Annotated in this window: 50 protein-coding genes (1 of these 50 running past the window's edge); 23 read left to right on the top strand and 27 right to left on the bottom strand. The window is 39.8% G+C overall.

The features are described from left to right. Positions 1–679 carry the beginning of a DNA helicase Rep gene (gene rep / locus RM552_RS16455; RefSeq protein ID WP_311369975.1) on the bottom strand. 1,334 nt of this gene lie to the left of the window's left edge, so only the first 679 of its 2,013 coding nucleotides appear in the window; its start codon is at positions 677–679; its stop codon lies beyond the left edge, outside the window. A 173-nt stretch (positions 680–852) separates the two neighbouring features. Between rep and ubiK the strand changes: the two genes are divergently transcribed. Continuing rightward, entirely contained in the window at positions 853–1,116 is a 264-nt protein-coding gene (ubiK, locus tag RM552_RS16450; protein WP_311369974.1) for a ubiquinone biosynthesis accessory factor UbiK, read from the top strand. A gap of 14 nt (positions 1,117–1,130) precedes the next feature. Here ubiK and ubiA read toward each other — a convergent pair whose 3' ends face one another. Next, positions 1,131–2,000 carry a 4-hydroxybenzoate octaprenyltransferase gene (gene ubiA / locus RM552_RS16445; protein WP_311369973.1) on the bottom strand — a complete coding sequence of 290 codons (870 nt, stop codon included), beginning with the start codon at positions 1,998–2,000 and terminating at the stop codon, positions 1,131–1,133. Between the two features lie 24 nt (positions 2,001–2,024). After that, positions 2,025–2,579 carry a chorismate--pyruvate lyase family protein gene (locus RM552_RS16440; RefSeq protein WP_311369972.1) on the bottom strand — a complete coding sequence of 185 codons (555 nt, stop codon included), beginning with the start codon at positions 2,577–2,579 and terminating at the stop codon, positions 2,025–2,027. Between the two features lie 147 nt (positions 2,580–2,726). Here RM552_RS16440 and RM552_RS16435 point away from each other — a divergent pair, with 147 nt between their 5' ends. Continuing rightward, positions 2,727–3,227: a flagellar basal body-associated protein FliL gene (locus RM552_RS16435; protein ID WP_311369971.1), complete on the top strand. Its 501-nt coding sequence runs from the start codon at positions 2,727–2,729 to the stop codon at positions 3,225–3,227. On the opposite strand, the gene RM552_RS16430 is transcribed toward RM552_RS16435, so the two are convergent. From RM552_RS16430 to RM552_RS16410, 5 genes are all read right to left on the bottom strand, one after another. Continuing rightward, positions 3,224–4,099, bottom strand: coding sequence for a rhomboid family intramembrane serine protease (locus RM552_RS16430; protein WP_311369970.1), 876 nt, complete (start codon positions 4,097–4,099; stop codon positions 3,224–3,226). The genes RM552_RS16435 and RM552_RS16430 overlap by 4 nt on opposite strands. Beyond that, complete coding sequence (gene glpE / locus RM552_RS16425) at positions 4,099–4,419, bottom strand: thiosulfate sulfurtransferase GlpE (RefSeq protein WP_311369969.1); 321 nt, start codon at positions 4,417–4,419, stop codon at positions 4,099–4,101. The genes RM552_RS16430 and glpE overlap by 1 nt, the downstream gene beginning before the upstream one ends. A gap of 65 nt (positions 4,420–4,484) precedes the next feature. Next, complete coding sequence (gene tdh, locus RM552_RS16420; protein ID WP_311370035.1) at positions 4,485–5,513, bottom strand: L-threonine 3-dehydrogenase; 1,029 nt, start codon at positions 5,511–5,513, stop codon at positions 4,485–4,487. Between the two features lie 26 nt (positions 5,514–5,539). Further along, positions 5,540–6,733 (bottom strand): glycine C-acetyltransferase, encoded by a 1,194-nt coding sequence (locus RM552_RS16415; RefSeq protein WP_311369968.1) that lies wholly within the window; start codon positions 6,731–6,733, stop codon positions 5,540–5,542. Positions 6,734–6,813: 80 nt separating this feature from the next. Continuing rightward, positions 6,814–7,896 (bottom strand): glycosyltransferase family 9 protein, encoded by a 1,083-nt coding sequence (locus RM552_RS16410; RefSeq protein ID WP_311369967.1) that lies wholly within the window; start codon positions 7,894–7,896, stop codon positions 6,814–6,816. An 82-nt stretch (positions 7,897–7,978) separates the two neighbouring features. On the opposite strand from RM552_RS16410, the gene RM552_RS16405 reads away from it, so the two are divergent. Beyond that, the gene (locus RM552_RS16405; protein WP_311369966.1) at positions 7,979–8,710 is read left to right on the top strand and encodes a 3-deoxy-D-manno-octulosonic acid kinase; all 732 of its coding nucleotides are present in this window, start codon (positions 7,979–7,981) and stop codon (positions 8,708–8,710) included. Here the strand turns inward: RM552_RS16405 and RM552_RS16400 are convergent. Together RM552_RS16400 and RM552_RS16395 are read right to left on the bottom strand one after the other, a co-directional pair. Next, entirely contained in the window at positions 8,707–9,483 is a 777-nt protein-coding gene (locus RM552_RS16400; RefSeq protein WP_311369965.1) for a glycosyltransferase family 25 protein, read from the bottom strand. The two genes, RM552_RS16405 and RM552_RS16400, sit on opposite strands and share 4 nt — an antisense overlap. A gap of 10 nt (positions 9,484–9,493) precedes the next feature. Beyond that, positions 9,494–10,927, bottom strand: coding sequence for a capsule assembly Wzi family protein (locus tag RM552_RS16395; RefSeq protein ID WP_311369964.1), 1,434 nt, complete (start codon positions 10,925–10,927; stop codon positions 9,494–9,496). Between the two features lie 255 nt (positions 10,928–11,182). On the opposite strand from RM552_RS16395, the gene coaD reads away from it, so the two are divergent. Then, the gene (gene coaD, locus RM552_RS16390; RefSeq protein ID WP_311369963.1) at positions 11,183–11,671 is read left to right on the top strand and encodes a pantetheine-phosphate adenylyltransferase; all 489 of its coding nucleotides are present in this window, start codon (positions 11,183–11,185) and stop codon (positions 11,669–11,671) included. Positions 11,672–11,714: 43 nt separating this feature from the next. Here the strand turns inward: coaD and mutM are convergent, their stop codons facing one another. The 7 genes from mutM to radC all read right to left on the bottom strand — a co-directional run bounded on the left by mutM (position 11,715) and on the right by radC (position 16,388). Further along, positions 11,715–12,530 (bottom strand): bifunctional DNA-formamidopyrimidine glycosylase/DNA-(apurinic or apyrimidinic site) lyase, encoded by an 816-nt coding sequence (gene mutM / locus RM552_RS16385; protein ID WP_311369962.1) that lies wholly within the window; start codon positions 12,528–12,530, stop codon positions 11,715–11,717. Further along, a complete protein-coding gene (locus tag RM552_RS16380) occupies positions 12,530–13,021 on the bottom strand; it encodes a hypothetical protein (RefSeq protein WP_311369961.1) in 492 nt (163 codons plus the stop codon). The genes mutM and RM552_RS16380 overlap by 1 nt, the downstream gene beginning before the upstream one ends. 172 nt (positions 13,022–13,193) lie before the next feature. After that, the gene (gene rpmG / locus RM552_RS16375; RefSeq protein WP_311369960.1) at positions 13,194–13,349 is read right to left on the bottom strand and encodes a 50S ribosomal protein L33; all 156 of its coding nucleotides are present in this window, start codon (positions 13,347–13,349) and stop codon (positions 13,194–13,196) included. Between the two features lie 11 nt (positions 13,350–13,360). Beyond that, positions 13,361–13,597, bottom strand: a complete 237-nt coding sequence (gene rpmB / locus RM552_RS16370) for a 50S ribosomal protein L28 (RefSeq protein WP_311369959.1) — start codon at positions 13,595–13,597, stop codon at positions 13,361–13,363. A gap of 206 nt (positions 13,598–13,803) precedes the next feature. After that, entirely contained in the window at positions 13,804–14,550 is a 747-nt protein-coding gene (locus RM552_RS16365; RefSeq protein WP_311369958.1) for a glycosyltransferase family 25 protein, read from the bottom strand. Positions 14,551–14,627: 77 nt separating this feature from the next. Further along, complete coding sequence (locus RM552_RS16360) at positions 14,628–15,713, bottom strand: glycosyltransferase (RefSeq protein WP_311369957.1); 1,086 nt, start codon at positions 15,711–15,713, stop codon at positions 14,628–14,630. Next, entirely contained in the window at positions 15,714–16,388 is a 675-nt protein-coding gene (gene radC, locus RM552_RS16355) for a RadC family protein (RefSeq protein ID WP_311369956.1), read from the bottom strand. 70 nt (positions 16,389–16,458) lie between these two features. Here radC and coaBC point away from each other — a divergent pair, with 70 nt between their 5' ends. Then, positions 16,459–17,667 carry a bifunctional phosphopantothenoylcysteine decarboxylase/phosphopantothenate--cysteine ligase CoaBC gene (gene coaBC / locus RM552_RS16350; RefSeq protein WP_311369955.1) on the top strand — a complete coding sequence of 403 codons (1,209 nt, stop codon included), beginning with the start codon at positions 16,459–16,461 and terminating at the stop codon, positions 17,665–17,667. A gap of 32 nt (positions 17,668–17,699) precedes the next feature. Continuing rightward, entirely contained in the window at positions 17,700–18,290 is a 591-nt protein-coding gene (slmA, locus tag RM552_RS16345; RefSeq protein WP_311369954.1) for a nucleoid occlusion factor SlmA, read from the top strand. A gap of 310 nt (positions 18,291–18,600) precedes the next feature. Here slmA and RM552_RS16340 read toward each other — a convergent pair whose 3' ends face one another. Beyond that, positions 18,601–20,268: a M28 family metallopeptidase gene (locus RM552_RS16340; protein WP_311369953.1), complete on the bottom strand. Its 1,668-nt coding sequence runs from the start codon at positions 20,266–20,268 to the stop codon at positions 18,601–18,603. A gap of 422 nt (positions 20,269–20,690) precedes the next feature. On the opposite strand from RM552_RS16340, the gene RM552_RS16335 reads away from it, so the two are divergent. The 5 genes from RM552_RS16335 to RM552_RS16315 all read left to right on the top strand — a co-directional run bounded on the left by RM552_RS16335 (position 20,691) and on the right by RM552_RS16315 (position 26,189). Continuing rightward, positions 20,691–21,287, top strand: a complete 597-nt coding sequence (locus tag RM552_RS16335) for a TetR/AcrR family transcriptional regulator (RefSeq protein ID WP_311369952.1) — start codon at positions 20,691–20,693, stop codon at positions 21,285–21,287. Further along, a complete protein-coding gene (locus RM552_RS16330; protein WP_311369951.1) occupies positions 21,284–22,360 on the top strand; it encodes an MBL fold metallo-hydrolase in 1,077 nt (358 codons plus the stop codon). The genes RM552_RS16335 and RM552_RS16330 overlap by 4 nt, the downstream gene beginning before the upstream one ends. 25 nt (positions 22,361–22,385) lie before the next feature. Further along, on the top strand, positions 22,386–22,748 hold the full coding sequence (locus RM552_RS16325) for a DUF1820 family protein (protein WP_311369950.1): 363 nt from the start codon (positions 22,386–22,388) through the stop codon (positions 22,746–22,748). Between the two features lie 27 nt (positions 22,749–22,775). Continuing rightward, complete coding sequence (locus tag RM552_RS16320; RefSeq protein ID WP_311369949.1) at positions 22,776–24,626, top strand: DUF885 domain-containing protein; 1,851 nt, start codon at positions 22,776–22,778, stop codon at positions 24,624–24,626. 156 nt (positions 24,627–24,782) lie between these two features. Further along, a complete protein-coding gene (locus RM552_RS16315) occupies positions 24,783–26,189 on the top strand; it encodes a YdgA family protein (protein ID WP_311369948.1) in 1,407 nt (468 codons plus the stop codon). 278 nt (positions 26,190–26,467) lie between these two features. Here the strand turns inward: RM552_RS16315 and RM552_RS16310 are convergent, their stop codons facing one another. Both RM552_RS16310 and RM552_RS16305 read right to left on the bottom strand, forming a co-directional pair. Then, positions 26,468–27,100 (bottom strand): peroxiredoxin family protein, encoded by a 633-nt coding sequence (locus RM552_RS16310; RefSeq protein ID WP_311369947.1) that lies wholly within the window; start codon positions 27,098–27,100, stop codon positions 26,468–26,470. Further along, positions 27,097–28,431, bottom strand: coding sequence for a hypothetical protein (locus RM552_RS16305; protein ID WP_311369946.1), 1,335 nt, complete (start codon positions 28,429–28,431; stop codon positions 27,097–27,099). Before RM552_RS16305 ends, RM552_RS16310 begins: the two co-directional genes overlap by 4 nt. Before the next feature lie 431 nt (positions 28,432–28,862). Here RM552_RS16305 and RM552_RS16300 point away from each other — a divergent pair, with 431 nt between their 5' ends. Next, positions 28,863–29,999: a hypothetical protein gene (locus RM552_RS16300; RefSeq protein WP_311369945.1), complete on the top strand. Its 1,137-nt coding sequence runs from the start codon at positions 28,863–28,865 to the stop codon at positions 29,997–29,999. 88 nt (positions 30,000–30,087) lie between these two features. On the opposite strand, the gene RM552_RS16295 is transcribed toward RM552_RS16300, so the two are convergent. The 4 genes from RM552_RS16295 to RM552_RS16280 form a co-directional block, all read right to left on the bottom strand. Then, complete coding sequence (locus RM552_RS16295; protein WP_311369944.1) at positions 30,088–32,247, bottom strand: tetratricopeptide repeat protein; 2,160 nt, start codon at positions 32,245–32,247, stop codon at positions 30,088–30,090. Positions 32,248–32,629: 382 nt separating this feature from the next. Then, complete coding sequence (locus RM552_RS16290; RefSeq protein ID WP_311369943.1) at positions 32,630–33,238, bottom strand: response regulator transcription factor; 609 nt, start codon at positions 33,236–33,238, stop codon at positions 32,630–32,632. A 31-nt stretch (positions 33,239–33,269) separates the two neighbouring features. Beyond that, entirely contained in the window at positions 33,270–34,451 is a 1,182-nt protein-coding gene (locus RM552_RS16285; protein WP_311369942.1) for a sensor histidine kinase, read from the bottom strand. A gap of 2 nt (positions 34,452–34,453) precedes the next feature. Continuing rightward, positions 34,454–35,050, bottom strand: a complete 597-nt coding sequence (locus tag RM552_RS16280) for a DUF7010 family protein (protein WP_311369941.1) — start codon at positions 35,048–35,050, stop codon at positions 34,454–34,456. Positions 35,051–35,291: 241 nt separating this feature from the next. Between RM552_RS16280 and RM552_RS16275 the strand changes: the two genes are divergently transcribed. Genes RM552_RS16275 through RM552_RS16265 form a run of 3 tightly spaced genes read left to right on the top strand, consistent with a single transcriptional unit; the run spans position 35,292 to position 40,687 of the window. Continuing rightward, positions 35,292–36,035, top strand: coding sequence for a recombinase A (locus RM552_RS16275; RefSeq protein ID WP_311369940.1), 744 nt, complete (start codon positions 35,292–35,294; stop codon positions 36,033–36,035). After that, positions 36,025–37,461, top strand: a complete 1,437-nt coding sequence (locus RM552_RS16270) for a Y-family DNA polymerase (RefSeq protein ID WP_311369939.1) — start codon at positions 36,025–36,027, stop codon at positions 37,459–37,461. Before RM552_RS16275 ends, RM552_RS16270 begins: the two co-directional genes overlap by 11 nt. After that, positions 37,445–40,687 (top strand): error-prone DNA polymerase, encoded by a 3,243-nt coding sequence (locus tag RM552_RS16265; RefSeq protein ID WP_311369938.1) that lies wholly within the window; start codon positions 37,445–37,447, stop codon positions 40,685–40,687. The genes RM552_RS16270 and RM552_RS16265 overlap by 17 nt, the downstream gene beginning before the upstream one ends. A 2-nt stretch (positions 40,688–40,689) precedes the next feature. Here the strand turns inward: RM552_RS16265 and RM552_RS16260 are convergent, their stop codons facing one another. Then, the gene (locus RM552_RS16260; RefSeq protein WP_311369937.1) at positions 40,690–42,903 is read right to left on the bottom strand and encodes a winged helix-turn-helix domain-containing protein; all 2,214 of its coding nucleotides are present in this window, start codon (positions 42,901–42,903) and stop codon (positions 40,690–40,692) included. 814 nt (positions 42,904–43,717) lie between these two features. On the opposite strand from RM552_RS16260, the gene RM552_RS16255 reads away from it, so the two are divergent. The 5 genes from RM552_RS16255 to RM552_RS16235 all read left to right on the top strand — a co-directional run bounded on the left by RM552_RS16255 (position 43,718) and on the right by RM552_RS16235 (position 49,863). After that, positions 43,718–44,536, top strand: a complete 819-nt coding sequence (locus RM552_RS16255; protein ID WP_311369936.1) for a transporter substrate-binding domain-containing protein — start codon at positions 43,718–43,720, stop codon at positions 44,534–44,536. Positions 44,537–44,617: 81 nt separating this feature from the next. Further along, complete coding sequence (locus RM552_RS16250) at positions 44,618–45,229, top strand: rhomboid family intramembrane serine protease (RefSeq protein WP_311369935.1); 612 nt, start codon at positions 44,618–44,620, stop codon at positions 45,227–45,229. A gap of 124 nt (positions 45,230–45,353) precedes the next feature. Continuing rightward, positions 45,354–45,995, top strand: a complete 642-nt coding sequence (locus tag RM552_RS16245) for an ABC transporter ATP-binding protein (protein ID WP_311369934.1) — start codon at positions 45,354–45,356, stop codon at positions 45,993–45,995. Then, positions 45,992–48,592, top strand: coding sequence for an FtsX-like permease family protein (locus RM552_RS16240; protein WP_311369933.1), 2,601 nt, complete (start codon positions 45,992–45,994; stop codon positions 48,590–48,592). Before RM552_RS16245 ends, RM552_RS16240 begins: the two co-directional genes overlap by 4 nt. Continuing rightward, positions 48,580–49,863, top strand: coding sequence for a lipocalin-like domain-containing protein (locus tag RM552_RS16235; protein WP_311369932.1), 1,284 nt, complete (start codon positions 48,580–48,582; stop codon positions 49,861–49,863). Before RM552_RS16240 ends, RM552_RS16235 begins: the two co-directional genes overlap by 13 nt. Here RM552_RS16235 and RM552_RS16230 read toward each other — a convergent pair. Beyond that, positions 49,849–51,009 (bottom strand): winged helix-turn-helix domain-containing protein, encoded by a 1,161-nt coding sequence (locus RM552_RS16230; RefSeq protein WP_311369931.1) that lies wholly within the window; start codon positions 51,007–51,009, stop codon positions 49,849–49,851. The genes RM552_RS16235 and RM552_RS16230 overlap by 15 nt on opposite strands. 260 nt (positions 51,010–51,269) lie before the next feature. Between RM552_RS16230 and RM552_RS16225 the strand changes: the two genes are divergently transcribed. The 3 genes from RM552_RS16225 (at position 51,270) to RM552_RS16215 (ending at position 56,453) form a co-directional block, all read left to right on the top strand. Beyond that, on the top strand, positions 51,270–55,232 hold the full coding sequence (locus RM552_RS16225) for an EAL domain-containing protein (protein WP_311369930.1): 3,963 nt from the start codon (positions 51,270–51,272) through the stop codon (positions 55,230–55,232). 131 nt (positions 55,233–55,363) lie between these two features. After that, the gene (locus tag RM552_RS16220) at positions 55,364–56,005 is read left to right on the top strand and encodes a DsbA family oxidoreductase (protein WP_311369929.1); all 642 of its coding nucleotides are present in this window, start codon (positions 55,364–55,366) and stop codon (positions 56,003–56,005) included. 55 nt (positions 56,006–56,060) lie between these two features. Beyond that, on the top strand, positions 56,061–56,453 hold the full coding sequence (locus RM552_RS16215; protein WP_311369928.1) for a cupin domain-containing protein: 393 nt from the start codon (positions 56,061–56,063) through the stop codon (positions 56,451–56,453). Between the two features lie 91 nt (positions 56,454–56,544). Here the strand turns inward: RM552_RS16215 and RM552_RS16210 are convergent, their stop codons facing one another. Then, positions 56,545–57,495 carry a GGDEF domain-containing protein gene (locus RM552_RS16210; RefSeq protein ID WP_311369927.1) on the bottom strand — a complete coding sequence of 317 codons (951 nt, stop codon included), beginning with the start codon at positions 57,493–57,495 and terminating at the stop codon, positions 56,545–56,547. Positions 57,496–57,671: the final 176 nt, after the last annotated feature.

Genomic DNA, 57,671 nt, shown 5'->3' with positions numbered 1-57,671 from the left:
CTAATTGATACTGACTTGTATTAGTATCTTGATATTCGTCTACCAATAAATATCTTATCCACATTTGCCATTTTTCTCGAATGGCTTTGTCATCGGCAAGCAGTACCGTTGGCAGCATGATTAAATCATCAAAGTCTAAAGCATTGTAGGCCATCATATGCCGTGTATACTCTTCGTACCATTTGCCATGCTCTGCTTCAATACCGGTTTTGTAGCGCTGCAATACCTGGTGCGGCATCATTAATTCGTTTTTCCAATTTGAGATACTGCGTATGAGGGCATTTACTTCGTCTTTATCGCCGTTGTAGTCATTCATGCTTAAATCGTTCAATAAGGCAAATGTATCTTTATCATCAAACAAAGAAAAACCAGCTTTATAGCCCAATGTAGTAATGTGTTTTTTAATAATATTTAGGCCCAAAGTGTGAAAGGTAGACACCTTTAAACCACGGGAGGCTTTTTTGCCTAAAGTTGACGATACTCGCTCTTTCATTTCACGCGCCGCTTTGTTAGTGAACGTTACCGCCGCAATTTGCGATGGCTTATAAGCACATTCATTCACTAAATAAGCAATTTTATTTGTAATTACACGTGTTTTACCGCTGCCCGCTCCCGCTAACACTAGGCATGGACCACTAATATATTCAACGGCTTCTTGTTGGGCAGGATTTAACTTCATTACTACTTCACTGTATAGTTTTTTTGGCGGTGTGCAAATTAGTCGACTTATCAAACACTCAGTCAAAAAAGTATGCACCAGACGCGAATTATAACAAAACAATTGCGACAATAGACTGTTTTATTCTTCACATATCGCTACAATATAAAAACAACATGTGTAAGGACCCCAAAATGCTTGATCCTAAAAAACTAGAAGAAATTGCGAAAAACATATCAAATGCCATTCCCCCTGGCGTTAAAAGTATGGCAGACGAGGCAGAAGTAAAAGTTAAACAAGTACTTCAAGCACAATTAAGTAAATTAGATTTTGTCAGTCGTGAAGAATTTGACGTCCAAAGCCAAGTATTGATTAGAACGCGTGAAAAACTTGAAGCGCTAGAAGCTCGTATCGCAGACCTTGAGTCGCCAGATGAGAAAAAGTCCGACGCTGAATAAGCTTGGACATGTCGCTAGGGTAAAAACAATCCAAGTAATATAGTGGCTGTAATTAGCATCCCGACCCAATTGTTGTGTAAGAAAGCTTGGAAGCATTTTTGCTCCTCTCGCTTTATACACAACATTAACTGATACCAAAATAAACCCACACACGCTAGTAATCCAGCATAAGCAAATAGTGAGAAAGCATTGATATAAAAAACACATGCTAACAAAGCAAGTGTTACTAACTGCAACAACACAATCATGAACAAGTCATACTTTCCGAATAATATGGCGGTCGACTTTATTCCTACTTTCACATCGTCGCGCCGATCTACCATTGCATACTGGGTGTCGTAGGCTACTGTCCAGCAAACATTGGCTAAATAAACGAGCCATAACCATGCTGGTAAATCATTTAAAACTGCCATAAAGGCCATAGGTATCGACCACGCAAAAGCAGCACCTAAAACGACCTGAGGCAAGTGTGTATAGCGTTTCATAAATGGGTAAATACTAGCCAGTAGCAAAGCAACAACAGAAAGCAATACCGTATTTACGCCTAAAAATAATACTAGTATAAAAGCGAGTAAAATAAGTAAGGCAAACAGTTGTTTAGCTTCTGCTGTGCTTATTACGCCGGTTGCCAATGGTCTTTGTTTGGTCCTTGCCACTGCGCCATCAACATGTCTGTCGGCATAGTCATTAATCACACAACCTGCACTTCGCATGACAACAACACCCGCAACGAATATAAATAAAATATCAAGCGGCGGCATACCATTTGCGGCTAAAAATAAACCCCACAGCGTCGGCCACAATAATAAATAAATACCTACGGGTTTGTCTGCCCGCATAAGCAAGTAATAGTATTTTAAATGTTTAGGGCTTAATAAAATCATCTATTCTAATATAGCGTTAACGCTTTAGAGGTAACAAGGGCTGTCGGGCAAAAATGCTTCCGCCACTAAGAGCATATGTTCACCTATTTGAAAACGCGAACGCCTGGCCCAACATGGGTTTTGTACACCAAACTTTTCACCCGTCAATGGATGATAAAGTAATTTACCAATCTCAAATTCGCTTCGCACAAAGCTTGTATCGTTGAATATACGTTGGCCAAGAGGCTGAGATCCCAAATTTGCCCACGTTGATTTACAAAGAAGATCAGGTAAAACACTGCGCGCAAATACCCAATCTTTTGATATTTCCTCAACCTCACCTTGTAAAACAACTTCTCGAACTTGCCAATCTTTATTGCAGCTGTTACTCAGCAACTCTAATTCGGAACTATCGAGAGGAGCCGAGTTTTGGCCTAGCAAATTAACCCTAAAGGTAGTAGTAAGTGCTTGCAAACGTTCGGTTAAAGAACCTGTATTAAGTAGCCAATCTGCCAAATTATTTTGCAAATTAGGGTATTCATCAGGTGAATGCCACACCACCGGCATTGTATAAGGAAAGCATTTTTGGTCAATCAACACTGCAGTTTCTTAAAATTTAACCGATAACTAAAAAGTAGTTGAATAGTCTAGCATAAACACATGCAGATCGGCAGAGCAACACGATTGAAGGTCGTTATTGCGGTAGCCCTTTTAGCTTGTACTTTTTTCCATTAGATAGGCACTTTTATGGCATACCATTTTCCAACATCAAGAAACCAGCAGTCATTTATAGCTAAGCTATGTAGCGTGTTTACAAACACACTCCGTCGAGGCAAGCTTTTCGGTGCCATATTGATAAGTGTTGGTTTGTTAATATCGACTAATGCTCATGCACAAGAAGAGAGTTCAGAAAGCCCTTCTTATGTTTATATTGCACTAGACCCTGAGATCATAACCAATTATGCAGGTGATAATAGCCAACGCTTGGGGTATTTGCGAATTGCTGTCGAAATGATGCTAGAAAATCCAAATGATTTAATGGATATTGAACATCATATGCCTCTATTACGCTCTATTGCGATTGAAGTCATTGGTACGCAAACCGAGCAACAAGTAAAATCTTTGACCGGACGCGAAAACATGCGCCGCGAAATACTCAGCAAGTTTAGAGATTCGTTGATCAAAGAAACCAATAAAGAAATTATTAGAGATATTATATTTACAAAATATCTGCGCCAAGGCGGTTAATCGGAGCTTTCTTCATCTTTAGTTTTGGGCGCTCCTACATGAAACATCAGCGCCAAAAAACACCCTGAAAAAAGACCAATAGGATGAGCAAAAGGCGTTTGCATATTAAACAGGCCTAAAAATCCTAGAATCATCCAAATCAGCAAAAATATAACAAAGCCTCTTGGAATAGATACTCCCCAAGAGGGCCGCAACCAACCCAGCCACCAAACAAAACCAAACAAGCAGTACACGACACCCGACAATCCAATAAAATATGGACCTTGTAGTAATAGTTGGGCAAGATTTGCCACCACACTTGCAAAAATGAATAGTATTATCAGGCTACTGGTGCCAAATGTTCGTTCAATTTGGCCACCAAAAATCCACCACCAAATAAGATTAAATGTGAGGTGCATAAAGTTACCATGCATAAAATTGTGCGCAAATAAACGCCACCATTCAAAATGTTCAAATCTTAACGGCATAAAACCGACGTTAATAATTGCGCCGGTAATATCAGTTTGATTGTTAATCGCATCGAATTTTAAATAAGCGAACACAGCGATACAGCATAAGCTTAACAAGACCATAAACCATTGTTTTTTAAATTGAATAGCTTCGCGTATATTGACAAAATCAAATGGCTTACTTGAACTTTCTACCGACACATCAGACTGCCAAGCGGCTTGTTGAAATTTCTCTGCATAGGGTGCGTGTAAAAATTCTTTCACGATGGCCGAGGCTTTTTCTTGATCGCCTTCGTTTTCCAATATGATCACAAAAGCGTCGTCTCGTTTAACAATGCTGGCTGAGATATTTTGAGTAGCAAAATACGACACTAATAAATGAGCAGGTTCAGATTTTGTTATTTTGAGTAGTTCAAGTGCCATTAATTACCTGTAGAAAATTTGTATAACCCGCGCCACGCTTCAAATCCACCGTCCATACTATAAACTTGTTCGAAACCCTGATGGATAAGATATTGAGCCGCTTGTTGACTGCTAATGCCGTGATAACAACAAACAACCACCGGTGTATCAAAGTCATTTTCATTCATGAATTGTGTGACAGTGCCATTGCTTAGGTGAAACGACTTGGGAATGTGGCCTAGTTCAAAAGACTGATCATCTCTGATGTCGACAACTTTTATTTCACCCTTGTCGAGTCTAGCTTTGGTTTCTTGTGGTGATATATGTTGAAACTGCTCCAATTTTCTCTCCGTTTAGATGGTTGGAATTACACCAACATATTATGTTTGCAAATCAAATTTATAAATCATGCTGACCAATCAAGTAGGACTTTACCCGATTGACCCGAACCCATAATATCAAAACCTTCTTTAAAATTATCTACCGGCATTGAATGAGTAATAATTGGATCTAAGTTTAGACCACTTTGCAGCAAACTCACCATTTTATACCAAGTCTCGAACATTTCACGCCCGTATATGCCTTTTATGGTTAAGCCTTTAAAAATCACATCATTCCAATTGATAGCAAGACCAGAAGGTGGAATGCCCAGCATCGCAATTTTACCGCCATGATTCATTTTGTTTAACATGTCACTAAAAGCAGAAGGCACTCCCGACATCTCTAAACCCACATCAAACCCTTCCGTCATGTTAAGTTCTTGCATAACATCAGCCAATGAAGAATCCGCGACATTTACTGCACGAGTCGCACCCATTTTTAATGCTAATTCGAGCCGATATGAATTAATATCAGTGATAACAACATGCCGTGCGCCAACATGTTTGGCAACCGCTGCAGCCATAATACCTATAGGACCAGCACCGGTGATCAACACGTCTTCACCAACAAGGTCAAAAGACAGTGCAGTATGCACAGCGTTGCCAAAAGGGTCAAAAATGGCGGCCATGTCGTCGCTAATATTGTCTGGTATTTTAAACGCATTAAACGCAGGGATCACTAAATACTCAGCAAAAGCCCCTTGTCTATCAACACCAACACCAGTGGTATTGCGGCATAAATGGATACGGCCAGCTCTGCAGTTTCGACAATGACCACAAGTAATATGGCCTTCACCAGACACTCTGTCGCCTTTTTTAAACCCTTTTACTTCGCTGCCTATTGCGACGACTTCGCCAACATATTCATGCCCCACTATCATAGGCACTGGAATAGTATTTTGTGACCACTCGTCCCAATTGTATATGTGCATGTCGGTGCCACAAATCGCAGTTTTACGAATTTTGATGGTAATGTCGTTATGGCCCATTTCAGGAAGTGGGTTTTCGACCATCCAAATGCCTTTTTCAGCGTGTAATTTAGATAAGGACTTCATGCTTGTTTTGATGCTTTTGTTGCTCATTAAATTACCCCAAGTTCTTTACCAACCTCTATAAAGGCATCGATGGCGCGGTCTATTTGTTCAATGCTATGTGCGGCCGACATTTGTGTACGGATCCGCGCCTGATTTTTTGGTACAACCGGAAACGAAAAGCCAATCACGTAAATATTTTTTTCGAGGAGTTTATCTGCCATTTCACTAGCGAGTTTCGCATCACCCAACATTACAGGAATAATTGCATGGTCTTTGCCGCTTAAGGTAAAACCGGCCGCTTCCATACGCGCTCTAAAGTGTTTTGCGTTACGACGTAAATTTGCGCGTAAATCATCACCTTGCTCCATCATTTCAAACACTTTTATGGAAGCTGCTACAATTGGAGGCGCGACAGAATTGGAAAACAAATAAGGCCTCGAACGTTGTCTTAACCATTCGATCACTTCTTTTTTACCCGAGGTAAACCCACCACTAGCCCCGCCAAGCGCTTTGCCTAATGTGCCAGTAATAATATCAACGCGACCCATTACTTCGCAATATTCATGACTACCTTTGCCCTTTTCGCCAACAAAGCCTGTGGCATGACAGTCATCAACCATCACCATGGCACCATATTTATCGGCTAAATCACATACACCTTTTAAATTCGCAATCACACCGTCCATTGAAAAGACGCCATCGGTGGCAATAAGTTTATAGCGTGCGCCATCTTTGTCGGCTAGGATCAACTGTTCTTCTAAAGCTTGCATGTCGTTGCTTTGGTAGCGATAACGCATTGCCTTTGATAATCTAACCCCATCAATAATACTGGCATGATTGAGCGAATCCGAAATAATCGCATCTTCTTTACTCAGGATGGTCTCAAACAAGCCGCCATTTGCATCAAAGCAAGACGGATACAAGATAGTAGCTTGCATGCCTAAAAACTGACTGATTTTTTCTTCTAATTGTTTATGTATATTTTGCGTACCACAAATAAAACGCACACTCGCTACACCAAAACCATGGCTATCTAAACCATCTTTTGCAGCATCAATTAAGGCTTGATTGTTGGCTAAACCTAAATAATTATTGGCGCAGAAGTTAAGTACTTCTTGTCCACTTTCAATATGAATGTTAGAAAATTGCTGTGAAGTGATAACACGCTCTTTTTTGTACAAGCCTTGTGTTTTAGTATCATCAATTTGAGATTGTAGATGTTGCAGAAACGACTGTGCCATCGCATTTATCCTTTATAAATATTACCTGCTCATTTTGAGCTGAATTCTATATGAGATTCCCAAAGACACAAACTTAATTACTAAATAACTTGATTGAGCTTGTCAATGACCGCCTGTGTTGAAATTTTTTGCATCAGCGCATCACCTTTCACTCGTTTGCCCCAAGGTAGAGCTTGCCAAGGCTTTCCAAATTGCTCAATTACCAGTTGGTCATAAACGCTCACGGTTTGTTCAATAGAAAGATAAGGCCCGGTTCGACGCGGATTGCTGTGCGCATATAAACCTACTACCGGTGTGCCTTGCGTAGTCGCCATATGTGCCGGACCTGTATCTGGCGCGATTACCACTTGGGCTTTGTTTAACACCGCTAACATTTGAGTTAATGTTGTTTTACCCACTAAATTAAGGTCAACTTGCTTAGTTAACTTTACAATCGCTTGGCTAATTTCTAAATCGAGAGGACCTGGGCCACCACAAAGCACAACCCTAAGGCCTTTTTGTTGAATATATTCAACCACCTTGGCATAACCCTCGGGCGACCAATTTCGCTCAGCCTTTGAAGCTGCTGGGCTTATCACAACGTATTTTTCTATATTTGCTTGCGCCAACTCCTCTTTTAACCAATTAAGATCGTCTTGAAGTAAAGGCATATGCCAAAAAGGTTTATCGTTAAGTATGCTGTCAATATCAACACCTATCGTTTCTGCAAAGCCCATAAAGCCTTCTAAAACATGTGCGTGTTGCCGAGGTTTTATGCGCGTATCGATAAAAAGTGAGTGGCCTTCTTTTGAACGCGCTTTATCAAAACCGATGCGTTTTTTCGCCTTGATGACACGAGAAAGTAAATTGGCTCGCAGCGCGACTTGCATCACAAATAGGGCGTCAAATTCGGTGTCTGCTAAAGCGTCTTTGACTGCTTTTTTTGCCGCTTTACCGGCACTCTTGTCATATACCACAAAGCGTAAGTTTGGAATGTCGTGACTTAAGTGTTTGACTAGTTGATGTTCTACTTTGCCAATTACCCAAGTAATAGCAATATCTTGTTTTTGCTTCGTTTTTTGCTCCAGTATGGCACTCAACATAGCCACTGCATGGCAAACATCGCCAATAGCAGAAAGGCGTAATATGCATAATTTAAAGCATTCGGCTTTAACAGAGGCCATTGTGTAAGTTCCTATGGGCGAATAGCAGAATTTTTGTTATGTTACCTTAACTTACTTGAATATAAAGCCGTTTCCAATTGTTATGACCATTTCTGTTCACCAAAAAGGTAAGCAATATTTGTTGTTAACGCCATTGGGGCAAAAACATCAAATTGAACTAAACCATTTTTCGCCAGAATACCTAAGTGAGCACCAGTTAATATCAAACGTAGCCGAGGGCCGTGGAAAGGTCTATTTTTTTGAAGCCAATAACTTAACTTGTGTGTTGCGACACTATTTTCGCGGAGGATTAGCCGCAAAACTATCTCGCGATAATTTTGCCTTTTCTTCTGTTGAAAACAGTCGTTGCTATCAAGAATTGACCATGCTCAATCTATTGACTGAAAATTCGCTTAATGTGCCTAAAGCAGTTGGTGCAAGGGTAGTTAGAAGCGCCTTTAGTTATCAAGCCGACATCATCACTCAAGCTATTCCAAACTGTCGTGAATTGCATGAGCTATTGCGGTGTGAGCCAATCGCAAATGACCAATGGCAAAACATTGGCGCGCAAATTCGAAAAATGCACGACCTACAGGTATGTCACGACGATTTAAACGTAAAAAATGTATTAATCAATAACAAACAAGACGTATTTTTAATTGATTTCGACAAATGTGCAATTAATCAAAACAAAGGCTGGAAACAAGCTAATCTTGACCGATTTTTACGTTCAATTAATAAGCAACAAAAGAAGTATAGTGACTATTATTTTACCAACGAAAACTGGCAAGCCTTATTAGCTGGATACAAGGGTGTAAATAACAAAACGACTTAGCCGCCATTCCTCGTTTGAATACTTGAAATTAACGACACATCTCCCCTATCAAAAAAACTTTTTTTAGAAGCAAATTTTTTCAATTTTTCTGGCTCATTATCGTAATAAAATATGCGATCGGCCTGCAGAATCACTGGGGTTTGCATATCAATATAATGCTTTGCCGCTTTTGCGGAAACTGCATAAGAATGCGCACCTGAACACTTACCTACTTTATAAAAATGTTCGTTATGTTCCCGCATGGTGATATTGTCGATGAGATGTTTTGGTACATGCTGCCAATTGGCAATATGTAAGTGATGATATAATTTATAAAGTGCTTTTTTTACTGAAGAGCCAACACCCTCCAAGTAATGATCATAATAATCAAACAATATTAGATCCCAGCCTTCGGCCAAAGAAGCCATTGTTGTATTAAAATCGGGTAAGGCAGACAAAACGGGAATTGCGTCATCTTCAAAAATAAGCACTCGCTCATGGCCTTGTTCCAGCATGTCTTCAAAAATGCGTCTGTGTGACACTGAACAACAATATTCACCCAATGTCATAGAGCGGCTCGTGCGCTTGGTAGTGCGGTGAATTTGATCGTTATATAAAGTAGTGTCTTTTAGCACTTCATCACTAAAATCACGCTTATCAGTGCCTGGCCAAAATTCGTAATTAAGACCCTCAAAATGTGCTTTAATACTTGCTTGACGGGCCTCATACCCTTCCAACGTGATGACGTATATTTTGTCAAAGTATTGGTTAAGATCAGCAAATACAGCGCTCATTTCTTCTACCTTAAAATGCGTATTGGGCCTTCATGTAAACAACTGCGTCAACTTCGTCGTCTTCATTCACAAACTCACGATGTGCCACTGAACCACCTGCCTTTAAAAGCCAGTTTCCCATGGGCTTTTGATAATATCCAGATAACTCTAACACATCTTCACTTACATCTTTAGTTAATACCGGAGAAGGTAAAGTTCCGTCAGGGTTCAATTCTGCACTTCGCAATGTCACTTCGGCCATATCTCCACCTTCAAAACGAATATTTGTGCCAATGGTGATTTGCTTTGCATCGCTGTCGAAGGTACTTGCCATGCTGCGACCATACATCCTATAACCCGTTCGATAAGTACTATTTTCGTAATAGCAGTTAGTTACCGTTGATGTTCCCCCACCGCAAGAAACATTGGTATCGCTTGTTTCAATATATATTTTAGCCCCACGCCAATAAGTAGATAATCCAAACAAATTAGCGTTATCAGTAATATTAATATCACTAGAGGCATCTTCGCCCACACGCTGTGCGTAAAAGGATACTGGGCGATTGAACAATTGTGCGGTGTAGCTGATATCAAAGCCTGCCATGTGGTTGCCTTGCTTGGTTCTTTGAGAACTATCACAGATACCATCTGGACGCGCACAAACACTTTGCAACGTAATGACTTCTATAAGAGTATCAAAACCATTATCTTGGCCCTCTCCTCCCCACATAGCTGTCCACGACACACCAAATTCGAAACCTTTAAAAGGACGCGCATTAAAACGGTTCATTACAAATTTGGTCTCGGGCACAAATCGGTCTTTATCTAATTGCCCTAGCTGTGAAGTTAGATACCATGGGCCTAGCCATGATAGCCATTTACTCTTTGATTCGGTATTGGTAGAACGGGAAAATGCCAAGGCTTTTACTGGGCGCGTATTGTTAGTCATGATTAAACTAGACGATTGTCCTGGGCCCCACCATTGATCTAAAGAGCCAAGGCGCAAGTTCCAATCACCAAATTGGTAAGCAATAAAGCTATTATCTAAGTTTTTCCTTCCACCAGAAGCATAGTTTGCGCTAATTTGACCTGACCATCTGCCAGCATAAAACTCTGTAGAAATGCTGACTTTACCCGTTTCTTCAGTACCGTCATCAAAACCCCTAAAGCGCACATCGTCACTAGCAGCTTGTATACTTAAAAATTTACGGCTTGTTTGCTGTTTATTTAAAGATAAATAATGGTTGAGACGCATTAAAGCTTGGCGAGGTCTAAAAGCCATATCAGTACTTGATAAGCCGTCGAGTTGATCTGCAATGCCCTTCCAAGGGACTGGAAAAGTGTTTACCGCCGCGTCTAAATATCCCCATTCTACTAAGGTTTGCAGATCATAATGCAGCTGTTTGTCTAGTGTACCGACATATGCCGAAGCTTTTGCTTCGTTAGGAAGAAAATGATATGTCATGCTTAACAAGCATAAAAAAATAAAGAACCGATAAAATTGATTTAGCAATGCCTATCCTTTAGCAAAAGATGATTCGAATTTAGCGTGGTGACGCGCCGGTTTTCAGCGCTAATAATATAGCATAGAGAAGCTAAGTCATAGTCAAATGGTCGAGTGTTATCGCTATTATGCTAAAAAGTACACAGAAAGATTTGCTAAGAGACCCTGCTATTATGTATGGTGCACTGATAATTTTTGAATACTTGAGCATTTACTATGGCAGACCACAGAGCGATTTATCCTGGGACTTTCGATCCAATTACAAACGGTCACGCTGATTTGATCCAGCGAGCCTCAAATATGTTTTCTGAAGTTATCGTCGCGATAGCCTCTAACCCAAGTAAACAGCCACTTTTTAGCCTAGAAGAACGTGTCTCGTTAATTACACAGGTATGCCATAATTTAGACAATGTCACCGTTACTGGGTTTACAGGGTTACTTGCTGATTTTGCCAAACAAAGTGGTGCCGACATTCTAATACGAGGTCTTCGCGCAGTAAGCGACTTTGAATACGAATTTCAGCTAGCAAACATGAACAGACGCCTAAACCCAGATTTAGAAAGCGTGTTTTTAACCCCATCTGAAGAAAATTCGTTTATCTCTTCAACATTAGTTAAAGAGGTTGCTTTGCACAAAGGCGATGTTAGCCAATTTTGTCACCCCGTTGTCAACGAGGCTCTGATAGAGCGCCTTTCTTCGCGCTAGCGCTAATTCGCACCACTAGAGACACTCCCCTAGTAAGCGCTCACTACTTTTGACATTGCCTGCAATAAAAGGTGTTTCGCTGTCCAATGACTTTTGAACTAATAACTCCTGAGCATACATCACATTCGTCACCCGCACGCCCATAAACATGTAAATGTTGCGAAAAATAACCCGTACTCCCATCCGGTTGAGCAAAGTCTTTAAGGGTTGTACCCCCTTGTTCAATAGCGTTGGCAAGCACTAATTTAATATGCTCGGTTAACAAAGCATAGCGCTTTAAACTTACGCGTCCCGCGGCACGCCTTGGGTCAATTTTGGCATTGAAAAGACTTTCATTTGCGTAAATATTACCTACCCCAACCACCACCGCATTATCCATGATAAAGCTCTTTACTGCGGCTTTCCGATTGCGGCTCATTTGGTACAAACGTGTAGCATCAAACTCATCAGTAAGTGGCTCTGGACCCAAATTACCCAGCATAGGCAAAGGATGGTTGTCGTTAGCATCTTGCCACAAACAACTACCAAAGCGACGAGGGTCATTCAATACCAGTTTTTTGCCCGAGCCTAACGCAATTTCAATATGGTCATGCTTTAAACGTGGCAAATCTTTATCTACTACTCGCATTTTACCCGACATGCCTAAATGCAGCACAATATCGCCAGCGCGAGTATGTATAAACAAGTACTTAGCCCGTCTGCTAACATTTAGGATAGGCAAACCTTCGGTCAAATGTACTTGTTCTGGTACCAACCACCGAAGTTGTCGTTGATGTACTAATACCTTGGTAATGGTTTGATTAAGTAAGTAAGGTGATATACCAAGTCGTGTCACTTCTACTTCAGGAAGCTCTGGCATTATTGCGTTACCTCAACAATAGGCTCTAATAGTGATTTAATAGGAGGTGACATCAGTACAAATACGCGTTTATCTATCACAACAAATAACTGTTGCTCAATAATTTTAAATGCTATCACGGTAGGCATTGATTGCCCGGCTAGTGACAAAGTCACAATTACTTCAGGATTCGCAAATAACTGGCTGTCAAAGTCGAAGCCTGCTGGTGCAATATAAGCTTTCTGCCAAGCACTCACTATTTCGGCTAGTGTTTCGCTCGAAGCCTGGGTGTTTGCTTGCACACCATTAGGGTTTATTCGCCAAACCATACCCGCTTTTTCAATCATGACCTGATTAATCTGCATGCTCAAAATAAACTCACCTTCTGGCACTATTAAACGAGTGGAAGTTTCATCCTGCGAAAAAAAACGATTCCAATTTAGCGCTAGTATTAAGCCAAGCATGGCAAAGATAAGCACATTGTTCCAAGCGCGTTTTGAAAGTCTTAGCATAATTCGATTAGATATCTGGAAGACAAAAGAGGTCTTAAGTTTACAATTGTTAATCAGCAGATACAACAAAGCCCAGCATTTGCTGAGCTTTGTTAAATGTTGCTACCGACACTTACGATAGGAGCGAAAATTGGAGACAAATATTAGAGCATACTCAATGTACGCTCATGAATTACTTGATCTTCGCTTCCTTGAACATAACGTGCTTACGTACTTTAGGGTCAAACTTCTTTATTTCCATTTTTCCCGGCATGTTACGCTTGTTTTTATCAGTGGTGTAATAAAATCCAGTACCCGCTGATGAAACTAATTTGATTTTTTCACGCATAATTTAGGTCCTTAAACTTTTTCGCCACGAGCACGGATATCAGCTAAAACTGTATCAATACCTTTTTTGTCAATAACGCGCATACCTTTTGTAGATACACGAAGCTTCACAAAACGATTTTCACTCTCTACCCAAAAACGGTGAGTGTGAAGATTTGGTAAAAAACGACGACGAGTCGCGTTTCTTGCGTGCGAACGGTTATTTCCAACCGCTGGACGCTTACCTGTTACTACACATACTTTAGACATCTTTGTCTCCAAAACAACTATTTGTGTCGTTTAATATCAGCCGCCTTTGTTCATCAAGAGGACTGTCAAACGTGATTAATTAAGAGGGCGCATTTTATACAGTAAACCAAGAAAAAATACAAACAATTTTTGCATTTTAGGCCTAAATTAATCGAATTTACTATGATTTAATCGTGGATCCCATGAAACGGCGATTTTGAAACCTTTTATCGCTTGTTCAATACTCTTTTCAGATACTTATTATTTGCGTATAAAAAATACCACTTTTGAACAAATTGCTTAACCACACTTTTACCTACAATTTCAGTGCTGTTGGGACTTTCTATTGTGCTAACTTCGTTAGTATTCACACTCACTAAGTAGGGTTTTAGGCCAAAAACCTGAATATCACTTTCCCACCAATATTGAAAATCTATATCAACCGGCCTGCCCACCTTTTCGCTATGTTTAAGCATTTTAGATGCACCAGATTTGGATATCACATAGGCGCATGTTCGCGAGGGTATTTTATCGTAACGAAATAAAGTTTTGTCGCCATATGCAAAGGACTGAACGGCATTTCGTTTTTCTGGGTATTCTAGTAGTTTTATGCAATCCCAACTTTGCTCAATGTTGCTTAATAGTTCAGGCAGGGATCCTAAGTCTTCTTCAAGAACAAAATCGTCTTCTAAAATAATGGCATAGTCTAATGATTTTTCGAGAACACGTTCCCAACACTTGCGATGGCTCAAATAACAACCGATCTCGCCTACCCTTAAAGTTTTGTAATAATCTCTGTAGTCTGCTTTTGTGTGTGTTTGTATGGCCTGCTCACTTAGCTGTTCGCCATCAACAGCAGGTATACGAATATAATCTAAGTCGTACTTAGTCAATTGTTCAATAGACCGCGCTAGGCGGTCTTTAGATCTATCTAAATTAATAAGTAAAAGCTCATGATTACCAATTAGCGGCATATTCTCGTGATTTCCATATTAACCTAAGCGATTTTTAATCAGGTTTGTCTCTTTCATATTGTCCGTTTATGGTGTGCTCAAGCTAAGGCTAGATATTTATCAACTACCTGTGATACATCTACTTGATTAACTAGTTGCAAACCACTCAAAGCGCGATCATACGCTAAAGCCTCATTAATTGCTCTAGCCAAGGCCTCAAAATTACCCACTTCTACCAAATATTTCTTTTGGTCACCCGTCAATATCTCTGACGGCCCATGCGGACAGTTAGTCGACACCAATTTTGTTCCACAAATAAGGCCCTCAATCAATACCAAGGACAAACCTTCAAAGTCCGAACTTAACACTAATAAATCAGCTCTATTCATCCAAGCATAAGGATTTTCTTGAAAACCGGGCAATACTACTCTGTCACTAATACCGTGTTTGTGCGCTAATTTACGCAATTTCTTAATATTATTACTTAAACAAACTAGCTTGTAATCGGCACTAACACCGGCAAACGCTCGAAAAAGTACGTCGTGCCTTTTTGCCTTAGCCGCGCGACCCACGTGTAAGATGAAAGCTTGATTTCTATCAAAATCAATAGGCTCTTTTGCCTGTTTGCGAATGTCGTCAACATCAAAAGGATTATAGATATGTGCTACTCTTTCTGGCGAAAATAGCGATGTATTCGCTAGTTCATGACTGACACCTTTCGACACTCCAATTAAACGTTTGCCCGTTAAGCTTCTTAGGATTCGTTTCATATACCAATATTTTATTGGCCCCATACGCCATTCGCGCTTTAATTCCTGTTCACACGAATTGTGCATAACGTAATAGCAATTAGGCAAATTTGCAGCGCCACCAATGCGATAGCTCTCATAGAGATTAAGCAAGCTTAGATCAAAATTACCATGGCGCTCTTCTTGCGTTTTGACCGCTTTTTTGAGCTGCTCAGCCAATGTTGCGGTATTAAACCAACCTCTTATTGCCCCTTTATAAGAAATAAGCGGAAATATAAGCTCAATTCCTTCAGACACCTCATACTCAGTCACCTGCTTAAGCGAAAAAATACTTACTTTATGCCCCAACGAGACCATTTTCTTCGCCAACACAAGCATGACTTTTTCAGCGCCACCACCGGCTAAAGAATCAATCACTATGGCAATGTTTTTCATTTAAAGCAGGCCTCTTTGGGCAAAAGAAACAGCACTCGAGCGCCCTATCACAAAATGATCAAGGACCGTTACGTCAATTAGTGCAAAAGCTTGCTGTATCCGCTGTGTAATTTGAATATCGGCCTGCGACGGTTCAGCAACGCCCGAAGGATGATTATGCGCAAGAATAACAGCCGCGGCATTATCATCAATCACTTGTTTGACAAGTTCTCGCGGGTACACCGCAGCACTATTTATTGTGCCCATAAACATTTCTCGATAAGCAATTAGTTGGTGTTGACTATTGAGCAATAGCATAGCAAAAACTTCTCGCTTTTTCTGCGCCAACTGGACCCTTAAATATTCAGAAGCAGCGTCTGCACTAGTAAAGGATGCCTGCTGCGCTAGTTGCTCTGCCATGCTACGTTTAAAAAGCTCGGTACAAGCTTGCAGAACTGCATACTTTGCCAAGCCTAAACCTGCAATTTTAGTTATTTGTTTTGGTGGCGCATGCATAACGGCTTGTATACTGCCAATTTCGTTTAAAGCCTGCTTGGCAAGCTCCACTGCACTTTGCCCTTGAGTGCCGGTATTGATAAGTATTGCAAGTAATTCAGCGTCGGAAAGAGTCGACGCACCATAGTGAATAAGTTTCTCTCTCGGGCGCTCATCTTTTGGCCATTCTTGTATTTTCATGTTTCCATTCCTTGGTTAACAGTGTTTTAATAGATAGAATACGGTTTATTAGGACCTATAAGTTAAACATATGCAACTTGACCAAAAGAACGTTTTATTAGGGATATGTGGCGGTATTGCTGCTTATAAAACCCCAGATTTAGTCAGAAAACTCACCGCTCATGGTGCAAATGTGCGCGTGGTTTTAACTGATTCAGCTAGCCATTTTGTGAGCGCATTGTCGCTACAAGCCGTTTCGGGAAACAAAGTTAGCGCTCAACTCCTAGACGAAGAAGCAGAAGCAGGTATGGGTCATATCGAGCTGGCTCGCTGGGCCGATTATTTTGTTGTTGCACCCGCCACTGCCAATACTATTGCTAAGCTATGTTATGGCTTAGCTGACGATTTACTGAGCACCCTAGCATTAGCCACAACGGCCCCTTTATTTATTGCTCCGGCAATGAACCAACAAATGTGGGCAGCACCGGCCACTACCGAAAATATGCAGACATTGAAAAACAGAGGAGCCATTGTGCTTGGCCCTGCTGCGGGTGAACAGGCTTGTGGTGATGTCGGCTATGGAAGAATGCTTGAACCCGACGACATTGCAGATGCACTTGCTGATTACGCTCAAACTAAGGCTTTAACGCCCATTTTAAATGGTTTAAATATAATGATAACCGCCGGGCCAACAAGAGAGGCAATTGATCCTGTACGGTATATCAGCAACCATAGCTCAGGTAAAATGGGTTTTGCACTTGCCAAAGCTGCACAACTGCTTGGCGCCAAGGTGACCTTAGTTGCTGGGCCAGTTTCGTTGCCGACACCCCAAAATGTTGTGCGCCACAACGTAGAAAGTGCTCAAGAGATGCTCGAGGTAGTCCATAATGATATTGCTGAACAGCATATTTTTATTGCTTGCGCCGCGGTGGCTGACTACAAGCTAGACAATATCAGCGAACAAAAGATGAAAAAACAAGGCGATAATTTACAACTATGCCTAAGCCAAAACCCCGACATTCTAAAAAGTGTCGCTTTTCTTGATAAGCCACCATTTACTGTTGGATTCGCAGCCGAAACGCAAGATGTTGAATCTTATGCAAAATCTAAATTAGAAAAGAAAAAACTGAACATGATAGCCGCAAATGATGTATCAAATTCAGATTTAGGCTTTAATTCTGATCGAAACGCGCTTATAGTTTTAAGCAAGGACTCGGTAATATCGCTAGAACCAAAAAGTAAATACTTACTAGCGCTAGAGCTACTTAAATTAGTAAAAACTGAATTTAATAATAGATAATTTCTATTTGCAACAAAAGAAGAAGTATAAAAATGCCAGCCACTAGAAAAACGAACCGCAAAGCACAAATATTACAGGCGCTTGCCGGAATGTTAGAGACTCACCATGGTCAACGTATTACTACCGCTAAGCTTGCTGAACAAGTCGGTGTATCAGAAGCCGCTTTGTATCGTCACTTCCCTAGTAAAGCTAAAATGTTCGAAGGTTTAATTGAATTTATCGAAGATACCCTTTTTTCACGCATTAATAAGATCACTTCTGAAGAAAAAGACGCAGCTGTTCGTTGCCAACTGATATTACATCTTATGCTTGGCTTTGCGGAAAAAAATCCTGGCATTACACGCATATTAAATGGTGACGCACTTATGGGCGAGCAAGAACGATTACGTGAACGCATTGCACAGTTGTTTGATCGTCTTGAAACACAAATTAAACAAATTTTACGAGAGCGCAAATTACGCGAAGGCAAAGCAGCCGCAGTAGACGAGTCTTTGTTAGCTAATATGCTCATCTGCTTTGTAGACGGCAAAATTAATCAATATGTCCGTAGCCAATTCGAACGTAGGCCAACTCAGCAATTCAACGAACATTGGGCGCACATTCGCACCCATTATCTGCAATAACTGCGGTTAACCCCTAACATAAGGCCCCGATGATATTCTTATCTCGGGGCTTTTTCTTGAGCGTGAGTTAAAGCTTTAATCGATAGGTGTTTCGGAAAACAGAAGGTAAAGGCAGAACATTTAAAACCATCACAGGCCATGGATGGCCTGTGCTGAGCGGGCATGGATGCCGTAAAGCGTGTTTTAAATGTTCTGCCTTTACCTTCTTCCGAATAAGCCTATTGGTTAAAGCTTGTGTGATGTAAACAAAAGCCCCAAGATAAGAATATCATCGGGGCCTTATTTTTCGCTCTACTAGTAACTACTAGGGCTATTTGCGTCCAAATGTTTGTCCAAAGAAACTGTCTTTGTTCCAAGTTGGACGCTCAGGATCGTTACCCAAAGTTAAGCCAATTTCAAAGTTTACTTGAGTAAAAGTTTGTGCCGCTTTCCAAACAAAGGGCTGCGACATATCGTCAGATGGCCTGTGATAGTTGCTTGCCAAAAACTTGTTGAGTACTTCGTTGCCGTCAATTCCAGGGGTTCTAGACTCAATGCCAGTTACCAAGAAAACCGCCGGAATACCCTGTTTTACAAAGGCATAGTGATCAGAGCGTGTGAATAAATTCAATTGTGGCCATGGGTCGTCTGTTAATTTTATATCAGCATTAGCGACAGCTGCGGCTACTTTTTCACCCATCGAACTATGGCTTGCTCCAAACGCAATTACATCTGCAAATTCATAAGTAAGTAGCGGCATATCTAAATTTACATTCGCAATTAAACTCTCTACCGGACGTGTAGGATTGCGCACAAAGTAGTCAGCGCCCAATAAACCTTTTTCTTCACCGGTCACCGCTACAAACAATATTGAACGTTTTGGTGCTACCGATAATTCAGAAAACATGCGCGCTGTTTCTATCAAAACAGATGTGCCACTTGCGTTATCCATTGCGCCGTTGTTTATTTTGTCTTTTTCTACCGACGTTGAAATACCCAAGTGGTCAGAATGTGCAGTATAAACCACATATTCATTTTTCAATTCAGGGTCACTACCTTCTAGCAGGCCAATAACATTAGGGCTAGTGATGTCTTCGTGGTTAGTTTTGTATTCAATTGACACTTTATAATCTAAATCAAAGCCTTTTGGCGTTTCGTTGTTTGCCAATTGAGCGTACACATCGTCTAAGCTTGTATCACTGCCACTGAACAAAGAATGTGCAGCGTCGATGCTTAAAAATGCGGTTGCCTGTATTTCTTTGCGCCCATTGCCCGGCACACCTTCTTCATCTACCCAAGACATTCTTGGAGCACGTATAAAGTTTATAGAACGAGCATATGGACGTCGTTCTTCGCCTGCTGGGGTTTGGATACTGAAATACGCCACTGCCCCGCGGTCTGCAGCTGCAGCATGTTTTTGTGTACGAGACGACAAATGTGAGCCTACTTCACTCGGAAAGCTGGCGGGTTTGCCACTTAGGGCAACCACAATTTTACCTTCAACATCTAAACCTGCATAATCGTCATGATTTAATTCGGGCGCCACTATCCCGTAGCCAACAAAGACTACTGGTGCTGTTAAGCTAACATCAGCATTGCCTAAGTTTGGCCCGGTTAAAAAATCATCTGGAAATTTGAGTTCAATTTCGCTGTCGTTGGCAGTTAACACCATGGTGGGTGATTCGATATCTAACAACCCTTTTCTAAACTTAACACGCTGCTGAAAAGTCCCATTTTCGCCTGCCGGCTTAAGGCCATACTTCTCAAATTCATTTTGAATATAAAGAGAGGCAATTTCATGTCCACGCGAGCCAGTATCTCTTCCCTCTAATAAATCATGAGCAAGGAAACTCATGTGCCCTTTTATATTGTTGATGCTGGGGCTAATGCCTTCGGCTGACACCAGAGCTTGTTGGTGTTTAGTAGATGTAGCAGTACAGCCTAACAGCAGTAGACTTATGCCCACCGCTACACCAACTGTTTTTAATGTTGAAATCATTCTTGTGTCTTCTTGTTTTATTTAGTTGAAACAAACGCATTGCAAGAATTCATACTTACACTCACCATGCATCTGTTTGCGAAGCCATATTTAATCAAGAAAACGGCTTTAAGGCTAGTCTACAATATCCATAATTAGGTGATATCTCGTTTGTAACCTTTGTTTTATGCCTGAATCATTTAAATGGAGTGAACTTGCCAACAAAACCGATTTTGTAACAAATTGTTGTGCACTCTTTCATATAGCCAGATAATGTTTGCTTTTAGCTTATTTCTGCAGGTTTACGTCAGCATCAAGTTAAAAAGGATTATGGAATAAAAGCAAATTGCTTTATCTTTTAAAGAATACATGTTCTTATTCGTTTATTATCAATTTTAACGCCCACTATTTAGTGCGATTACTAATTGTAAGAAGGCAGAAAAATGGCGCGTAAGCCAGAATATTCAATCAATGAAGTGTTCAAAAAAGCCTTAATCATAATATCTGATAAAGGCTACAAAGCCTGTTCAATGCAACATCTTATTGAAAAAACACAATTCAATCGCCGAGCTTTTTATCAACAATTTAAGCACAAGCAAGATTTTATCGAACAACTCTTATCGTACTATATTGAGCACAGTTTATTGCCCTTACAAGCATCACTCAATTATACCCCCAACAAAAACGACAGCGATAAACTTACACACTTAATAACCGATTTTTTTAATCGCTATCAACATTTGATTGATCAAGATGGCTGTTTATTGGTGAAGCTAAGCTTGGAGCTTGGCAAACAAAATGTAGCTGTACAAAATATGGCACGCCGTTACTATGACAATTTGCATCTATCTTTTATTGCTTGTTTGGAACGTGCGCATGCGCGTGGAGAAATTCCACACATATCAAATATTGAATCAATGGCTTTAAAGCTGACCTGCTTTACACAAGCCTTCGCGGTCTCTAACAACCTTCAACAAGGACAATCCGACGTCCATATTGTTATTCAATCCTTATTTGAGCCCAGTTCGGAGTTTGCATGACGTTCAATAAAGTTGTCGCACTCATTGCCTTATGTATTTTGTTAAATAGCTGTGCAAGTAACAAGAATATTCGTTCTCTTAAAGCTCATCACACCGAAAACGGTTTTCAAAATACATATATTCAAGACACCGATAAGGGCCTTTTAGACTTTTTTAAGATGCGATTTTTAGGTGATGAAGAATGGGCCGATCATTTTGCGCTTGGCGATACCGTACCTGTTCAAGAAGTCGATATAAGTGCTCTGGATGATGCTAATAAGAATAAACATTCTCAAATAACATGGCTGGGCCATTCTACGTTTTTGGTGCAACATAATGGCGTATCCCTGTTAACTGACCCTATCTTTAGCGACAGGGCATCTCCAACATCGTTTGCAGGTCCGCAACGCTATGTACCGCATGCTATGGATTATCGTTTATTACCAAAAATTGACTGGGTTGTGATCAGTCATAATCATTACGATCATTTAGACGCAAGCAGTATTAGCTTATTAGTCGAATTGTCTGAAGCACAAGATTCGCCGATTCAATTTGCCGTCCCTCTTGGCTTAGCTGAGTTTATGCTCGACAACGATGTAAAAAGTGAAAATTTACATGAACTCGACTGGGAGCAATCGACACAAAACAGTGCTGTGATAGTGCAAGCTTTACCAAGTCAACATTGGTCTGCAAGGGGCTTGTCTGACAAACGCAATACACTGTGGGCCAGTTGGGTGGTGACCATAAACGGCTACAAAATATGGTTTGCTGGGGATACTGGCTATAACAATGTACAATTTAAACGCATTGGCGAACAGTTGGAATCGGTCGATTTAGCGCTTATTCCAATAGGCGCTTACGCCCCGAGATGGTTTATGCAGTATTATCATGTAAACCCTGCAGAAGCGGTAAAAATTCACCAAGAAGTAAATAGTAAACTATCAATAGGCATGCACTGGGGAACATTTCCATTAACAGCTGAAGCGCCACTTGCACCTGTGGTAGAACTTAAAAAACAACTTGAAAAAGCAGCCCTCGATACCCATACATTCGTTACCCTAAAAGTAGGCGAAACCCGCCCGCTGAAGCCTTAACAAGTGTTAAAAGAGTAATATGACAATGAGCAACAACAGCTTAAAACCAAAAAACCCGCTATACCGTGTTCAATTTGTAAGTGGGGGTGAGCGCTACGAACTATATGTCAAAGAGTTAATATCTAGCAGTGTATTTGGATTTATCGAAATTGCGGATTTTGTATGGGATACTCACACAGAGCTTGTCCTTGATCCTAGCCATGAGCGGCTCAAAGATGAGTTTTCAAAGGTAAATAGAACTTATGTGCCTATGCATAATGTATTGCGCATTGACCAAGTTGAAAAACAAGGTAGCGCAAAAATCACGCAATTGTCTGATCAAAGTTCCGATAAAGTGACTACCTTGCCAGGGAATAGAGTCAGCCCTATTTATACGCCAAAAAAATAGGGCTAGTTAACGATTTAGAGGTAATTCATGCGTCAACTCATTGCAAAAGCTATTAGGCCATTACTACAAGCATCATTATGTACAATTTTTGTGGTCTCGCATACACAGGTCTATGCTAATCATTCCCATACTAGTCATGGTGTTTCTGAAAATAGTTCGCAAGCTATTACTTCAAAACAAGTATCGTCAACAATTGCAGTCTCTGACGCAAATAGGCAACTACAAAATTTATTGGATGAAATTTGGCAGTATGAACTCTCGCAGTTTCCTGGCCTTGCAAGATCCAAGGGCTTAAAAGCGGTTGATTTACCTCGGCAGTTTACCGATATCAGCATGCCCGCCATGACCGCAAGATACCAAAAATTTACAGATTTTATGAGCGCTTTAACCAAAATTGATGAAACCGCATTGTCGTCGGAAGACCGAATTTCATTAATCATGCAAAAATACCGTTTGCAAAACTATATGTCTCACTTTGAGTTTAAAGAATACCGAGTGCCTATTACTTCTGAATATGGTTTCCATAGCAGCATTGGCGGCGCATTGAGTAGAATGTCTCTAAATACTCAAGACGACGTTGCGGTGTATACCCAAAGTTTGCAAGAGGCGGCTGAATTAATTGATGTCAATGTTGCCTATATGCGCGAAGGTATGGAAACTGGCCATAGCCAACCAAAAGCCGTTTTGCTTGGTTTTGAAGATTCGATAGCCGCTTACATCATTGATGATATTAAAGAACACCCATTCTCGAAAGCAATGCTAAATGATAAAAAAGGATTAATTAGCCCCGAACAAAAATCATTGATCAATACCTTAGTCAATGATGTTAATACCGCCTATAAAAACTTTTACAATTTCTTTGTTGATGAATATGTGCCAAACGCCCCTGACGCAATAGCAGCAACCAACTGGCCAATTGGCGTCAATTTTTACAACAACCGCATTAAACACTACACAACGACCGATTTAAGCGCTGAAGAAATTCACCAAATAGGCTTAAGCGAAGTAGCTCGTATTCGCGCAGAAATGCAACAAATTGTCGACAAATTAGAATTTGATGGTGACATTAACGCCTTTATCGACTTTTTACGCACAGACAAACAGTTCTATGCGGAAACACCTGAAGATCTTATTATGTACGCCTCGTATGTGGCTAAGCAAATGGACGCCAAATTACCTAAGCTTTTTTATAAAATGCCTCGCACGCCCTATGGAGTCGCACCAGTTCCCGACGCCATTGCGCCAAAATATACAACCGGCCGCTACGTTTCACCAAATAGCGACGACGAACCCGGTTATTATTGGGTTAATACCTATGCGCTAGATAAACGTCCATTATATGCTATCCCGGCACTAACACTGCATGAAGCTGTGCCTGGGCATCATTTTCAAATATCGCTTGCGGCCGAAATGAACGACTTACCCGAAGTGCGCCGTTCTACCTACATTTCTGCCTTTGGTGAAGGTTGGGGTCTATATTCAGAATACCTTGGCGTTGAGGTTGGTATTTATGACGACCCATACGACGATTTTGGTCGCTTAAGTTACGAAATGTGGCGTGCATGCCGTTTGGTAGTCGATACTGGGATGCATGTATTTGGTTGGAGCAGAGATAAAGCACTAGCCTATATGCTCGAAAATACCGCATTATCCGAACACAACGTTACTACCGAAATTGATCGTTATATTTCGTGGCCGGCACAAGCACTTTCATACAAATTAGGCGAAATAAAAATCAAAGAACTACGTGCTAAAGCGGAAGAAAAAATGGGCGACGCTTTTGATTTGCGGGCTTTTCATGACGCTATTTTAGCGCATGGTTCGGTACCACTATTTGTATTGGAAGAGAACATGCACGCATTTATAAATGGGCATTAAAATAAAACCATCACGCTTGCTGAATCACTTCAGCTTTAGGTAATACTTTAGTTTGATGCGTTTGATCGTTATAATAATTAACAATTTAGATTGCCCAGTTTTAAATGCTACTGGCTGTAGTACTTAAATAACCCCCTTACTAACAAGGATGTAATAATGAAAAAAATCTTAATCGCTGGTGTGGTAGTTGTTGCTGCTGTTGCCTTAGCCGGCCCAAGAGTGGTTGGTTTGCAATTTGAAAGCCAAGTCAACTCAATAGTTGCATCGGTGAACGATATGCCGCTTTACCGAGCAAGTGTAACAACGATGGATAGTGGTTGGTTTTCTAGCACGGCAGAAGTTAATATTGGTATGGATATTCCGGGTTTCGAAGACACTGAACTTGCAGCAACCGATTTCAGCTTCAATATTTTGGTTGAAGGTAATCATGGCCCGATTTTGACAGCCGATGGCTTTGCTATAGGTTGGCTGCATACGCAAATTAAAACCAACGCTAAAAAACTCCCTGACGGTTTCGTAGCAAAAGACGACGCTCCAATTTATAGTTTTAACGGTGTAACAGGTTTATTTGGCGGTACTGCTTATAAAGACGTGGTTGCTCCGTTTACTTATACCGATACTGAAACACAAACAGTTGTCGAGTTTTCTGGTATGAATGGCAACGGAAACATTTCAGGTAACACTCTGAGCTATGCATCTACAGGCGATAGTTTAAACATGGATATTGGCTCGGTGCTAACGTTTAATATGAACAGCTTGTCGTTAGATATGGATGCAAAAGCCGATTTAGCCAGTATCCTAAATCAAGAATTATATGATTCAGTCGCCAATATAACCATCGCTAGCATGAGCTTTAATAACTCAATGGATAACTCTAGCAGCGAAATGGAAAATATGCGCATCGATATAGTATCTGATTACGATGAAGCAAATGATTTAGCCGATATCAAATTTGGAACTAAACTCGCATCGGTTATATCGCCTGAAACGACACTCAAAGACTTAGTTTTAGATATTGAAGTTAACAACATTCAAGGCGCATTTATAACAGCGTACAACAAATTAAGTGGTGAGATGCTTGAGTTAGCCACTGAACCTGATGCCTCTATGGCGCTAATGCAAACCTTCATGCAAGAATATGCATTGGGCCAACTTCAAGCTGAACCTGAGTATAACTTCACCAACATTAGCGGAAAAATTAATGACAGTGACTTTAGCGGTAACATAGCTGCTAAGCTAACTGGCATAACTGAACTGCCCGCCACGATGGAAGACCCTTCGTTTTGGTTAGAGCATGCCCTTGTCGACAGCAAAATGACAATGCAAAAAGGCGCAGCTCTCTATTTTGCAACTCAAATGGTTAATAGCCAATTAGCCGCTAATCCGCAGTTTATGGCTATGAGTCCAGAAGAGCAGAAGCAGATAGTTGACCAGCAAGCAGTCGCTACACTAGATGGCCTAGCCCAACAAGGCATGGTCACTGTTGATGGCGAAACTTATGAGCTTATATTTACCATGGAAGACTCTGTTGCATTATTAAACGGAAACCCTATCCCGCTTTAATATTTTACAGAAACCCATAGACCATTAAAAACAGCGCTTCGGCGCTGTTTTTTTGCTTTTATTACCAACATCGTCACCCTCGTCATTGCTTTCCCTAACCCACGTCATTGCTGCGAAAGCAGCAATCTGCTTATTACTACCTTTTGCATCCCATAATTAAAGGATCTTTAAGGAGATCTCAGCTTCCGCTGAGATGACGAAGGCTTTTAAAAGCTTTAACCGCTCAGCATTACGTCCTCAGGAGCAAGACGAGAGTTTTACCCGATATGCAGAGCATATTAGCGCTTCAAAACGCTTTCTGCGTAATTTAATAGAGATTCAGCATCGACCCTGCTTGAGTAAGCTTCGATAAATACTTTACCAACAATCATACCATCTGCATCTAAAACAAACGCGCCAGGATGTCCAATACCGTATGCTTCTTCACCAGGGTTGTATTCCTCATTTAATATGCCGAGGTTTATAACGCTTGCTGCATTGTTGTCGCTAAGGATTGGATAATTTATAGAATATTTGTTCTTGAAAGCTTTTTGATCTTGTGGAGAATCGTAGGTTAAGCCGACTAGCTTAATACCAGCCTTTTCAAATTCGCTTAAATGTTCATTCAAGCCATGCATCTGCTTCATACAATATGGGCACCAAACTACAGAGCGACTAACAACAAAAATGGTGCCTTTCTCTCCCGCAAAACCTTCTAAAGAACTTATATTTTGACCATTATAGGTCGCATCAATCTTTGGAAAGGATTGCCCAACATCTGTGCCTGGATCAAAGCTATCGGTGTCGGCCGACACATACATATCAGCCGTAATCGCCTCTTTCGCTTTTTCGATTAAGGGTGCTTTATAAATAAAACCAAGAACACCCAAAAGTAGAATAATTACAAAGATACTCATTAATGCTTTTTTCATAATATTTGTTGACTCCATGTAGCCAAAGTAGGCTCAAAATGATTAACCAACGGCACAGATGCCTGCTCAAGCTGAAAAGCTTCTTTTAAGCTTATTGATTCAGGATTATGCTCAAGCGCCATTTTAAGTGCTGTAATCGCTTCTTCTTGTCGTCCAAGTTCTTTTAAGACTACGTATTTTAATTGGTAGGCAGTTGCCAAGCTTGCGTTTAAACTCAGTGCTTTGTTGTATGATGCAAGGGCATTATCTAATTGCCCATCTAAATGAAAAACTTGCCCTTGCACGGCAAAGGCTTGGGGTAAGTCCTGTGTTTGCACCAAGGCTTTCGCCAAATGGTTTTGAGCCAATTGTTTGGCTATTTCAGGCGCTAAAATATCAAAGTTTTTACTCCTGTCTGAAGACAAGAGTACGGTGTCGGCCAGAGCAACATAAGCTTTGCTAAAATCCGGCGCAATCACGATCGACTGTTCAAAAAATTTACGCGCTTCCTTTAAGCTCTCAATGGTCTGCTCGGCATAGGCTGCTCGCCCGCGCATATACATTTGATAAGCTTCAACGCTCTTAGTTTCAGAAGGGTGTTTAAAATCGTCAGCGCTAATAAAATCATCACTAAGCGAGTTGATTATTGCCCTGGCAAGAGTCGACTCCAACGCAAATATTTGATTCAGTTTGCGAGTATAAGACTCAGACCACAAAACCTTGCCGTCACTTACGTTGATAAGTTCTGCACGTAAACGGATATTATTGCCTGTTATTCTAACGGTGCCTGTCAGTGCGGTTTCAACATTTAATCGACGTGCAATACTTACGGGGTCTAAATCTTGATTTGCTAATATATTCACCGAGTGTAAATCAATCACACGTAGCTTGTTAGCGCTACCGATTAAAGAAGTAACTTCTGCGGCTATGCCATTTGCAAGGTAGTCTTGATCTTTTTCAGGACTGCTATCGGTAAAAGGGATTACTGCAAGAGAGCTGGCAATTAGCTGCTGCGAAGAACCCTCGGCTGTTTTGGCGTATTCTATTTTAACCTTATAAAAATAACTTACACCGGCATAACCCGAAAGCGCTGTAATGCTTAAGAATACTAGCCATTTGCTTACGCCAAAACGCCCAGCTTCTTCAGAATTTGGATCGGAAATAGCTTCTAAGCCATTACTGGTGATGTTGAAATGCCATGAAACGTATAACATCACTGGAATGCCTGCAAACAAAATCACCACGGTGAGCGTATTGACTAAAGGTGAAAGGTTTAACATGGGCACAAGCACACTAACCACCTGTAACAGCAGCCAAACAACCCCTAGGTAAGGCAAAAAGGTGTTAAACACTTTTCGCCTTTGAATTTCTTTTATTAAAGCTTGCAAGATGAGCCCGTTAGTTACTGTTATATGGTGTGAGCAATGCATTTGATGATGCAGCTATTTGCCAATAACTACGCATAAAAGCCTAGCATGGTCTTGTTTAAAAGAAAATATCCTAACTGATATATACTTTTAACCAATAGGCGCTATTTTACTTAGACTTTTACTCTGCTAACAAGCAACTCTTATTTACCCGTAGTTTGTGTCAGTAATTTTTACACTTTCGTAATTTATACATTTCATTATTATGTATGTAATTGTTATTATTGACTTTAATTGCACGGTGTATTTCTTGCATGTCGTGGGCATTCGTCTTGATTTTCCCATTAATGTGCCCTTCGGGATAAGACTACTTACCTTATAAACACTAAAAATAAAAAATAATTTTGGAGTACCTTATGTCCCGTAGTTATCAATTAGCAGCCCTGCTGTTTTTGAGTATGTTTGTATTTGTGGAAATTGCTGAGGCAAGGTTAATTCGTGGGGGGGGAAGAGCAGAACTGAGCCGTGTTTATGAACAAACGATTTACTATGTTGATAATCAATACAATAATGCCGCAGGCATTATTGAAGATTTTGGCAATAGTCAGGTCAGGTTTAGAGATAGCTTGAGGGATTTAAGTGCCAAAGCCTTTATTAATGGCGACAACAATCCTATTAGCGCATTCCCCGGTGGAGAAGGTTGTACGCGAGGCTACGTGGCAGGTGAAGTGCAAGACGCACGAGACCGCATAGGTGAACTCGAGGGCATTGGCAACAACAGAACCCCTTCGGAAGAAGCCGAGCTTGCGACGCTATTGGCGTTTATAGCTGAAGTAGAATTAAGTGAGCCTTGTAAGTGGGAATTTGATTATGGCGAAGCGATAGATGTAGAAGGTCTATTCCAATTAGCCTTTTTGAATCAAAATGGTAGCTTGGCTACTGACGTGAATTACGATGTTGTATGGAATATAAATGGCGAAGATCACGCCGGAGAGATTGGATTGACCGATAGTCAACCCTCTGCACTACTTTCGCTTAATAAATTGATTGATTTAAACCCAGGCGTCTACGACATTAGTGTATCGGTAGGTTTATCTTCTGACAAAGGCCGCTTTTATTATGAAACTGAAGAACCTAGCGATGGCAGTGCCGATGCGGTTGTAATTGAACCTAATCCAGTATGCGTAGACAATCCAGACTTTATAGATGAGCAAGACTATATTTCTAATTTTGAAGCAAATAATCCTGGTGCTACACAAGACGATATTGACGATGCTTTAGATGAATACTATAACAATCCGACTATTTCTGATTCTTTAGTTTGCGGCCATAATAGTGTTGTGCAAAATGTGAATGCTGGCACTCTTGACCAAGACATTTTCAATTATAACCAGCAAACTCGTTACTTCTCGTTGACTGAAACATTGATTATTCTTGACGCAAATAATACCCCACCCGCACCTGCTAGTGCACCTTATGCCTTTACAGCATTTTTGATGGGCTTGGTTGGACTTGGAATTAGACGTAGAATGATTATTCAATCCAAACAGTAACAATTAATTTTTTAAGTTAAAAAGTTATTAAAAAAGGGAGCCGAAGCTCCCTTTTTGATGCTACCTTACTTCTAATTAAATACATAAACTAGTTTACATCTTCAAATAAACGCTTAGCTTCTTCTTTTTGTTTAGCTAAATCATCTTCAATAAATCGAATTAGAGTGTTTATTTTTGGTTCATTATTTACCGCGTTCAAGAGAGGGTCGTAACTTGTCCACCATTCACGCCAACCTTTATCAATTGCAGTCTCAAGTGCACTCGCAGCTTTTGTAGATTCTCCTCTTAATGCAAAAATCCGTGCTTCTAAATAATTTGTCTCAGAATATGTAATCGAATTTTCCTTTTGCGCATTCAATAGAGATTCACATTCATCAATTAACATTTTCGATTTATCCATATTACCCTTAACCTGATATGCCCATGCCAACTCAATTGCCGGCGAGCAGTAAGGCATATAGAATTTATCTAGGTCGGATATTAATTCTTCTTTATTGGTGATTAACTCTGCAGCGATGTTTGTATCCCCAAACATCGAATGATACCAACCGGCTTCAAAAGCGACCCAATAATCATCAGGGTTAGCGGCTATTTCAAAATCCATTTTTTCAAAGAGCTCAGAATATTTTTTCTCAAATATCAATATCGTCGAGTCAAAGCCAGGATCATCGGTAGATGCTTTAATAATATCTGTGAGCCCAAGCATGATCATAGCGTCAAACATTTTTCTTTCAAATTCAAGATTACTCGGTGACAGCTTTACCGCTTTTTTCCATTGACGAATAGATTCAACAAAATTAGCTTGGCTATAATATAAGTCTGCAGCGCCTATATAAGAAAAAGCTGACTCAGGGAAATCTATTCGTAATTGGTCGAAAAGAGCCTCAGCTTCTCCATATTGAGCCTGCCAAATTAAAAGCACACCCAAATTATAAGAGCTGGTCAAAAACAATGGATCAAGTTTTTGGGACTGGCGCTGAGCGGCTATAGCTTCTTCATATTGCTGCAAAGTAGTCAGAGCAAGTGACTTCCACATGTAAGCTATGGCTAAGTTTGGGTTAAGCGCTATTGCTTTATCATAAGCTTCTAAGGCACTTTCATACTCATCTCTCAGCATCAAAACGACACCCTTTACCGCAAAAATCTCAGGAATATCCGGCTCTCGAGCTAAAGCTTTCTCTAAGTTCTGTTCAGCTAAGTCTGCTGCAATATCTACCGCTAAGACCCCGAAGCCGTCTACTCCCTCAGATAACGATGCTAAAGCATCCGCCAAAGCAACATAAGCCTTTGCATACTCGGGGTCTACGGCTATCGCTTCTTCAAAATAAGCGCGGGCTTCTTGCATCGCTTCTGCGGTTTGTTTGCGGTAGGCTTCCCGGCCTTTTAAATACAGTACGTAAGCGTCTACATCGCTTGTGGACGAAAGCTTACTTAAGTCTCCTGCTTCTACAAATTTGTCTTGCAATAAATTCACCACGGCGCGGCTAATTTCGCTTTCGAGATCAAAGATATTACTAAATTCACGTACAAAGGTTTCGGTCCAGAGTACTCGTGCCGACGCTGTGTCTTGCAATTCAACACGTATGCTTACTCTGTCGTTAGTTGAGCTGATACTGCCAGTTAACAAGGTTTGCACACCTAAGCGCTGACCAATTTCGCTGGGGATTAAACCTTTTTCAACCAAAACTTGGCTAGAGCGCGACGCCGACACTTTAAATAGGTCTGTGCGTCCTAACTGGTTGGTAATTTCTTCTGCCAAGCCAGTGGCTAAATAGCTTTGATCTTGCGCGCTGCTGTCGTCTTTAAATGGCAATACCGCAATAGAATCAGACTTTTCAATGGCTTGGTTTGCGGCTTGCTCTGCCTCTAACACCGAAGCTTCGAATGTATTGTAGGTTTGTACGCCTATTGCACCACTAATTAACACTACCGCAAAAAGGCCTATCCAACTCCAAGCGCCTAGGGGTTTGATGGGCGCATTTTCGTCATCGCCGGTAGCGGATTGCTCTGGCAGTGGAGGTGTTCGGGTAATTCCATTGAGGCTTAGGTCAAAGTGCCAGCTAAAATACATCACAATAGGCAAGGCACACATAAGCGCAATAAAAGTGGCGGTGCCCACTAGCTTAGACAGCCCTAGCATGCCACTTAGCACACTCACTACTTGCAGTAGCAGCCAAATAACACCCACGTACACCACAAGGGCTTTGATCACCTTGCGTCTTTGCAGCTCGCTAAAAAATCGTTTCATGGTAAATACTTTTTTATTGTTATGTTGTTTGTATGGTTAATACCTAATCAACATCTGATGGCAAAGGGCTCATATTTACAGAGCCTGCATTTTGACTGTACTGACAGTGTCTCAGTCTGATATAGCTTATTTTTTAAGCTTACAGGTAGAGTAAACGACATGCCTTTGGTATTCAACTAGGCATGCTTTAAGTTTTTCAGTATATCAAGAGCCCCCTTATATTAAAGGTGGCTGATTTTGTTGTGCGCGTTTTTTCTTTGAGCTCGACACCATCCAGAATAATCCCAGTACGATAAGCACTATGCCGCCACCCATCATGCCAAGTGAATTCATGGTGCTTGTTGGGCTACGCCCTTCTTATTAGGACCGCTACTAGCATTTTTTATAACCACCCTTTTTGCCTAGCAATGCGGGCTGCATCGTGGCTATTTATCGCATTGAGTTTAGCGATGGCTTCTGATAAGTAATTTCTAATCGTACCTTGAGAAAGAAACAGTTTGTCTGCCACTTGTTGAGTGGACATGCCATCTGCAATTAACTTTAGCGCCTTGCGTTCTTTAGGGGTGAGGGGGTCTTTGTCTCCCAGTGCTAAAACCGCAAGTTCAGGGTCAATGATCGTTTTACCTTTAACTATGTCGCGTAACGACGCTACTAAGTAGTCGCTTGGTGCATCTTTTAAAATAAAACCCTTTACACCATACTCCATAGCTCGGCGCACATAACCCGCTTTAGCAAAAGTAGTCATAATCACAAATTTAACGCTAGGGTATAACTTGGCAACCTGTTCGGCTAAATCAATGCCGCTTAATTCGGGCATTTCTATATCGCTCAGTACAATTGTTGGCGGCGTTTGCAAGGTTTTTAAATAGGTTAAAGCTTGAGCACCATTTTCACATTTGTGGACCAAATCAAAGTCATCCTCGAGCGACAGCAAGGTTGAAATAGCATCTCTAATCAAACTTTGATCTTCCACTACCACGATTTTGTGCATGTACTTACCTTTTGCTTTTTTCCATATGCATTTATTTGAGCGCTAGCTGCAAATCACACCTAAAACCCTTGTTATAGCTGAAGTCTACCTTAGCGTTTATAGTACGACAGCGTTCTTGAATACCGGTTAAACCATTGCCAAACTTAATATCAGAAACGTCGCCGTTATCATGCACAGATACAAGCAATATCTGATCTTTTTTTGCAGTAGTTAAGCTCACCTCACTTGCTTGACTATGGCGCAAAATATTAGTGACCAGTTCCTGCAAAATAAGCACAACTTGTGATTCGGTTTTTAAATCGAGTTTGCGTAATTCAGACTCATTAATATCAATTTTTACAAGCAAAGCCTTGCTTTCTAAAAGTTTTACCATGCTGCGAATTTCATCGAGCAAACTGCGGTTTTTTATATGACTCACCGCTTTACGCACATCACTTAAAATATCTCGCGAAATTCGCGCTACTTCCTTTATTTCTTGCTGCGCTTCTTGGTTTTTTCCGCGCGCTAACAATTTATTGGCTAAATCAGCCTTCACCGAAATACTGGTCAACGAATGCCCAACAATGTCATGTAAGTCTCGCCCTATACGTTCTCGCTCAGCAATAGTACTTATTTGTTCAATTTCTTCTTGGGAGCGTTTATGTTGCATAGTAATTAGCGTTTCGCGACGCTCTAAAAAGCCAAAGGAAAAGAGCATTAATACGGCCGCATAAATAGGAGTTAAAGCAATCAAGTCCCAATGCACTAATTCCTTGTTTAGCCATAGCGAATACTCATCTTGTAGCGCCCAGCGTAAGGTAATCAAAAGTAATATCACTAGCAACCACGTGCGGCTTTGCAATAACAATTTAGACGCTAAATTTTTGTCCGATGAGTGGCCTTGCCCCGTTGCAAAGGGTAGGTGGTAAGCGGTAACAAAAGCAACATAAGTGAACAAAAATAATCCGCCAAACGTTAGCAACGACGAAAAAAAACAAATCAAGCCAACCACAATCAAATACATAAAAACCTGTGGTACTTGACTCCTTATTGCACACACGTAGATGAATAAAAATACAACATAGGCCAATACAAGTGCACCTAGCCCAAAAGGAGGGGCTACGGTATAAAAATAAGGCAAAAAGTAAAACAATGAAAAAATAACGCTCACTGACGACCAGATCTTTTTTCTGCCTGAAACCAAAGACGGCATATAAATGCTGTTGTTGACCAATCTTAAGCTCCTGTTGTGGTATCTAGTTTGCTGTTAACTATGTTGGTGGCTGTCTTTTTAATTAATGTATAACGACGCTCTTGAGCATAAATCGAAATCACATAAATCACCACAATTACTAAGGATATTGCTTCAAAGCGGTGCTCTGGAAACAAGTACCAAACCACTAAAACACCAATGGTTCGTGCCGCCGCATGAAAATAACCAACCCAATGCTGAATGATCCAGGAAAATGGTATCCACATTAGGCCGGCTAATATGCCGACACCTAAGGGTACTGCAGTATGATCGTAAGTAGCAAAAGGAATGACAATGGCAAACATACACAAGCACATGACTATCGTACCCATAAAAAGCCGATCAAAGGGATTGTTGGGGCGATGCTTTCCAAAAAAATCTTCCCCCGTAAATTTTGCTACAATAATTGCAAGATAAAATATACTGCCACAGCCAAACCAAACAGCGTAAGTCTTTACCATTTCGTCGGCGAATAAAGCAATAATGCCAATAAGTGCCCATACAATAGCGCCTGTCAACGGCATGGCTAGAAAACGATTTTGGCAAAAAATAGCACGTTGTTCATCTAGTGAGTGATTCATTTTTTGTGCCTCTGTAGATTAAGTACAATGTATTGTGAATATCGCTGATTACAAATAATGTCAGCACAGACAGTGTGTTACAAAAAATGCATTAGGTGTAGACACAAAAGTCATGAATAGTGCATGACAAATGTCACATAAAAACATCAATTGCAGTCAGTAAATTTATCTTTTGAATAAGCTTGCGTCATTTTTATAAGTATTTATACTGTATATCCGTACAGTATATTTTGAGCTGCTTATGAATCCTATTTTGCATGATTTACACAATAAACAATGGGTATGGACAGCCGCTAATGCTAAACAAAATAGGTGCCTACCCACGCTAGGCACTGGTTTCGAGAACTTCGATAAGGTATTAAACGGCGGCTTTCCACGCGCTGGGCTTATTCATGTCGACAGCCCTCTTGGCTGTGGTGAATTACGACTAATGTTGTCGGTACTATCGCCAGGTGCGGCTTTACTTTCTGAGTATGAGCGCACGCAAAAAGCCCAAGCAAACAACAAGCTAGAGGTGTTTATTAACCCTCCTTTTGAGTTAAATGCCGAGTTTTTACTGGCTCACAACTTGCGTTTAGAGCAATTAATTGTGGTGCAAACCAAGTCACTTGAAGAAGCGCTTTGGAGTGCTGAGCAATGTGCTAAAAGCGGCGCCTGCCATGGTGTGTTTTTATGGCAGTCAAAGCTTCAGCACAAACATATTCGGAAATTAGAGCTTGCGGCGCAACAAGGGGGTAGCTATTGCATTTGGCTACAAAACCAAAGCACTCAAGAAGCTAACCTGCCTTTGAGTTTGTCTTTATCGTTACGTCGCGAAGGTGAAAAAATGCTGATTACCGTGAACAAACAAAAAGTCGGCTGGGCTCAAAAAGCGGTTAAAGTACCTTTGCCCTTTACTCGCTTAACAAATCGCTCGCTCAAACATAAGTTAGGCTATAGCGAACCTGAACAAAGCGGCAAGGTTGTGTCGATTAATGCAGTTTGATACACGCTCGCTGTGGGTTTATGTGTATTTTCCGCAGTTACAGTTAGATTTACTAGAATCAACACGCTCTGAACAAAACAAGGCGGAGGTGCCCGCGGCCATTGTCGACATCAAGCAAAATGCGCTTTGCCAAGTTAATCAAACGGCACATAAGCAAGGTCTAAAACAAGGCATGGGCTTAGCCGCGGCAAGTTTGCTATGCAGCGATTTGCGCCTGCATGAATATCAGCCCGAAATAGAAGCCAACGAAATCCAAAATGTTGCCAATCAGCTCTATTTATTTACCTCCGATATTGTTTTAGCACCGCCTAATGCTCTACTGCTTCGCGCACAAAACATGTTGAGTTTATATGGCGGCTTAAACGCTTATTGGCAAATCATCAAACACAGCTTAAATAAACAAAACGTGCATTTTTCTGCTGCCAGCGCTTATTCTATTCAGGCCGCTAAAATGCTTGCCTTGAGTCACTGCAATATGATTAGTGCCAGTCGCAAAAAAATTGCAGCACACTTGGCCAAATGCCCATTAGTGCATAGCGATATTGATGTGAAAGACTTAGCTAAACTAGCCCGTATTGGGGTAAGCACCTTTGCCGATTTGAACGCTCTACCCAATGCGGAAATTGCCAATAGAGTGTCTCGGGTAAGTATGTCGGTGATTAACGAGCTACAGGGTAAACAAGCTTCTAAGGTCACGTTTTATCAGCCACAAACGGTATATCACGATTATTTAGAACTGCTCTACGAAATTCACTTAAGCACTAAACTCATACCTGTTATAGCCCGTTGTTTAAAAAAGCTGAGCCAATTTTTACTCTTACGCAATGCACTGTGCCTTGAAATAGAAATTGGTTTTTTTCAGCGTGAACACGACAAATTTACCGAAATTTTCAACAGCATTCGGCCCATCTACAAAATTCAAGATTGGCTCGATATTATTGAGCTCAAGCTCGAATCGATAAAATTTGAATCACCGGTATACGCTATTTCAATTGCCTGCGACAAATACGAAAATGCAGAAACAGCCAATCAAGACATGTTTGCACAAAAATCAACGCATGTTGCTGCATTAACACTCTTGGCTAGACTACAAAGTAAGCTAGGCAAAACCAATATTAATACCCTGTCATTTGTGCAGGACTTTCGGCCCGAGCACAGCACTCAAAAACGCGTTTTTGATGGCTCAGAACAATGTCAAAACACCGCTAGCATATTTGCTGATCGGCCTGGCCTATTGCTCCCTGAACCACAAGCTTTACACGCCGAGGTAGACGTTATAAAAGGTCCTGAGCGTATTCAAACCGGTTGGTGGGACGACTACCCTATTAGCCGCGATTATTACATTGGCCAAAGCAGCAACGGTCAACAGCTATGGATCTTTAAAACACCTAACAAAGAATGGTTTTTACATGGCTACTTTATCTGAGAAAGGCGGTTTTGCAGAACTAGTATGCCAGTCTAACTTTTCGTTTCTACAAGCTGCCTCTCACCCCGAAGAAATTGTCAGGCAAGCTTATTTTTTGGGCTACCAAGCTATTGCAATTACCGACGAATGCTCGGTAGCCGGAGTGGTGAGGGCTTATACCGAAATTAAGCAAAACCATTTACCTATAAAGCTCATTGTGGGTAGCAAATTCCGCTTCAAAAACCAAGAGATTGTACTGCTCTGCCCAAGCAAAGAGGCTTATAAAGAATGTTGTCGCGTGATCACAAATGCCCGTAGAAGAGCAGAAAAAGGTCATTATGAAGTATCTGAGTGGGATATAAAATCAATAAAACATTGTTTTTGTTTATGGCTACCCACTTTAGAGAAGAATAGTGGCACAACCAGCACCAACGTTCACGCCGAAAATAGCTACCTAAATAAGGGCAGCGCTCCATCTAAAAATGGCAAGCCCTCGCAAAACAGCCAATTTGCTCAATGGCTATTAAAAATATTTCAAGAACGTTTGTTCTTAGTGGTAAAACGCTGGCTTATAGCAAACGAACAAGATTACATAGCTCACTGCAAAGAGCTCAGCGATACACATAAACTACCTATTATTGCTAGTTCTTGTGCGCTCATGCACGACCCTAATCGGCTAGCTTTACAACAATGTCTACAAGCCATTGATCAAGGCTGCAAAATTACCGACCTAGGGCGCAATGCCCTCGCCAATAGTGAAGCTTGCTTACGCCCCATTAGTAAACTGAATACCCTGTATCCTAGCGAATGGCTAAACAATGCTGCTTTACTGGCTACTGCATGCGAATTTTGCATGAGCGAGTTAGCTTACGAATACCCTAGCGAAGTCGTGGCTAAGGGCTTAACACCAACACAATATTTGCGGGTATTAGTCGAAAAAGGCATTAAAAAGCGCTTCCCTCAAGGTATTACGTCTAACATTCGTGCCACTATTGAAAAAGAAATGACCTTGGTCAAAGAGCAATCCTACGAGCACTTTTTTTTAACCATTCACGACATTGTGATGTTTGCCCAAAGCCGTAATATTCTGTACCAAGGCCGAGGCTCAGCAGCAAACTCCGTTGTGTGTTATTGCTTAGAAATTACCGCCGTCGATCCCCGTCAAATTAGCGTGTTATTCGAACGTTTTATTTCTAAAGAACGCAACGAGCCCCCAGATATTGATGTTGATTTTGAACACGAAAGACGCGAAGAGGTGATTCAGTACATCTATCAAAAATATGGCCGACAGCGCACGGCACTTGCCGCAACGGTAGTATGTTATCGCTTTAAAAGTGCGTTACGAGAAGTCGGTAAAGCTCTAGGTGTTAATATTACTGACCTCGATTTTTTTATTAAAAACGTTAACCGCCGCGATCGTGCTATTACTTGGCAGTCGCAATTGTGTGAGTTAGGTATTGATCCTGAATCGTCCTTAGGCAATAAGTTTGTGCACTTGGTCGAACAACTTATTGGTTTTCCAAGACATTTGTCGCAACATGTGGGAGGTTTTGTGATTTCGGCCGGCCCATTGTATGAATTAGTTCCGGTCGAAAATGCGGCCATGCCCGAGCGTACCGTGATCCAATGGGACAAGGACGATCTCGAAAGCTTAAAATTACTGAAGGTAGATGTGCTTGCACTGGGTATGCTTACCGCTATTAGAAAGTGCTTTGACCTCCTTAAACAGCAATATCAACAAGACTGCAGCATCCCGTTTATCACCGCTTTAGGCGACGACCCACAAGTATATAAGCAAATATGCAACGCTGACACTGTGGGTATTTTCCAAATAGAGTCCCGTGCACAAATGTCGATGCTACCGCGCTTACGCCCTCAGTGTTATTACGACCTAGTGGTGCAAATTGCCATTGTGCGTCCGGGTCCTATTCAAGGCGACATGGTGCATCCTTTTTTAAAACGCCGTGACGGTAAAGAAGCCGTGAGCTATCCGTCAGAAGCGGTACGAGGGGTACTTGAGCGCACTATGGGCGTACCGATATTTCAGGAACAAGTTATTCAACTAGCAATGGTAGCAGCGGGTTTTACTGGCGGTGAGGCCGACCAACTTAGGCGAGCCATGGCAAGTTGGAAGAAAAACGGCGAACTAGGTAAGTTTAGGCAAAAACTGATTTCAGGCATGACCGAAAGAGGCTACAGCGACACCTATGCCGAACGTTTATTTGAACAAATATGTGGATTTGGAGAATATGGCTTTCCTGAATCACATTCTGCTTCATTTGCGGTATTAGCGTACGTATCGGCTTGGCTAAAACACTACTACCCTGCGATATTTTATATTGGCTTAATGAATAGCTTGCCTATGGGCTTTTATACGCCTTCGCAGATTATTCAAGATGCTAAGCGTCACCACATCAAAATACTACCGTGTTGCGTGCAAGCTTCCGACTACGATCACCTTTTGGTGCCCCTATTGGATGAGAAAACCGATAGCAATGTCAATACTAGTCATGCTGATAATGAAAACCACACCCAAACACAATATGCCATACGACTCGGTTTACGCTTAGTAAAAGGCTTAAAAAAGCAGTCTGTCGACATATTAATGCAAGCTCGTAAAACAAGTCCTTTCACCGCTCTGCAAGATTTACGTAAACTAGATCTGCCAAATACATGTTTGCAAGCACTCGCTAGCGCTAATGCCTTTTATTGTTTTGGCAAAGACCGCTTTAATAGTCGCTGGCAATTGATGGATGCTGTACCTGAACTACCTTTGTTTAAACAGATTAACGAAACTTCTACAAGTTCTATGATTCACCAACCAAGCTTATTCGACGACTTAGTCGAAGACTACGCAAGCACCGGCTTGTCGGTTAATCAGCACCCTATTTCAATGCTTCATAATGCAGGTTTATTACCTAAATTTACCAGTGCGAAAGACGTGCCCGGCCTACAGCATCAGTCTCTTATTTCAGTAATAGGTGTAGTGTCGTGTAAACAAAGCCCTGGTACTGCCGCAGGCGTCACCTTTATCACCTTAGAAGATCACACTGGTAATAGTAACGTGATTGTATGGCAGCGCAGCGCACGCCTACAAAAATCAGCCTATTTAAATGCCAAAATTTTACAAGTTAAAGGCATTTTGGAGCGCGGCGACGGTGGTGTAGAACATATTATTGCTGGTAAGTTAATCGACCTAACCCATCTGCTGCAAAAGCTGAACCTTAATGCCAGAGAGTTTCGTTAACCCTAAAAGAGCGGCTGTAATTCGCTAAGCTTTTTGATTTCTTCAATGTCATTTTGCGGCAATACAAAAATGAGATGCTTTTCGTCGGGACTCATATCAAATTCAAAAGGCTTAGTGCTTAAACGCATTTCAGCTTCGGTAACTGTCAAGCTTGGCAGTGCCGTAGCACTCAATTTACCATCTAGGAATTGATACAAGCTATTACCCCGCAATTGCCAACAACTGTCACACCCTACAGAAATTGCCCCTATTTCTAAAGGTTCTCTGTTGTTATCAAAAATTATTTTTGCTTTTTGCTCTATATCTACAATAAGCTCTGCGCTTTGGCTATTGCTGAAACCTGCGTTACCCTCTACGTTATTTTGTTCACTTGGTGTGAACTTGAATGCTTCGCTAAATATCGTATTTTGCTTTATTAGCGTAAGTTGTTTTGAAATAAGATCTAAGTGATATAGACCAACACTGCCATCAGTATTGTGGCTGTAATAGCTAATAGTTTGTTCATTTACAAATCGAATATTTTTAATACTAGCGACATTCAAACTCAAATAAGCAATATTCAAACTCTTCAAATCTAATACAAAAGGTCTTTCGTTGATCAGGCCTACCAACAATGATTTTAAATGATTTACCTTAAACTCGTTTAATACAACAATAGATTCAAAAGTGTGTATCAGACTTTCTTTGCCACTCCATTCTCTAAATTTTATAGTCGTTTTATTATCAATAGGTGACGCAAAATAATAACCGCTGTTTGTAGCCGTAATTAGGCCTTCCGGCACACTATTTAAGTTCTTAATAGTGGTTTGCACGGTTTTTGTGGATGCAAACAAAGGATTTTGCATAAAGACGCTTTGTGATATTGCTTTCTTATTGGAGATGATAAAGCAGTTGCTTCCACAATCACTCAAAATCTGCCCAATTGTCTCGTTTCCAGTAAACCACGACATTAACTTATTTTCTGCTGGCTGATATGAAAACAGTTTACTGTGGTGATTCGAAAAACTAAAACGGTCGCCAGATTCATTCCACACACCGCTTTTCACCATTCCCGACAAAGCTAAGGGCGGCGACGCAATTGCATTTAATTGTGACATGTTTACAGGTACTAAATAACTAGACAGGTAGTCATCTACAGGATAGTTAATTAAAGCGAGCAATGTAGTATTGTTTGGCGACAGCGCAACAGCACTAACTACCGGTGGCTTGTTATTTGCCAAAGGTAATGTTCGCACCACATCATTTAAACCATCTAATGCAAAGACTGTTTCTTGTAGTGTTGCCGTATCGTTTTTGTTGTTGCAATCAATTTTAAATATTGCGCCACTTGATAGCTGTCTAAGAAAAACAATAGCTGAATCACTTTTACTTACGCCAGTTCGAAAACCAAGCACAACGGTATCATCTACTAATGGGTTTGGACACAATTGGGTAATAGGTGCTTGTTCATCGTTCAATAACTGGGTGATATAAAAACCTTGTTTATCTTGCCGTGTTAATAAAACTGCATTTTCGGTTTCTGACCATAGGTATTCATTATGAATTGGATTTTCATAAAAAACTCTGAATTGCAGTTTTTGTCGAGCGTCTTCAAATAATAATGAATCTTGCCGATTAATATTTTCGTGTTTTAAACTTACAAGAGACCTTGTATTTTTATTATAGTAAGTACTAACTTCTATGTCATTAGATGTTGCCAATAACGCTGATTGATAATTAAGTGCTGTATCTGAGTCTATCTCAACTAATTCATTATCTTCAATGAACCAAAGTACCGAAAGTAAAAAAAGTACGAACGAAGCTACAATTGGTACTAAAAAATGCGGCTTATGAAACCAATTCTGAGTAGTTGTAGAGCTTAGTTTAACCGTGGGTATGAGCATATACCCCTTGTTTGGAATTGTCTTAATATAGTCTGGATTTTTGGCATCATCATTGAGGGCGTCACGGGTTTTTTTAACCATTGAACGCAAGGCCGCGTCAGAAGGAGTTTTTCCCGGCCAGAGAGATTCAAGTACTTCTTGCTTGCTAACGATTTCGCCTTGCTTCGAAATCAACACCAATAAAAACTGAAAAAGTAGTGGTTCTAAATGCACACTGATATCAGACTTATGCAGCGATTTCAATTGGCCAGAATTACAATCTAATTCAAAATCAAGAAAACGGGCTAGTGTATTTTTTAGACTAATTTCTTGCTGTTCGTGTTTAATATTCATTTACCTTTTTTGCAATTAAAATATGCTCTATTTTTAAATAACATATGATGTGACTTTATGTGAACAAATTTATAATGCTTTTAATTCAGTATCTTACAATTCGAAATTTTACTGTTAACTGACTAAAACGTGCATGTTAATATGCGTGGCTACAATTCATAATCAGCGTTTTCTTTACGTTCGAGTGTAATGTATTCTTGATAAATAGCCAGTCTTTGAGCTCAATATTTTGCATAAGAAAATTTGTCGAACAAACTAAGCGCTTAAGATTAAGCAAACATTTTTACACTTAACTTTGCTTAGAAAGTTTTTTCATTTGATCAAAGCGAAAATATAATATCTACAGTAGAGTTTAGCTTTTACCTTTTATTAGAAACATAAAATTAGGGTGATTAAATATAAAATTAGATATTACTTATTTACAAAATCAAAACACTAATTGCTAACTTACCAATGAGTACCAAAATTGAGTAAAACTTGTATAAATCAATATCAAAATGAGACTCATTATTTTGCTTCAAGTAAAGTTTCAATTAATGCCTTTTGCACTACCTCAAAAACTAATTTTTAAAAAATATTGGTTATAGTTAGTACTTACTAACAACTATTCGATTTCGCGTTTAAATCAGAACCTAAAGAAAAACATTTATCTTAGAAGAAATCGGCGTATTTCTCTAATCATATCAGTCAGATTGACGATACAAAATACACAACGATTAAACGAGCTTTCAAATTGTTAGCAAACAATCCGCAAACTCAATACTGTCAAAGACTTATAGTACCGCTATACTTTGCTTTAGTGTGTGTCTTGTTTGTGTGCACAACAACACGTGGCTTAGCCGCGGGGCTGACAACACAAGAGCAAACCAGTACTCAACAACTAGAGAACCCAAACAAAAGTAAAAAACGAAGTTTTAAAGTGGGTGTTTCCTACCTAAACCAATATCCGATATATTCAGCGGTGAACAAAGGCGACAAAGGCATTGGCTGGGCTGTACTAAAAGCATTCGGTGACGCCTACAATATCGAATTTGAATTTGTTTCAATGCCGATGACAAAACTACAACCAGCAATGGACACAGGCGCTATTGATTTCATTTTTCCAGATAACCCAGCATGGTCAACCTTTCGCTCTAACAGATTGCCCAACATCTATAGCGCAACTATATTGAAAGCAACCAGTGCCACCTTTGTCACTGTAGAAAATAAGGACTTAAAAATACCTGACATCAAAAAAGTGGCAATACCGTTTGGTTATTCTGCTTTAACTTGGGTAGATCCAATAGAAAATTTTGATATCAAATCGATTCCTATAAGAGACTTAAAAACCGGTCTAAATATTTTAAGAACAGGTAGTGTCGACGCTGCAGATATTGAGTACAACACGGCAATGCATCTCATCGAAAATAATGACATGTTCAGGCATAGACTGATTATTTCAAAAACCTTGCCTCATTCTGAGGTTCACTATAAGCTTTCCAGCATAAAACATATCATTGTCTTAGAAAGTTTCAGTTTGTTTTTGCAACAAGAACAAGAATTAATGCAAAAACTAAAAGCACAGTACAATATAAAAGAGTTTAAGCAGATATTCCCAAATGCATCTGTCAACGAGCCGGTTTTCCATCCGTAGTTTTTATTTTGGTTAATGTAAACTCGCTATTTGTTGAACTTTGTGACAAATATCTTTGTCTTGTTTATAAGCAAACTATTTTTGTCTTTTTTGTCCATACTAACTGGTACTAAATCATTGATGAAGCCTAATTCACTAACATTCAAACAACAAATTACATGGGTTGCGGTAGTTGCGAGTGTAGTATTAGTTATTGAAGTTATTAATTTACTATCAGGAAGAGCCCTCAATCAATTTAGTATCTACCCGCGCGAAGTCCAAAGTTTAGGCTTTATTTTTACATCGCCACTTCTCCACGCTAATTTTCAACACTTCGTGTCCAATTTCTTAACCTTGTGTATATTTAGCTTTCTGATGTTGGAGTTTGGCAAGCGTACATATATTAACGCTACATTTTTTATTATTGTTATTACTGGCTTACTAGTATGGTTATTTGGCCGCACGGCTTTCCACTTAGGTGCATCGGGGGTCGTTTATGGCTATTTTGGCTATTTACTATTAGCTGGGTTTTTCAGTAAAAAAATTCACTTAATCGCGATTTCCATAATGGTTGTTGTTTTTTATGGTGGCCTTATTTGGGGGGTATTACCAGGGCAACCAATGGTTTCATGGGAATCTCACTTATTTGGTTTTAATGCTGGCATATTACTGGCTTATCTAAAATTTAAAAAACGTAAAAGCATATTAAGCTGAACACCCCTTATCAACGTATCTAAAACAAGTATCTTACTCACTAATATAGGCCAATCACCTTCATATGCTACATATTAATGGCTTGTACAAATCGTATATCGATGCCAGCGAGAAAAGAACCATATTGAAAAATTTATCTTTTTCCATGCAAAAAGGCGAGAGCATAAGTATTCAAGGTGCTTCAGGCTGTGGTAAATCTACCCTGTTGCATTTGATAGGCGCCTTAGATAAGCCCGATAAAGGCGAAATTATCTTAAATTACGACAACCAAGTGCTCAAGATTAACGAGTTAACAAACCTTCAGTCCGACCAATTTCGACAAAAAGATGTTGGCATGATCTTCCAAAAATTTAATCTAATCGATTGCCTTTCGGTAAGAGACAACATCTATTTACCCGCTAAAATCAATAAAGCCAATCAACAAAGTATCGACCATACCTATATTCACTCGCTAGTGGAAAGCTTAGGCATAAGCAAACATGTTGATAAGTTACCTAACCAACTTTCGGGCGGCGAGCAACAGCGCGTTGCTATTGCCAGAGCGTTATCGCATAAGCCTAAATTGTTGCTTGCTGACGAGCCGACTGGCAATTTAGATGAAGAGAATTCAGACAAAGTAAGTAAATTACTGGTAGATACTTGTCGGACGCATAACACCTTATTAATAATGGTTACTCACAGCCAACAAGTTGCTCAATTAACCGAAAGAAGACTGCGTATTAGCCAGGGCAACATAGTTGAATCTGATAATGTCGAAGTAAAATGAAGAAATACAGCCTTTTAAGCACATTCGTTCTAGTATTGCTTAAGAGCTATAAAAATAGCAAGTTTAGCCTTGCCATGTTAATGGTTTCGTTAATTATTGGCACAAGTGGCTTAGCGGCTGTGCTCATTGTAAATAATAGTGCAAAACAGAGTATTTCGACAAATACTCACCATATTATTCCTTACGCTAACTTTAAAATTACAGCACTATCGAATGATAAAGTGATCAGCAAGCAAGACTATAGCAATTTAAAACGTGCAGGTTTTACTAACTTAGTAGCGGTCGCACAGAGTCGGCATCATCTATACCTCAACGAAGAAAAAGTGACAGAAAGGCGTATCACAATTACCGGCATAGACGGTTTTTCGCTTTTACTAACGGCTGTTGCAAATAACACATTAAATGGAGATGCACATAGAAATAGCGCTAGGCAAAACAATCAAAATAACAATGCGCTTGTACAACTCCCTTTTACAAACAATTCTGCTCTTGCTCACCCCAATTTAATTACCCTTATAAACAACAAGGCAAACGATATAAAAAAAGTTGATACTGGTACTGTTTCGAAGATATTTAGTATTAGAGCAAATGAAGCGGAATTTTTTGCCTTGCCTCCTTTATTACCATTGCAACAAGCGAGTCTTGGTAACGATATTGTATTAGACATTCATCAATATTATGCACTTGTACCTAACGCGAAAATAGAAAGCCTCATTTGGGTATCAGATGTGAAAGCTAAAAATTTAGCTGACATAAAAGAGAAGCTAAGCGCAGCTTTACCCAGCCACCTTACTTTACTTGAACTTGGCCCTCAAAACGCTCAAGCAGACATTACCGATAGCTTTCACATTAACCTATTAGCGATGTCGCTACTTATGTTTGTTGTATGCCTATTCATTGTATTGAACGCAGTGAATCTTCTATTGAGTGCGCGCATTCCGTGGCTAAAAATATGTCGGCAATTGGGCATTCATGCGCACACTATCTTTATTGTACAACTTGTAGAAATTGTATTATTAACACTCATTGCCACACTCATTGGTGTGTTTCTGGGATACAAACTTGCTTTAGTTGTATCACCAAGTGTTCAGGCGACTATCGAAAATATATATCAAATTAATGTTGGTTTTGGTGAACTGTCAATAAGCAGTTTATTTTTAAAAGTATTTAGTATTAGCTTAACTGGCTGTATATGTGCAGTGTTTATGCCTATGAAGGCACTTAATAAACGTTTGGCTTACGCAACGCAGACGTTAGAAGGCGCGACCAATACACTAACTAAACCGTTGCTGTTTAAATATGTGCTGACATTGGCTAGCATCATCATGATGACGCTTGCAGTTGGAATTTTTATCTTCGCTGAATTTTTGTGGTTGTTATTAATTGGAACTGCCTTAGTTATATTGACAGGTTGTTGCATCTTACTATTGAGCTACCCTAGACTATTGCGAGTTTTATTCAAACTTATTCCCCATTCTTTGCCCTTACTACAAGTAAGTGCAAAGCAAACCCTTGCGTTGTCAGCTAAGACTAGAATTGCCTGTTGCGCTTTTTTTATTGCTGCCACTAGCAATATTGGGATGAATTTGATGGTCGACAGCTTTAGGAGTGCCACCGTAAGTTGGTTAGATTCACGTTTAGCTTCCGACTACTATTTGTATTATACCGGCAAAACCAATATCGAAGAGATAGGTAAACAAGCGGGAGTCAAGATTACCGCTCGCTACGAGCGCTATACCGATTATAAAAACATTCGATTGCAGCAATTTAGCTACCCAACAACATCTGTATTCAAAGATGCAATGGTTTTTTACAAGGTCGACAATGTCCTTGAAGCTTGGCAGGCTTTTGAAAATGAGAATGGCATATTTGTTAACCAACAATTTGCTTTTCATTTTGATGTAAGTTTAGGTGATGCAATTTCACTTCCTCATCCCAGTCTTGAAATAGATACAACTTACATAATAAAAGGGGTTATTTATGACTTTGGTAGCCCGAGTAAACAAGTTTTATTTCCTATCCGTACGTTCTCAGAAAGTCGCGCAACAACCAATATGTATGCGGTTGAAGCAGATGCCAATTCGATTGCTATTTTTAAAAGCTTATTAATAGAATCTGGTATAGATGCCGAAAGAGCCTTGCTCAGTACCCAAGCATTATTAGCTTTATCAATGGAAGCGTTTGATCGAACGTTCTTAATTACAGATGGCCTTAATATTATTACCTTACTTGTAGCAGCACTATCTCTAGCGTGCGCGATTATTGTGTTAATGAACGAGGTACGCCCTCAGAATATGCTGATAAGAAGTTTAGGAGTATCTGCACTAAAAACTCAAATGCTAGCGCTTTTTCAGTATTTGTTGTTGTGTATTGTGGCGCTTATTTTTGCTACACCTTTTGGTATTTTACTCAGTTGGATATTAATTTATGAGATAAATCTGCAGGCATTTTTATGGACATATCCTTTGCAAATAAATGTACATGACATTGTTGAAATTTACCTAGTTAGTCTTTTAGTTGTTTTGACAGTTATTGCTATCCCTTTGTTTCAAGCAGGAAAGCGCCCTTTGATTAAGGATATTCGATGGCTAAATTAAATTTTTGGAATAGAGAATTTGGGAGAAATATCCGCTTTAAAGTTATTTTAGTATTTATTTTTATTACTATACTCCTACTTGCGATAATAATTAGTAAGCATTTACTTACATATGAAAATTTATCTGTGCAAAGCAAGCAATATCAAAATGGTATTTTTGGTAGAAGTGTATTTGAACAAAATCCTAATGCCACTCTTGGTAATAGAGCAGACCCAAATTACCGCATTCACTTTCCGCTTGATCATCGCCCGCATGTAGATTTTGATATTGAGTGGTGGTATCTGACTGCAAACTTACACGGTGTAGATGAAGAAGATAAACCACAATATTTTGGCCTGCAATGGACCTTATTCCGCTTTCGAAATCCTGCTCAATTGAAATTTGAAGATGCAGAGAACACATGGGGAAATCAACATATTTATATGGCTCATGCTTCAGTTCATTCAAAAGACAAACATTGGTTTGCTGAAAAATTTGCCCGTGGTGCCGTGGGTAATGCAGGCACAATGGACGAACCTTTTGAGTTATTTATTGATAATTGGCAATGGATAAATACTGAAGATGAGCAAAATTTGCTTCCTGCAAAACTGCACTTTTCTATCCCCTTAGTTGCTCAAAAAAGTGATGCCCAAGTCGCGCCTAACTCAAATAACTCAAACTCTGAAAAGCATGTTGAAACACTGAGTGTGACATTGAATTTAAGCCAGTCAGGACCTTATGTTAAACATGGAGACAATGGCTACAGTATTAAATCGAGTAACGGACAACATGCTTCTCATTATTACAGTGCGCCTTTTGTCGATGTTGCTGGACAATTTAAAATATTAAACACCGAATCAAAAAGTGCTATCTCAGTATCAGGCAAAGCATGGTTTGATCAAGAGTGGACATCACAATTATTAGATACGGCTACTCTCGGATGGGATTGGTTATCTTTGCATTTACAAGATGGTAGCAAAGTAATGGCATTTAGAATGCGCTTACGAGATCAAGAAGACCATATTACTGGATCGTATATTTCTCCCAAGGGTGTACTAACAACCTTAGCACCAGCATCGATTCAACTCACCCCTGAAAATTTTACCGTAGTAAATAGTAAACGCTTGCCACTTAGTTGGCGTTTGACTATACCTTCACGCAATATAGATATACAAATCAAATCTCGCAAAACGGAGCAATGGAATCCAGCATTTGTATCTTATTACGAAGGCATGGTAGAGGTCAGTGGTTCACATTTAGGCGAGGGTTTTCTTGAATTAACTGGGTACTAAACCATTGGTATTGAGTTTGTGGCATTGATTAAATATTGCAAATTGTTGAAGTGCCGTTTTTAGCGCCGGATAAAATTCATCTAGCGTATGGCGCTTGCTAGGTCTTGGCCATGGCTCTAAGTGCAAGCTGATTACTTCAAAGTGCCCGGTTTTGCGATGTGCTTTACAATCAACTCTAGCAACAAAGTCATCAGCGAAGAGTATCGGTAAACTAAAATAACCATACTCTCGTCTTGCTGCGGGCACATAACATTCAATTTTATAGTCGAAGGAAAATAAACGTTTCATGCGTTCGCGATGAATAAGGACGTTGTCAAATGGAGATAATATTGTCACTTTCTTTTGCACTCTACAGGTTAAATTCAGCATACTTTTGTCTACATAGAGTTTTGTTCCATCCTTCATTTTCACTTCTGCGATAACATCATTTTCAAGATGTTCATCGATTAGTTCTAACATTATATTACGTAAGGTTTTTCCAGTTTTTAGGTGTACTAGTTGTTTCCAACTCACTACACCATGAGCTCTTAAGCTGGTATCAAAAAGGTATTTTGCGTACTCATATACACTTGGTACTGTAGTATTAATATCGTTTGGCAAACAGCGCTCTGTCAAATCATATATTTTTTCCATGCCATTTCGTGAACAAACCATTAAATCGCCCTGCATAAATAAACTTTCAATCGCTTGTTTAGCAGGTGCATAATTCCACCAACTACCCTTAACTTTTTTGCTTTGGTCAAAATTACGCACACTGAGTGGGCCTTCGGCATGAAAACGAGCAAGGATTTCGTGCATTAGCGTAGAGCTAATATTTTTATGATAAGGACGTGTGCCATCACGAATACTTTGCATGTAGGGCAATGCAAAGCGATAGTCTTTCATCGGCAAATAAGCTGCCGCATGATACCAATGCTCAAAAATTCGTTTATCACGCACGAGTTGGTTTAAGTGGTCGGTTTGATAGTTCGATACTCTATTGTAAAGAATGTGATGATGCGCACGCTCAACCACCGAGAGCGTATCAATTTGCACATAACCTAAATGTTCTATGGCTTTTAGCGTACCAAGCTTACCTGACCCATATGGCGCCGTAGAAATAAGTCCTTGTTTATATAACGCAATCCGCCTTAATATAGGAATCATATGAGCAAAAGTCTTGAAACGATAAACCTAGGCTATCACTGCTTATTGTAACTATCTAGTAGTTATATTTTAGCTGAATAAAATTGGATGCTGCAAATTTTGATAATTTAACTATTGAATTACGAAGAAATTAACAGAACATCATAAAATTCAATTAATTTGACTAATGGACTAAAGCTTAAGCCCATAAATGCCGATTTAACTTGAGATCATACGTACTTTTTTTAGATCAAAATAATAAGTCAAAGGTTAATGCTTTAGTGACATTAAAAATAAACACGCATCCATACATGTCGCCGCTACGTTCGGCGATAGCCTTGGTGTGCCTTTTGAGCGTTGCTTTCACCTTGCACAATAAAGCATTTTCTAAACAATCTAGCTTTGAATCCATAGCGCATTTTCGCGCAATTCCTATCTATTTAAGCAACAATAAAAACTTGTCTTTTACCCGTCATAGCAAGCAGGACAATGACGGCTTTTTATGGATATCAGGAGGACAGGGTTTATTGCGCTACGATGGCTATAAATTGGAAGCCTTTGATGTTGGAAATAATAATACTATTCAAGAGTATACCGTTTCTTATCCCTTTATTGATTCGGAAGGTGATCTCTGGGCTGGTAACAAATTATTGTATCGTTTTAACAATGAAAGCCAGCAATTTGTTCCAGTGGGCACCCCTATTAATCAAACAATTTATAAGATTATTGAAGATAATAATCGAAAATTATGGATATCTGGTGAGGGATTTGGGCTTATTACCCACGACAAAGTAACTGGGCTTACGCAACGAATTCAACTTCCTTTGCCAGAAAACGAAAAGCCATTTTATATACACAGCATGGTTTTTAATGCTAAGACTAACGAAATTTGGTTTATATCTGAAAAAGGTATATTCAATTATGCGCCCGAAACTAATCAAATCTACAAAGTAAAATCTCCTATCGATAACATACTCGGAACATTTATTGTAAGAGATATTACTGTAAATGAAGAACTAAACCAGTTATGGATTGGGACGCCATCAGGCCTATTGTTAATCGATACAAAAACCGAATCTATGCAGTTGATAAATCGTGAAAGCACAGCTTGGAATTTACCGGCTGACCATGTCACAACCACATTCTTAGATTCTTCTAATCGTCTCTGGGTTGGAATAGAAAAACGCGGCTTGTGCTTACTAACAACAAGCGGTGAATCCTTTACCTGCCTCGCCCCATCTTTTGATCAAAAAAACAAAATTCCAATTGCCACAATAGAAGATATTTCCGAGGATGATAGTGGCAGCCTTTGGTTATCAATGAACAGTTATGGGTTGGTTAGAATAACACCACAACTGGAAGTATTTAGACGCTTAATAGATTCTGTAAAAGCCCCTGTAGGAGACTATTTCCCTCATTCGTACAATGCGGTTGTGAGAGATAATGGTGATATTTGGGTGGCAACCGATGGCGGAGGTATCAATATTTTTAATATGGATACTGGTAATTTTCGAAATTTAAAACAAGAACCTTATGACGATAATTCCTTGCCTTCAAATTCAATCATTGCGCTAGGAGAAGACGCAAATGGTATGATTTGGGCGAGTACTTGGGCTGGCGGAATTGTGCGCATTGATCCCGATACGATGTCATTTCAAAGATATTCCAGAACTTCCAGTATCGAAGACTCGAAAGTACTGGCTGGGAACAATGTATTTTCAATGGATTTTGACACAAATGGTCATTTATGGCTTAGCATTTGGGGTTTAGGTTTACAGAAATTCAATCAAAATACCGGAGAATTTACCACCTATTTAGCAACACCAAATACCGACAAAATTGGCTTGCAGTCTTCAGATATTTCTCACCTTACCATTTATGAAAACAAGTTATTTATTACTGGCGAAGGAGGGCTTGAATTATTTGACCTAGAGTCTGGCGAATTTGAATTTATATTTAATGATGCGAGTCCTGGATTTAGATATGTATTTGTAGAATCGCTAGAAAAAATATATGTGGGCACAAGAAATGGCTTAGTTAAACTAAATTATATGACAGGTGAGACAGAAGTCTTCACTACTGATGATGGTCTTCCGTCAAATGAAATAAACTATATTCATATCGACCGCAATGGTGATTTATGGGTTGCATGCACAAATGGTGTAGCGCTCTATAATCCTCTTGAAGGTAAATTTCGCGCATTTACAAATCATGACGGAATTGCTGGAGACAAAATGAGTACTCATGGGGAGTTTTTTGAACATGATGGTGACTTATTTATTCCTGGCAAATATGGCGTATCGATTGTCAACCCAGACAGTATTCCAAAAGACAACCATATACCCAAAACACAAATTACTGACGTTAGATACTCAAGTGCAGACAAAGTAGAACAGCAAAAATTAAACATAAGTAGAAACCAACAACACCAGCATATTATTGACTATGAATTCAATACAATCCGGTTTGAATTTTCGGCTTTAAGTTATATTTTCCCTGAAAAAAATCACTTCAGGTATCGACTAATCGGATGGCAAGACGAATTTGTTGCAGCCACTGCAAGTGAACGCAATGCAATTTATACTAATTTGCCAGCCGGTGAATATCGCTTTGAAGTAATCTCCGCTGGCATCAACGGCAACTGGGATTTAACTGGAGATAATTTTAGTTTCAAAATACCGCAGCCATGGTGGCAGACAACTTGGCTTAAACTAACAATTGCGCTAAGTATTATGTTACTTCTCTATTTAATTTATCGAGGGAGGGTGGCCTTAGTATTAGAGCGTGAAAAACTGCTGGAGCAAAAAGTAGCTGAAAAAACCAAACAGCTTGCTTTGTTCAATTCTGAACTAGAAATGCGAGTAAAAGATCGTACTGAAGAGCTTGAACAAGAAATAAATGAGCGTAAAACAATAGAGTCAAAACTTTTCCATATGGCATTTCATGACTCTTTGACAGGCTTACATAATCGGCAGTGGACGATAGACCGAATAGAAAAACTCTTATCATCTGTGTCAAAGGGCACCATAAAGGGCTTTGGTATTTTATTCATCGATGGCGATAGATTTAAACAAATTAATGATACTCATGGTCATACATTGGGAGACGATATTCTGATTGCAGCTGCTAATAGGCTGACAGACCTTCTCGGTGAAGGGCAATCTGTAACTAGGCTAGGGGGAGATGAATTTACAGTTATTGTAGAAAAAGACTATGATGTTGCAAGCCTCGAAAAGCTTGGAAAATCTCTCGTACTTGCTTTTAAAGCGCCTTTTCAAATGAACGAAAATACATTTCATTTCAATGTCAGTATAGGAATTTTACCCTGTGATTCTAGCTATTCAGAAGTGCCTAGTGTACTACGCGATGCCGATATTGCTATGTACCGAGCCAAAGACTTAGGGAAAGCAACATACAAAGTTTTTGACCAAGAAATGCGGGAAACAAAACTCGAATTAGCAGCGCTTGAAGCAAGTTTATATGAAGCTGCTGTAGCGAATGATTTTCATCTAGTGTATCAACCCATAGTAGATGTCAAATCTAAACGAATATATTCTTTTGAGGCACTTATTCGTTGGCAACATCCTACACGCGGTAATATACCACCCGATATATTTATTCCCATTGCTGAAGAGGCAGGTTTAATATGGAAAATAGGAGCATGGGTGTTAAACGAAGCATGTAGGCAAACGAGCGTTTGGCATAAAGACTTACAAGCCGATATCAAGCCAAAAATTTCAGTTAATATTTCATCTAAACAGCTTAGTCATGAACGGTTTCTGAAGCTTGTAGACGATACATTAACTACAAATAACTTGGCGCCAGAATATCTGACCCTAGAACTCACAGAATCAGTGTTGATTGAAAATACCGATCTTATCGGCGCTTTACTTTTATCATTTAACGAACGTAATATCGATTTAGCGATTGATGACTTTGGCACTGGCTATAGTTCTCTGGCGTATTTAAATCAACTCCCTGTACAACACATCAAAATTGATAAAAAATTTATAGATTCGATAGACAAAAATAATTGTGATGAAGACAACAAAGACGCTTTACAAGTTGTTAAATCAACAATAGGTTTAGGTAAAGGGTTAAACAAAAAAATTACTGCGGAAGGTGTAGAAAACGAATTCCAACTTAATTATCTTGAAAAATATGGATGCGATTATGTTCAAGGATATTTTTTAGATAAACCTCTGTCACCTGAAACAGCTTATGAGCGCATCAATAAAGCGTAAATTTAGTTTTTAAGATCACGCCAAAACTCATAACATATATGTAATTCTGTGTGCCAAACCGGCGGAAGTTCTTTTTATACCTCATTGTCTATGTTAAAACACTATATACTCCAAACAAACCATGTGATTTTATGCATAACGTAAAAATTGATATCGTATCTGATGTATCATGTCCTTGGTGCATTATTGGCTATAAAGCGCTAGTTGAAGCACTCAATAATTTAGAAGATGAAATGCAAGCCGAGGTTCAATGGCACCCTTTTGAACTGAACCCGAATATGCTTAAAGAAGGCCAAGAGATAGATGAGCATTTGAGTGAAAAATACGGGATTTCGAGTCAACAAGTTACCCAAAATAGAGAAGCCATAAAACAAAGAGGCTTAAGTGTTGGCTACGAATTTGGTAACCGAGGTGGCGGTAGAATTTATAATACCTTTGATGCACACAGGCTACTGCATTGGGCACAGTCCCAAGGCAAACAAACCGAACTTAAATTGGCGCTCTTTGATTTGTATTTTAAGGAGTCGGGCAACCCAAGCGATCACCAACAATTACTACAAAAAGTAAAACAGCTTGGTTTAGACCTTGCTCGCGCCAAAGCGATTTTAGCAAGCGAAGAATATTCTGAAGAAGTGCGACAAGAACAAGCATATTTTCACTCTCAGGGGATCAATTCTGTACCCGCGGTCATTGTGAATAACGAGCATTTAATTAGCGGAGGCCAACCTACACAGGTATTTGAAAAAGCCTTGCGTCAGATAACTGCAGGTTAAACTAATTTCTACTATCACTGCAATGTACTAACAGTTATTAAGGGTCCAATATTCGGTGGAATATCAAATAACGCATATAGACGTCAATTCTAAATTTGAATCTTGTTTCACTGAAAGAGCTACAGAGCTATTTGAGTTAAGCGGGATGTTCATTTCGCAACGCCAAGAGGTACTTAATTTTCGTTACCGAAAAAGTCTACCTAACTATAAAAGTGATTGGCATGTTGCCGGCGATCCTACATTTATTGTAGTGCAGTCTGGTTGCATAGAAATAGAATTACGCAATGGTCAAAAAAAGCAATTTTGTGCAGGTGAGGCATTTGTTGCAGCTGATTATTTACCTAAAAATATTATGTTCTCGGAACAGCATGGGCATCGCGCGCGTGTAATAGGCAACGATGAATTTGTAGCCATTCATTTTAAGCTAAGTTTAAAAAATGAAGGTTGAGTGGAAGAAATAAGTTGTATGAGACTATAATAAAAACTCGAACTACTTCGACGTGCGCCTTACTTTCGATTAAGACTAATATAAGTATTTATTACGATACAACTCTATTTTTTCCTTCTGCTTTTGCTTGGTACATTAGCTCATCAGCGTGCTTTATCAACTCAGACAATGATCCATCTTTTTTCAAACTTGCTGCACCAATACTACATGAAAAAGAAACAATATTGTTGTCACTTATTTCACTAACAGACTCTATAATTCGATTAGCTAATTGGCTTGCTTCATCTATATTTGTTTCTGGCATGACTACAATAAATTCTTCGCCTCCATATCTGCCTACATAATCAAGGGCACGGCAATTTTTTTGGAGTGTTTGTGCAAAAGCTACAATGACTTTGTCCCCTTCATCGTGACCATATGAATCATTAATAGATTTAAAATCGTCAATATCAAGCATTAAGATAGATAGATTGCGGTGATAGCGAATCGCTCTATCGTGCTCATCATTGAGCTTCTCAAGTAACACTCGCCTATTACAAACTTGTGTCAATGGGTCTGTACTAGCTAGCTTTTCTAAAGTAGCGGTTCGTTGCTTTACTTTTTCCTCTAACGACTGATTTGATTCTTTTAGCTGTTCTTTCGCGAGAAGAAGCTCTTTGTTTTGTTTTTGTAACTCTAACTGACTAGGAATAGCCAATATTTGAGGCATTATTTTCCACAAAAATATTGCTGTTAAAATCGAAATAATGCCAGTAGTAAATTTAATCAAGCCAGCGATAAAGTAGTATCCATGCCAAATGTTGACTAATCCCATGGCATGAGACAAACCGCAAAAAGCGATAAAGCCAGCAAATAAAAGAAATACTCTATTAAATTTAAGGTCTATCCTTTTTTTTACTATGTATATAAGTGCAATTGGAATAAGGCTATAAGCAATGACTGTGAGCCCATCTCCTACAAGTGTTAAGAATAATAAGTCGGCGCGCCATAATAAGCAGTGGCCGTGAGGCATAAAACTGCCATCAAAAACTATATCTAGCATCTAGTCTCCCTCATTACTATCGAGAACTTAAGGCACAAAGTAATTCAATATGCATAACGGCCTATTTTTACAGACTTTAGTATAACGAAATATAGTCTTAGCACTAAGGTTTATTTTATGTTTACTTTTTTAGATACAAAAAACCCGCTGCTCTGTATAGAACAACGGGTTTGAAA

The organism is Glaciecola petra (assembly GCF_031846345.1).
Classification (GTDB): domain Bacteria; phylum Pseudomonadota; class Gammaproteobacteria; order Enterobacterales; family Alteromonadaceae; genus Glaciecola; species Glaciecola petra.
This window is presented reverse-complemented; position numbering and strand designations above follow the sequence as displayed.

Bases quoted from the DNA above. Each gene is read 5' to 3' on its own strand.
- RM552_RS16380 (WP_311369961.1), bottom strand. From the start codon at position 13,021: ATGCTAAGACTTTCAAAACGCGCTTGGAACAATGTGCTTATCTTTGCC.
- RM552_RS16280 (WP_311369941.1), bottom strand. From the start codon at position 35,050: ATGAATCACTCACTAGATGAACAACGTGCTATTTTTTGCCAAAATCGT.
- RM552_RS16340 (WP_311369953.1), bottom strand. From the start codon at position 20,268: ATGATTTCAACATTAAAAACAGTTGGTGTAGCGGTGGGCATAAGTCTA.
- RM552_RS16295 (WP_311369944.1), bottom strand. From the start codon at position 32,247: ATGAAACGATTTTTTAGCGAGCTGCAAAGACGCAAGGTGATCAAAGCC.
- RM552_RS16395 (WP_311369964.1), bottom strand. From the start codon at position 10,927: ATGACATATCATTTTCTTCCTAACGAAGCAAAAGCTTCGGCATATGTC.
- RM552_RS16335 (WP_311369952.1), top strand. From the start codon at position 20,691: ATGGCGCGTAAGCCAGAATATTCAATCAATGAAGTGTTCAAAAAAGCC.
- radC (WP_311369956.1), bottom strand. From the start codon at position 16,388: ATGAAAATACAAGAATGGCCAAAAGATGAGCGCCCGAGAGAGAAACTT.
- rpmB (WP_311369959.1), bottom strand. From the start codon at position 13,597: ATGTCTAAAGTATGTGTAGTAACAGGTAAGCGTCCAGCGGTTGGAAAT.
- RM552_RS16235 (WP_311369932.1), top strand. From the start codon at position 48,580: ATGGCTAAATTAAATTTTTGGAATAGAGAATTTGGGAGAAATATCCGC.
- RM552_RS16360 (WP_311369957.1), bottom strand. From the start codon at position 15,713: ATGAAAAACATTGCCATAGTGATTGATTCTTTAGCCGGTGGTGGCGCT.
- RM552_RS16230 (WP_311369931.1), bottom strand. From the start codon at position 51,009: ATGATTCCTATATTAAGGCGGATTGCGTTATATAAACAAGGACTTATT.
- RM552_RS16435 (WP_311369971.1), top strand. From the start codon at position 2,727: ATGGCATACCATTTTCCAACATCAAGAAACCAGCAGTCATTTATAGCT.
- RM552_RS16405 (WP_311369966.1), top strand. From the start codon at position 7,979: ATGACCATTTCTGTTCACCAAAAAGGTAAGCAATATTTGTTGTTAACG.
- RM552_RS16300 (WP_311369945.1), top strand. From the start codon at position 28,863: ATGTCCCGTAGTTATCAATTAGCAGCCCTGCTGTTTTTGAGTATGTTT.
- RM552_RS16210 (WP_311369927.1), bottom strand. From the start codon at position 57,495: ATGCTAGATATAGTTTTTGATGGCAGTTTTATGCCTCACGGCCACTGC.
- tdh (WP_311370035.1), bottom strand. From the start codon at position 5,513: ATGAAGTCCTTATCTAAATTACACGCTGAAAAAGGCATTTGGATGGTC.
- RM552_RS16240 (WP_311369933.1), top strand. From the start codon at position 45,992: ATGAAGAAATACAGCCTTTTAAGCACATTCGTTCTAGTATTGCTTAAG.
- RM552_RS16430 (WP_311369970.1), bottom strand. From the start codon at position 4,099: ATGGCACTTGAACTACTCAAAATAACAAAATCTGAACCTGCTCATTTA.
- RM552_RS16400 (WP_311369965.1), bottom strand. From the start codon at position 9,483: ATGAGCGCTGTATTTGCTGATCTTAACCAATACTTTGACAAAATATAC.
- RM552_RS16315 (WP_311369948.1), top strand. From the start codon at position 24,783: ATGAAAAAAATCTTAATCGCTGGTGTGGTAGTTGTTGCTGCTGTTGCC.
- RM552_RS16365 (WP_311369958.1), bottom strand. From the start codon at position 14,550: ATGCCGCTAATTGGTAATCATGAGCTTTTACTTATTAATTTAGATAGA.
- RM552_RS16410 (WP_311369967.1), bottom strand. From the start codon at position 7,896: ATGGCCTCTGTTAAAGCCGAATGCTTTAAATTATGCATATTACGCCTT.
- RM552_RS16415 (WP_311369968.1), bottom strand. From the start codon at position 6,733: ATGGCACAGTCGTTTCTGCAACATCTACAATCTCAAATTGATGATACT.
- mutM (WP_311369962.1), bottom strand. From the start codon at position 12,530: ATGCCAGAGCTTCCTGAAGTAGAAGTGACACGACTTGGTATATCACCT.
- rpmG (WP_311369960.1), bottom strand. From the start codon at position 13,349: ATGCGTGAAAAAATCAAATTAGTTTCATCAGCGGGTACTGGATTTTAT.
- RM552_RS16220 (WP_311369929.1), top strand. From the start codon at position 55,364: ATGCATAACGTAAAAATTGATATCGTATCTGATGTATCATGTCCTTGG.
- RM552_RS16330 (WP_311369951.1), top strand. From the start codon at position 21,284: ATGACGTTCAATAAAGTTGTCGCACTCATTGCCTTATGTATTTTGTTA.
- coaBC (WP_311369955.1), top strand. From the start codon at position 16,459: ATGCAACTTGACCAAAAGAACGTTTTATTAGGGATATGTGGCGGTATT.
- RM552_RS16325 (WP_311369950.1), top strand. From the start codon at position 22,386: ATGAGCAACAACAGCTTAAAACCAAAAAACCCGCTATACCGTGTTCAA.
- ubiA (WP_311369973.1), bottom strand. From the start codon at position 2,000: ATGATTTTATTAAGCCCTAAACATTTAAAATACTATTACTTGCTTATG.
- ubiK (WP_311369974.1), top strand. From the start codon at position 853: ATGCTTGATCCTAAAAAACTAGAAGAAATTGCGAAAAACATATCAAAT.
- slmA (WP_311369954.1), top strand. From the start codon at position 17,700: ATGCCAGCCACTAGAAAAACGAACCGCAAAGCACAAATATTACAGGCG.
- RM552_RS16320 (WP_311369949.1), top strand. From the start codon at position 22,776: ATGCGTCAACTCATTGCAAAAGCTATTAGGCCATTACTACAAGCATCA.
- RM552_RS16290 (WP_311369943.1), bottom strand. From the start codon at position 33,238: ATGCACAAAATCGTGGTAGTGGAAGATCAAAGTTTGATTAGAGATGCT.
- coaD (WP_311369963.1), top strand. From the start codon at position 11,183: ATGGCAGACCACAGAGCGATTTATCCTGGGACTTTCGATCCAATTACA.
- RM552_RS16265 (WP_311369938.1), top strand. From the start codon at position 37,445: ATGGCTACTTTATCTGAGAAAGGCGGTTTTGCAGAACTAGTATGCCAG.
- RM552_RS16270 (WP_311369939.1), top strand. From the start codon at position 36,025: ATGCAGTTTGATACACGCTCGCTGTGGGTTTATGTGTATTTTCCGCAG.
- RM552_RS16275 (WP_311369940.1), top strand. From the start codon at position 35,292: ATGAATCCTATTTTGCATGATTTACACAATAAACAATGGGTATGGACA.
- RM552_RS16310 (WP_311369947.1), bottom strand. From the start codon at position 27,100: ATGAAAAAAGCATTAATGAGTATCTTTGTAATTATTCTACTTTTGGGT.
- RM552_RS16260 (WP_311369937.1), bottom strand. From the start codon at position 42,903: ATGAATATTAAACACGAACAGCAAGAAATTAGTCTAAAAAATACACTA.